The following is a 55042-nucleotide window of genomic DNA, read 5'->3' as shown; positions in this document are numbered from 1 at the left end:
ACTTCCACTTGCCACAGCTCGCCATCGCGCTTGAGCAGGCGGCCGGTGCCCAGCAGGCTGGTGACCTTGTTCTTCTTGAACAGGAAGGATACCCCTGCGGTGAGCTTGTCGACGATCTTGTCCTTGCGGGCGATCATCTTCGGCACATCCATCTTGGCACCGTCAACGGTGATGCCGTGATCGGCAAAGTCGTGTTGCAGTTGGGCGTAGTTTTCCGAGGATTGCAGAAGCGCTTTGGAGGGGATGCAGCCCACGTTCAGGCAGGTACCGCCTAGGCTGGGCTTGCCTGCCTTGTTTTTCCAGGCGTCGATGCAGGCGACGTTGAAGCCGAGCTGGGCAGCACGGATGGCGGCAATGTAGCCGCCGGGGCCGCCGCCGATCACGACGATATCGAAGTTGTTTGCCATTTTCAGGTCTCGTTGGTTACAGGCAGCAGGTTCGGGGGGCTGCCTTGGTCTTCCACCATCCAGCCGGGGGCACGCCCCCGGCGCTGTACTTACAGGTCCAGCAGCAGACGGGCCGGGTCTTCCAGCACATCCTTCATCGCCACCAGCGACAGCACGGCTTCGCGGCCATCAATGATACGGTGGTCGTATGACAGCGCGAGGTACATCATCGGGCGCACCACCACCTGGCCATTTTCCACCACGGCACGCTCCTTGGTGGCGTGCATGCCGAGGATGGCGGATTGCGGCGGGTTGATGATCGGGGTGGACATCATCGAGCCGAAGGTGCCGCCGTTGGACACGGTGAAGGTGCCGCCTTGCAGTTCTTCCACCCCCAGCTTGCCTTCCTGGGCGCGCTTGCCGAAGTCGGCGATCTTCTTTTCGATGTCGGCCAGGCTCAGTTGGTCGCAATCACGCAGCACCGGCACCACCAGACCACGCGGGCTGCTCACTGCCACGCCGATGTCGAAGTAGCCGTGGTAGACGATGTCGGTACCGTCCACCGAGGCGTTGACGATCGGGAACTTCTTCAGCGCATGCACCGCTGCCTTGACGAAGAAGGACATGAAGCCCAGCTTCACGCCGTGGTCCTTCTCGAATTTTTCCTTGTACTTGTTGCGCAGGTCCATCACCGGCTTCATGTTCAGCTCATTGAAGGTGGTGAGGATAGCGGCGGTGGATTGCGACTGCACCAGACGCTCAGCCACGCGCTGACGCAGGCGGGACATCGGCACACGCTGTTCCGGACGGCCGGACAGGTCGGCAATCACCGCAGGGGCCGCAGGCGCAGCCGCTGCAGCGGGCTTGGCGGCAGCGGCCTGCACGTCTTCCTTCAGCACACGGCCACCGCGACCAGAGCCTTGTACGTTATCCAGGTTCACGCCGGTTTCTGCGGCCAGCTTCTTGGCGGACGGCATGGCGGCAGCGGTACTGGCGGCCGCAGGTGCTGCTGCCGGTGCAGCAGCAGCGGCAGCCGGGGCGGCTTCACCTTGCACGGCAGCGGTGTCGATCTGGGCAATCACTTCCTGGCTGCCACACACCGAACCATCACCCTTGATGATCTTGACCAGCTTGCCGGCCTGCGGTGCAGGCAGTTCCAGCACCACCTTGTCGGTTTCCACGTCGATCAGGTTTTCGTCACGGGCGACAAACTCGCCTTCTTTCTTGTGCCAGGCCAGCAGGGTGGCTTCAGACACGGACTCCGGCAGTTGCGGCACTTTTACATCGATGATCATGGGATGCATCCTTCTTTCAAAAGTGGACAAGGGTGGCGTACCGCCACCCTTCACCCGAACGTTATTTACCCAGCGTCATGGCCGTGTCGAGGAAGGCCTTCAGCTGTGCAGTATGCTTGCTCATATAGCCCACGGCAGGCGAAGCGGAGGAATCGCGACCGGCGTAAGACAGGGTCTGACGCGGCGACATGCAGGCTTCCAGCCGGTGGCGAATCTGGTGCCAGGCGCCCTGGTTGCGCGGCTCTTCCTGCACCCAGACCAGCTCCTTGGCGGCGCTGTACTGCGCCAGCTCGGCACGCAGCGCTTCGGTCGGGAACGGGTAGAGCTGCTCGACACGCACGATGGCGATGTCCTTGACGTTGCGCTCCTTGCGGGCGTTGACCAGGTCGTAATACACCTGACCGGAACACACCACCACGCGCTTCACCTTCTTGGCATCCAGACCGCCCTGGTCGCCGATCACGGTGTGGAATTCACCCTTGCTCAGCTGTTCGATCGGGGTCATGGCGTCCTTGTAGCGCAGCAGGCGCTTGGACAGCATGATCACCAGCGGCTTACGGTACGGACGCAGCATCTGGCGACGCAACAGGTGGAACATCTGGCCGGCTTCGGACGGCATGATGACCTGGATATTGTGCTCGGCGCACAGCTGCAGGTAACGTTCGACACGGGCGGAGGAGTGCTCCGGACCCTGACCATCGTAGCCATGCGGCAGGATCATGGTCAGGCCGCACAGACGGCCCCACTTGGTTTCGCCGGAGGTAATGAACTGGTCGATCACCACTTGCGCGCCGTTGGCAAAGTCGCCGAACTGCGCTTCCCAGATCACCAGCTCATCCGGTGCGGAGCAGGCATAGCCATATTCAAAGGCCAGCACCGCTTCTTCGTTGAGGATAGAGTCAATCACCAGGAAATGCGCCTGGTTCTCGGAGAGGTTACGCAGCGGCACAAAGCTGCCGGTATCCCACTTTTCGCGGTTCTGGTCATGCACCACCGCGTGACGGTGGCTGAAGGTGCCACGGCCCGAATCTTCACCGGACAGGCGCACACCGTAGCCGGACTCCAGCAGCGAGGCATAGGCCAGCGTTTCAGCCATGCCCCAGTCCACCGGCAGCTCGCCGTTGACCATTGCCTTGCGGTCGTTCAGCAGCTTTTCGACGGTACGATGCAGCTTGAAGCCTTCCGGCATGCGGGTCAGCTTCTCGGTCAGGCGCTTGAGGTCTGCCGCGGGCACCGTGGTGTCGGTCGGGTGCGCCCAGTGGGTACCGAAATATTGCGAGAAGTCGATGGCAAACGCGCGCTGGAAACCGGTGAGCGAGGTCTGCTCGACATGCTCGCCCTTGTCCAGTGCAGCGCGGTAGGCGGCGATCAGCGCGTCGCCCTCGTCTGCTGCAATCACCCCTTCGGCCGCCAGCTTGTCGGCAAACAGCTTGCGGGTGCCGGGGTGCTTGGAGATCTTCTTGTACATCATCGGCTGGGTCAGATACGGGTCGTCCGACTCGTTGTGACCGTGGCGGCGGAAGCACACCAGATCAATCACCACGTCCTTGCCGAAGGCGGCGCGGTATTCCAGCGCAGCCTGGGTGACCAGCACCACCGCTTCCGGATCGTCACCATTCACGTGGAACACCGGGGCTTCGATCATCTTGGCGATGTCGGTGCAATACAGCGTGGAGCGGGTATCGCGGGTGTCCGAGGTGGTGAAGCCCACCTGGTTGTTGATGACGATGTGTACCGTGCCACCGGTGCCGTAGCCCCGGGTTTGCGACAGGTTGAAGGTACCTTGGTTGGTGCCAAGGCCGATGAAGGCGGAGTCACCATGCAGCAGCACCGGCAACACCTGTGCGCCGGTCCGGTCGCCACGGCGTTGCTGGCGGGCACGCACCGAGCCTTCCACCACCGGGTTGACGATTTCCAGGTGCGAGGGGTTGAACGCCAGCGACAGGTGGATCGGGCCGCCCGGGGTCGGGATGTCGGCCGAGAAGCCCATGTGGTACTTCACGTCACCCGACGGCAGCTCGGTGGTCGGGCGACCTTCAAATTCGGAGAACAGGTCCTTCGGTGCTTTGCCGAGGGTGTTGACCAGCACGTTCAGGCGGCCACGGTGGGCCATGCCGATCACCATTTCCTGCACGCCACGGCTGCCTGCGCCCTGGATCAGCTCGTCCAGTGAGGCAATCAGCGATTCGCCCCCTTCCAGCGAGAAGCGCTTTTGGCCTACGTACTTGGTATGCAGGTACTTTTCCAGCGTTTCTGCAGCCGTGATCTGCTTGAGGATGCGGCGGCGCTGCTCAGCGCCGAAACGCGGGGTGGAAGCGCGCGACTCGAACCACTCCTGCACCCATTTCTTGCGGGCGCTGTCAGTGATGTGCATGTATTCGAGGCCGACGCTGCCGGTATAGGTCTGGCGCAGCTTGCCGAGGATGTCGGACAGCTTGGCCTGGGTGTGCCCCATCAGCGAGCCGCCGTGGAAGGTCAGGTTCAGGTCTGCGTCGGACAGGCCGTGGTGCGACAGCTCCAGCTCCTTGATCCGCTCGCGGTCAAAGCGCTGCAGCGGGTCCAGCTTGGCATGGCGGCTGCCGAGGATACGATAGGCCGAGATCAGGCGCAGCACCTGCAGTTGCTTTTCCGAGGCGGCCGGATCGGCACTGCCGCTGGCGACACGCGGGCGTTTGACCAGCTCGACGAAGGACTGTTGCACCGGGGCATGCGCCACATCGCGCTCGCCCGGCTGGTTGCGTTGCCAGCCATCGAACAGGCCGCGCCAGTGGTCATCGACACTGTCCGGGTCTGCCAGGTATTGCTCGTACAGCTCTTCCACGAACGGCGCATTGCTGCCGAACAGGTGGGAGCTGTCCCAGTGGTGTTGCATCTCGTTTGACATCGTATCCATCACTTGAGGTCAGGGGGTTACCGCCGCCGGCGCGCCAGTGGCAAGGCGGCGCTTCCTTGCGAAAGCGCCGCCTGCTGCATCAACGCTGGTCCAGCGACACGTAGTCACGTCGCGCTGCGCCGGTGTACAGCTGGCGCGGGCGACCAATCTTCAGGCCCGGATCGGCAATCATTTCGGCCCAGTGCGAGATCCAGCCGACCGTGCGCGACAACGCAAAGATCGGGGTGAACATGGACACCGGGATACCCAGTGCCGCCAGCACGATGCCGGAGTAGAAATCGACGTTCGGGTACAGCTTCTTGCTGATGAAGTACTCGTCTTCCAGCGCCAGTTTTTCCAGCGCCATGGCCAGCTTGAACAACTTGTGGTCGTGCAGGCCGAGTTCGTTCAGCACTTCGTGGCAAGTTTCGCGCATGATCTTGGCGCGCGGGTCCATATTCTTGTACACGCGGTGGCCAAAGCCCATCAGCTTGAAGCCGTCGTTCTTGTCCTTGGCGCGGGCGATGAATTCCGGAATGCGGGCTTCGTCGCCGATTTCGTTCAGCATCTTCAGCACGGCCTCGTTGGCACCACCGTGTGCCGGGCCCCACAGGCAGGCGATACCGGCAGCAATGCAGGCAAACGGGTTGGCACCGGAGGAGCCGGACAGGCGCACAGTGGAGGTGGAAGCGTTCTGCTCATGGTCGGCATGCAGCGTGAAAATACGGTCCATGGCACGGGCGGCCACCGGGTTCACCTTGTATTCGGCCACCGGGGTGGAGAACATCATGTGCAGGAAGTTCTCGGCGTAGGTCAGGCCGGCCTTCGGGTAGGAGAACGGCAGGCCCTTGTTGTAGCGGTAGGCTTGCGCGGCAATGGTCGGCAGCTTGGCGATCAGGCGGAAGGCCGAAATCTCGCGGTGGCGCTCGTCATTGATGTCCAGCGAATCATGGTAGAAGGCGGACAGTGCGCCCACCACCCCCACCATCACCGCCATCGGGTGCGCATCACGGCGGAAGCCCTTGAAGAAGGACATGATCTGGTCGTGCAGCATGTTGTGGCGCATCACCAGATGGTCGAACTCCTGCTTCTGCGCTGCGGTCGGCAGCTCGCCGTTCAGCAGCAGGTAGCAGACTTCGAGGTAGTCGCTCTTCTCGGCCAGTTGCTCGATCGGGTAGCCACGGTAGTACAGCAGGCCCTGGTCACCGTCGATGAAGGTGATCTTGGACTCGCAGCTGGCGGTGGCCAGGAAGCCGGGGTCGTAGGTAAACATGCCGGTCTTGCCCAGCGTGCGGATATCCACCACGTCCGGACCCAAGGTGCCTTTGAGGACCGGCAGGTCGATGCTCTGACCGTCGCCGTAATTCAGTTTCACACTGCCGTTTTCCATGTTCTGCTCCACTGGGACGCTCGACCGGGCCACTTCGCCCGGTGAACGAGGTTATCGACTGTTCGGGTAGCCCCGTTTTGTTATAGTGTGTCTGCCGGTAGTCCGTTTTTGCCGGGCCGCCGGTATCTCTCCGTCCGTCCCCCCGGTCGATCAGCCGGGGCTTGCTGCGGTTGCTGCGGTCAGGCGTTGCGCAACCGTTCGATGACCGGCAACCAATGTTCCACATCGGTGTCGGCCCGGCGATTGACCATGTCCAGCAAATCATTGTCGGGCAGCAGCAAAATCTCCTGATAGGCCATCTGCTGCTCGGCGGGCAGGGTATGCCACTGCTGGGCGAGGAAGCGGTCCAGGATCAGGTCCAGTTCCAGCAGCCCGCGGCGTGAACGCCAGCGTATGCGGTCAAAATCGCTCATCTGTGCTTCTTTATGGATGGCAAGTCGGGTTTGTGCCAGTGGCCTTGCGGCCACCGGGCATCAGACCGCGCGCTTGACCATCATTTCCTTGATCTTGCCGATGGCGAAGGTCGGGTTCAGCTCCTTCGGACAGACATCGACACAGTTCATGATGGTGTGGCAACGGAACAGGCGGTACGGGTCTTCCAGATTGTCCAGACGCTCGTTACCGGCCTGATCGCGGCTGTCGGCCAGGAAGCGGTAGGCGGCCAGCAGGCCCGCCGGGCCGACAAACTTGTCCGGGTTCCACCAGAACGACGGGCAGGAGGTGGAGCAGCAGGCGCACAAAATGCACTCATACAGGCCGTTCAGCTTGTCGCGCTCTTCCGGCGATTGCAGACGCTCTTTCTCCGGCACCGGATCGTTGTTGATCAGGTAAGGCTTGATCGAGTTGTACTGCTTGAAGAACTGGGTCATGTCCACGATCAGGTCGCGGATCACCGGCAGCCCCGGCAGCGGGCGCAGCTCGATCGGTTGCTTCAGCGTGTCCACATCGGTAATACAGGCCAGCCCGTTGCGACCGTTGATGTTCATGGCGTCGGAGCCACACACGCCTTCACGGCAGGAACGGCGGAAGCTCAGGGTATCGTCCTGAATCTTCAGCTTGACGATGGCGTCGAGCAGTTTCTTCTCGATGTCGTCCAGCTCAACCGTCATGTCCTGCATGTAGGGTTGCTGATCCTTGTCCGGATCGTAGCGGTAAATGCGGAATTGAATGGTGCGGGTAGTCATCAGCACGCCCTTTTAGTAGGAACGGGTTTGCAGTTCGATGGTGTCAACGGTCAGCGGCTTCATGTTGACCGGCTTGTATTCCAGGCGGTTGCCATCACGGAACCACAGGGTGTGCTTCAGCCAGTTCGTGTCATCGCGACCATTCGGCGTTTCCGGCGTATCGGCCGCATCATCACGAACGTGGGCACCGCGCGATTCGGTACGCGCATTGGCCGAGATCATGGTGGACTTGGCCACTTCGATCAGGTTGTCCAGTTCCAGTGCTTCGATACGGGCGGTGTTGAACACCTTGGAGCTGTCGTGGATCTGGGTCTGCAGCACCATCTGCTCCACTTCCAGAATCTTCTCCACGCCTTCGGCCAGCTTGTCCTTGAAGCGGAACACGCCGCAGTGGGCCTGCATGGTCTTTTGCATGGCAGCACGAGCGTCGTTCACTTCCACGCCATTCTTCTGGCTATTCAGCCGTTCAACGCGCGCCACGGCACGGTCGATCTCGCTTTGCGGCAGCGGCGGCAGCGATTTCACTTCACTACGCACGTAGTCGATCAGCGAGTTGCCCGCGCTCTTGCCGAACACCAGCAAGTCCAGCAGCGAGTTGGTACCCAGACGGTTGGCGCCGTGCACCGAGGCACAGGCCACTTCACCGGCGGCATAGAAGCCCGGCACCACGGCACCGTTCACCACCACTTCGCCACGATAGTTGGTCGGCACGCCGCCCATCTGGTAGTGGCAGGTCGGCACCACCGGAATCGGCGCCTTGATCGGGTCGACACCAGCGAACTTGATGGAGATTTCACGGATGCCCGGCAGCTTGGACTTGATCACTTCCGGGTCAAGGTGGGTGATGTCCAGCAGCACGTGGTCCTTGCCGGAGCCACAGCCACGGCCTTCGGTGATTTCGGTCACCATGGCGCGCGACACCACGTCACGCGAGGCCAGATCCTTGGCGGACGGCGCATAGCGCTCCATGAAGCGCTCGCCGGCTGCATTACGCAGAATGCCGCCTTCGCCACGCACGCCTTCGGTAATCAGCACCCCGGCACCGGCCACGCCGGTCGGGTGGAATTGCCAGAACTCCATGTCTTCCAGCGGAATGCCGGCACGGGCCGCCATGCCGAGGCCGTCACCAGTATTGATGAAGGCGTTGGTAGAACTCTGGAAGATACGACCGGCACCGCCGGTGGCAAACAGGGTGGCCTTGGCCTGGAACACCACGATTTCCGAGGTTTCCATTTCCATGGCGATCACGCCCAGCACCTTGCCTTCGCTGTCGCGGATCATGTCCAGCGCCATCCACTCGACGAAGAACTGGGCATTGGCGCGCACATTGCGCTGATACAGGGCATGCAGCATGGCGTGGCCAGTACGGTCAGCCGCCGCACAGGCGCGGCGCACCGGGGCACCCTTGCCGAAATTGGAGATATGGCCGCCAAACGGGCGCTGATAGATGGTGCCGTCCGGGTTACGGTCAAACGGCATGCCGAAGTGCTCCAGCTCCACCACCACCTTCGGTGCTTCGCGGCACATGAATTCAATGGCATCCTGATCGCCCAGCCAGTCCGACCCCTTCACGGTGTCGTACATATGCCAGTGCCAGTGATCCGGCTCGGAGTTGCCCAGCGAGGCGGACACCCCGCCCTGCGCCGCCACAGTATGCGAGCGGGTGGGGAACACCTTGGACAGCACGGCCACCTTCATCCCGGCTTCGGCCAGCTGCAGCGAGGCGCGCATGCCTGCGCCACCGGCGCCGACGATGACTGCATCAAATGTTCTTACCGGCAGGGCCATTTATACACTCCACAGAATATTGATGCCGTACACCAGCGCGGCCACCAGCCACACCACGGTCAGTACATGCAGGGTCAGGCGCACGCCGACCGGTTTGACGTAATCCATCCACAGGTCACGGATGCCCACCCAGGCGTGCAGCAGCAGCGCGATATAGGTCACCAGCGTGAACACCTTCACCGAGGTGTGGGCAAACAGGTTGCGCCAGCCCTCATGGGTATGCGGAATCGACAGCAGCAACACCACCAGCGCGATGGTGTAGACGATCATCAGCACCGCTGTGGCGCGCTGCATGATCCAGTCACGCAGGCCATAGTGTGCGCCCACCAGAATCTTGTCCTTGCTCATGACAGCAACACTCCTCCCAACACGGCGGTCAGCACCAGGCTGATCACCAGCACCGCCTTGGCGGTCGTACGTGCGGTATGCAACTGGATGCCCTTGTGCAGGTCCAGCGCCAGAAAGCGGATACCGGCACACAGGTGATGCATGAACGCCCAGATGAAGCCCAGCATCACCAGCTTGACCAGCGGATGGGTCAGAAACTGCTTACAGGAGGCATAGACTTCGGGGGAGCTGAGCGAGAGTTGCAGCAGGTAGAGCAGGAAGGGCAAACCGAGGAACATGGCCACACCGCTGACGCGATGCAGGATCGACACCTTGCCCGGCCACGGTAGCCGGATCTTGGTCAGGTCGAGGTGCTTGGGACGCACTTTTTGCATTATCACGATTCCTGATGCGGCACTGCACCGAAGCACCGGTTGCAGCGCCGGATTGACGCTTGACCGTGACGGCACCGCCGCCACAATCGCCATCGCAGTACCGCCGCCCGCCCCGCAAGGCTGGCAACCGTACAACATGCTGATTTTAGCAAAAAATTTAGCCCACTACCGACCGACTACAGCCTGCAAGCGACATTTTCTTGCAACGCAACAGCGCGCACACCCTTCTAGAGCCGGCGATACTGCACCAGACGGCTATCCAGCCACATCCGCCGCCACTCCACCGGCAAGCCCCCCAGATCACACGCCCGCCGCATCACCCGCAGCAAAGGGCTGTGCTCTGGAAAGCGCAACCACGGCTCCTCATCCGCCGGGGCTGCCACAAACCATTCCTGCACCCCGCCCACCCGCACGCCAAACTCGGCGGCGTACAGGCGATACATCTGACCGGCGTACTGCTTGATCAGGCGCGGCTCCAGCCGGTCGAAGCGCTCGGCATCCAGCACCGACTCCTCATACCCCACCATCCGCCCCGCCACCCGCAGCTGCCGCCGCACCAGGCGCACCGGCGCATTACGGCGCAACTGCAGCATGTCCGACGCCCGCTCGCTGGCCACACCGCGGCCACAACTCAGCAGCTCCGGCTCCACCCGCTCCGGCGCGGCCAGGCCATCACTACCACTGGCGCACAGCGCAGACCACTGCCATTCATCCGGCCACGCCGCCACAAAGGTACCTACCCCCTGTCGGCGCAGCAGCAAGCCTTCTGCCACCAGCGCATCCAGCGCCTTGCGCACCGTGCCCTGGCTCACCTGAAAACGGTCCGCCAGCGTGTACTCGCTCGGCAGCGATTCATCCGCCAGCCACTCGCCTGCAGACACCGCCTCCATCAGGTAGCGCTTCACCTGCAGATACAAAGGCTGAAAAACCGGACGTGGTGAACTCATACTGGCTGCCTTTTTACCATTGCCCCCTCCCCCTGTCCATACATGTCTTATATAAGACACATGACTTGATCAAGGTCAAGCACAAATCCACCTCATCTGCTATCGTCAAAAAACCGTGTGCCGTGCTACACTGCCCGACGCATATTGCAGCGCACGATAAACCGGCCCACCGGTCCGCTGGCCAACCGGTTGATCACGCGCACACCTATAATCTGAATAGTCCATGCATGGACAAACGCCGCCGTGCTGTCGTGCAGCAAGCGTCAGCCTGGTTTCGCGCCGTCCCTGTGAAACAACCAGACGTTGGAGCCCACACCATGAAAGCACCCGTACGTGTTGCCGTAACCGGCGCAGCCGGTCAGATCGGCTACAGCCTGCTGTTCCGTATCGCCAGTGGCGAAATGCTGGGCAAGGACCAGCCGGTCATCCTGCAATTGCTGGAAGTGGCACACGAGAAAGCCCAGCAAGCCCTCAAGGGCGTGATCATGGAGCTGGACGACTGCGCCTTCCCGCTGCTGGCCGGTGTGGTGGCAACCGACGACCCAATGGTAGCCTTCAAGGATGCCGACATCGCCCTGCTGGTCGGCGCCCGCCCGCGCGGCCCCGGCATGGAACGCAAGGACCTGCTGCAGGAAAACGCCAAGATCTTCACCGTGCAAGGCGCCGCACTGAACGCCGTAGCCAGCCGCAATGTGAAGGTACTGGTGGTGGGCAACCCGGCCAACACCAACGCCTACATCGCCATGAAGAGCGCACCGGACCTGCCGGCCAAGAACTTCACCGCCATGCTGCGTCTGGACCACAACCGTGCCCTGTCGCAACTGGCCGCCAAATCCGGCAAAGCCGTCAGCAGCATCGACAAGCTGGTGGTCTGGGGCAACCACAGCCCGACCATGTACCCGGACTACCGCTTCGCCACCGTGGGGGGTGACAGCCTGAAGACCCTGATCAACGACGAAGAATGGAACCGCACCACCTTCCTGCCGACCGTTGGCAAGCGTGGCGCCGCCATCATCGAAGCCCGCGGCCTCTCCTCCGCCGCCTCCGCCGCCAACGCCGCGGTTGACCACATCCGCGACTGGGTGCTGGGTACCAACGGCAAGTGGGTCACCATGGGCGTACCGTCCGACGGCAGCTACGGCATTCCGGAAGGCGTGATCTACGGCGTTCCGGTCACCTGCGAGAACGGCGAATACACCCGCATCACCGGCCTGGAAATCGACGAATTCAGCCGCGAACGGATGAACTTCACCCTGGCTGAGCTGGAAGAAGAACGCGCCGGCGTCGCCCACCTGCTGGGCTAAACCGACCGCTTCCGGTCACAAAGAACAGGCGGGCATGTCCCGCCTGTTTTTTTGGGTATATTGGTCACATAACCTGCCGCCCACATGTTCACCAGCGATTAAAGGGATGAGGGTTTAATGAGCGTGACGATTAGGAGTGTGTGGGAGCCGTCGCTTCAGTCAACTGCTCCAAAATCTTTTAGCATCTGCTAGAGAAAAGCATCAATGAAAGGGTGGCATGAAAAGAATCCTGTGCATGATATTTTCAATATCAGCAATTTCATTACTGATCGTTTTTCTGCCACAGGTCATTTCAGGGCAAGCCAGCCTGAGTATGACGCTATTTACTCTGATTTCCCTACCCTATAGCGCTTATCTTTTTGGCTACTACGCCTTGTATGAGAAGCTTCCATTTCGAAACCATAAACCTGAAGAACATAAGTAGCACACCGTTGATGAACATATATTTATTAATTAACAGCGCGTAGTCGCTGAACTATATAACACCACACGCTTAGTCAGGGCATGACACATGTAAACTGATTCAGAAGCAAGAAAATGTTAGCCAAAACTCTTGACTTTAGCCAGAAGTTCACAGGTCAAAACCAACCTTTTTAGTCAATGGTCGCATTGATTCCTTCAACCCGTTCAAACCTCACATCGCCATTTAAGTTATATAGATACCGCATCAAGACAGGAACAAGATGTCTATAATCTCTAACGTCCATTAGTAATTCTGAAAAAAAATAAGCTCGTTCACGCTCATCAAAGCCCACGTAAGGCTTCACTCTCATCATTCCAGAAGTGGCACCATTCAAGCGATCCTCATCACAAAAGTCTGGGTCAAGCCATATTTTTGTTGGATGCAGGCTATCAAAGCACTCCGCCTCTTTCTCGATAGTCTCTTTACTTACATCACCCTTTAAATAACCAATCATAGATTGAATGCAATTTCTAGAGTGATCTGAAAGAATGTCATAGTAAAGCATAAGTAAGTATATCATGAATAGGTTAACAGCCTTCGTAGTCTTCTCCTGACCAAACACGTCTTCATAATGCTCAATGAATAGTGTTATGTTATCACTTTCAATCGCCTCTTCGAATAAATCTTTATCAGTCATCAGTCATGCAATCATTTCAATGATATATAGGATAAATTACAAAAATAACTATGGGCCATTTTTTATGCCACCATTTATTCTCACTCCATCAAATTAATTAACTTAAAAATAATCTCACTTATTTTATTTTCTTCGATGGAAATTAACTCACCATTTTTTTCATGCACGAAATGAAAAGCATCAGACTTACCGCTAATATTCTTAAGCTTCTATTTCAGCTTTAGTTTAAGCACCGTCGGCCCTTATGTGCAGACCGACTGGAGCCAGTACACGGTACTCCAGTGACTAGAATTACCCAGTCATAGCTGCCGCGCAGCTTCCGTCAGCGGGTTGCCACGCCACTTGCTGAATGATACCGCGCACCGCTTACTGCATTGACTGATCGCTCCGTTCGGATAAGCAGCTGATCTCACCAGCACGACCAACTCCAGCCCCCCTCACTCACCCCTCCTCAAACACCGCTTCCAGCTCATCGCGCCATTGGCGGTGGGCGGCGTGGGCGCGTTCGAGGGCGGTGGCGGGGTCGGCGACGGCGAGGTCGATCCGTTGGGCAAAGGCGCGCCCGGCGGCTTCGTCTGGTGTCTGCTGCCAGTTGTTGCCGGAGGCATCTTCCACATTGCACCAGAGTGCGCCGCTGCTTAGCAGGGCCTGCAGGCCGTCCAGATTCTCTGCCAGAATGTAGATGCCGGTAGGCGAGCTGGTATCCGGGTCATCATGGTTGCTGGCCCAGCCGAAGGCCAGCACCGGGCCGGTGGTCAGTGTGGCGCCATCACGCAGCCAGACGCCGACGATGATGGATTCCTGCGCTTCAAACCAGTCCTCACGATCATTCGGCTCTTGCCACGGCGGGGTGAGGTACATCAGGCAGGCGACCTCTAGCTGCTCCGGTATGAAATCCTGATTGTGGGTTTCAAACCAGCAGCCGGGATAGAGTTCCTGCCAGTCGCTGAACTGCGCTTGTGCGCAGCGTTGCAGCCAGTCCGGCACCGCATGCAGGGCGGCAAAGGCTTGCCAACGTTCTTTTTGTACGGCTTCCCAAGCGGGATCAGGCATCGTATTGTCCTCGTCTTCAATGTTTTGGTGAGGCCATGCTGCCCGCATGGCCTCTCTGTACGCTCATGATGCCGCTTGCCGCCCACACCCTGCAAGGGCAGCTTGCCTCTCAGTGAAGGTTGATCATGTTTCTACTGTATTACCGGATCGTGCACCGCCTCGCCCTCCTGCTGCAGGGGGGCGGGCTGGCGCTGGCGTGTGCTGCGCAGCCACTGGCGGTGGGCAAGGGTCAGTTTGAGTACCGTGATGCTGGTCATCCGGACAAGCCCATCACCGTCTGGTATTACCGCCCGGCCAGCTTGCGGCCGGACAGCAAGGTGGTATTCGTGATGCATGGCACCCTGCGCAACGGTGAAACCTATCGCGACCACTGGGCGGACTATGCCCAGCGCCATCATTTCCTGCTGATCGTGCCGGAGTTTGCCAAGACCTACTATCGGGAAGCGGATTATCAGTTTGGCGGCGTCCATCATGCCGACCCGGCGCGCTGGAGCTTTGCCAGCATTGAGCACCTGTTTGACCTGATCCGTAGCCGGGAATCGCTGCAGACCGCGCAGTATTACCTGTACGGCCATTCTGCCGGGGCGCAGTTTGTACACCGTTTCATGTTGTTCATGCCGCATCCACGGGTGGCGCTAGCGATCGCGGCCAATGCCGGGGCCTATACCTTGCCGCGTTTTCCTGCAGGGAGCCAGCCCGGCTTTCCGTGGGCGCTGGACCCGGCGCGGGTTGATGAAGGCCAGTTAACCGCGGCGCTGGCGCAGCCACTGCTGGTGCTATTGGGGGAGGAGGACACCGATCCGCATCACCCGCACTTGCCGAAGGAGGCCGAGGCTGAGGCACAAGGGCCGAATCGCTTGCTGCGCGGGCAATACTTCTTCCAGCTGGCCCGGCAGCAGGCGCAGCAGCGTGCGGTGCCGTTCCACTGGCGGCTGCGCACCGTGCCCGGCGTGGGCCACAGTGATAGCGGCATGGCGCGGGCAGCGGTCGAGGAGATAACCAGCACGCCTTAGAACCTGTTTAGGGTCTCGCGAGCGAGGGTGAGACAAGGCGAAAACGACTGAGGAAGCGGAGTTTACTGGGTGTAAATGAGCATTCCGAAGTGGTTTTCAACGCCGTATCGCCGTCGTGCAGCAGAGCATAAACAGGTTCTTAGCCCCTGTTGTCACTGTCGCGACACACCGGCGTCATGCCTTCATCATGCCCGTGTCACAGCCAGCCCGCATACTGCGCGGCGACTTGTTGACTCTGGAGTGTGTGTCATGGATCGTCGTCGTTTTCTGCAATCTTCACTGGCGGGCAGTGCACTGGTGTTGCCCGCCACCCGCCTGCTGGCCGCCCCGGCCATTGTCGGCTCGGATGCCGTGCGCCCCACCCTGCCCTCCGGCATCCAGATTGGCGATGTCACCGCCAACCGGGCCCTGATCTGGGCCAGGTCTGACCGTACCGCCCGCATGATTCTGGAGTGGGATACCAGCGAGCGCTTTGCCAACCCGCACCGCATGGTGGGCCCGTGGGCTACGGAAGCGACGGATTTCACCAGCCGGGTGGACCTGAGCGGTCTGCCCGCCGGGCAGCAGCATTTTGTGCGGGTGAGCTATCAGGATGCCGGTACCGGCCGTACCCTGTCTGAGCCAGTGGTGGGCCGTTTCTTCACGCCGGGCATGGCTGCGCGCCCGGTGCGCTTTGTCTGGTCGGGCGATACCGCCGGTCAAGGCTATGGCATCAACCCGGAATGGGGTGGCATGCGCATCTATGAAACCATGCGCCAGCAGCACCCGGATTTCTTCATGCACTGTGGCGACACCATCTACGCTGATGGCCCGATCGAGGCCGAGCGCAAGGTGGAAGAAGGCCGCATCTGGCGCAATCTGGTGACAGAAGAAGTCAGCAAGGTGGCCGAGACGCTGAACGAGTATCGCGGTCGCTACCGCTACAACATGATGGATGCCAATGTGCGCCGCTTTGCCAGCGAAGTGCCGCAAATCTGGCAGTGGGACGACCACGAAGTGACCAACAACTGGTCCGACAGCAAGGACCTGAGCGGCGACAAGCGCTATCAGGAAAAGAACGTCGGCGTGCTGCAGGCCCGCGCCACCCGCGCTTTTCTGGAATACGCCCCGCTGCGCCCGGCGGACGCCAGCGAGCCGGAGCGCATCTATCGCCAGTTCAGCCACGGCCCGCTGCTGGACGTGTTTGTGGTGGACATGCGCAGCTATCGCGGCCCTAACAGTGCCAACCTGCAAACCAGCCGTGACCACGACAGCGACTTCATGGGCGAAACCCAGCTCAAGTGGCTGCTGGACGGCCTGAAGCGCTCCAAGGCCACCTGGAAGGCCATCATGGCCGATATGCCGATCGGCCTGCATGTGCCGGATGGCAAACTGGCCGACGGCACCGCACGCTGGGAAGCCATCGCCAACGGTGAAGACGGCAGCCCGAAAGGCCGCGAGCAGGAAATCGCCTGGCTGCTGCGCGAGCTGAAGAAGCAGCGCATCCACAATGTGGTGTGGTTCACTGCCGACGTGCACTACACCGCCGCCCACCACTACCACCCCAACCGCGCACAGATTGGCGACTTTGACCCGTTCTGGGAGTTTGTGTCCGGCCCCTTGAACGCAGGCAGCTTTGGCCCGAACGCCATTGACCGTACCTTTGGCATCGAGGTGGTGTTCCAGCAAGCCCCGAAGGAGCCGAACACCTCACCGCTGGCCGGTTTGCAGTTCTTCGGGCAGGTGGACATCGACCCGAAGAGCAAGGCGATGACGGTCTCCCTGAAAGACCTCAACAACGCGGTACTGTTCAGTAAGCAGCTGCAACCCGCCTGAACCGCCGCTTCAGCAATGTCTCAGCCCACCCTGTTTGCACAGGGTGGGCTTTTCTATGGCTTACGCTGTCACACCATCAACAAAATTTGACAATACATCTACAAATATGTAGAAATAGCATCATGGAAAATTGGCTCAGCTTGATTACCACCCTGCCTACTGAGAACGCCACCCTGCGCCAGCGGGCGTGGCGCGCGCTCAAGGCATCCGGCGCAGCGGTGCTGCGCGATGGCGTCTACCTGATGCCTGCCCGGCCACCCTGCCTCGACACCCTGGCCAAGCTGGCGCATGAGGTGCGTGAAGGCGGCGGCAGCGCCCACTTGCTGACGCTGCGCTCGGAAGAAGACGAGGACTTCATCCCGCTGTTTGACCGTAGCGCCGAATTCAGCGCGCTGCGCGCCGAGATTCGCCAGCTGCGACAAACACTGACGCCGGATACCCTGCCGCAGGTGCAGCGGCACACGCGCAAGCTGCGCAAGGCGCATATGGCGCTGGCCGAGATCGACTTCTTCCCGGCTGAGCCGCAGCAGCTTTGCGAAACTACGCTGCGCGAGCTGGAGCTGGCCTGCGCCCGTGCGCTGTCGCCGGACGAGCCACAGCCGCAAGGTGGCGACATTCCCCGTCTGTTACTGGCCGATTATCAGGGCCGGGTGTGGGCCACCCGCCAGCGGCCGTGGGTGGACCGGCTGGCCAGCGCCTGGCTGATCCGCCGCTTCATCGACCCGCACGCCACGCTGCTGTGGCTGGCGAGCCCCGCCGATTGCCCGCCGGATGCACTGGGCTACGACTTTGACGGCGCCACCTTCAGCCATGTCGGCAAGCAGGTGACGTTCGAAGTGTTGCTCAGCAGCTTTGGCCTGCAGCAGCCCGCCCTGCTGCGCCTCGCTGCCGTGGTGCACAGTCTGGATGCCGGTGGTGCCATGCCACCGGAAGCCCCCGGTCTGGAAGGCATTCTCGCCGGGCTGCGCGCCCAATTGACCGATGACGATGCCTTGCTGGCTGCCGCCTCGGCGGTGCTGGATGGCCTGTTGACCCACTTTAGCCAGGATACCCCTGCCGCATGAACACCCCAGCCTTACCCGATGACACCCCGCCACCGCCCGTCTCCTTCTGGCAAGCCCTGCTGTTCTGGCTGAAGCTGGGTTTCATCAGCTTTGGCGGCCCGGCGGGCCAGATTGCACTGATGCATCAGGAGCTGGTGGACAAACGGCGCTGGATCTCCGAGCGGCGCTTCCTGCACGCGCTGAACTACTGCATGCTGCTGCCGGGGCCGGAGGCGCAACAGCTGGCCACCTATCTGGGCTGGCTGATGCACCGGGTGCCGGGCGGCATCGTCGCCGGGGCGCTGTTCGTGCTGCCCTCGCTGCTGATCCTGATTGCCCTCTCCTGGCTGTATGTGGCGCTGGGACATACCGCCATCGTCGCCGGGCTGTTCTGGGGCATCAAGCCTGCGGTCACCGCACTGGTGCTACAAGCCGCCTGGCGGGTGGGCAGCCGCACCTTGCGCAACCCCTGGCTGTGGAGCATTGCCAGCGCGGCCTTTCTCGCCATCTTTGCCGCCGGGCTGCCTTTCCCGCTGATCGTGGCTTGCGCCGCCGCCATCGGTTATGTCGGCGGGCGCATCGCGCCGGCGCAATTCGCCACCGGTGGCGGGCATGGCAAGGCCAGCGGCACGCATCGCCCGGCCTTGATCGACGACCACACCCCCACCCCACCGCATGCGCAGTTCCGCTGGTCACGTCTGGCGTCGGTGATCGTGGTCGGCCTGCTGCTGTGGCTGCTGCCGATGGCCGCGCTATATCAGTACTACGGCTGGACCCATACGCTGACGCAAATGGGCTGGTTCTTCACCAAGGCGGCGCTGCTAACCTTTGGCGGTGCTTACGCGGTGCTGCCCTATGTGTTTCAGGGTGCAGTCGGTCATTACGGCTGGCTGAGCTCCGGACAGATGATGGACGGGCTGGCCTTGGGGGAAACCACGCCCGGCCCCTTGATCATGGTAGTGGCCTTCGTTGGTTTCCTGGGTGGCTATGGCAAGGCGCTGTTCGGGCCGGACGCGCTGCTGCTGGCTGGGGTGGTGGCCGCTTCGCTGGTGACCTGGTTTACCTTCCTGCCCTCCTTCCTGTTCATTCTGGCCGGCGGGCCACTGGTGGAGCGCAGCCACCATACGCTGTCGCTCACCGCGCCGCTGACCGCCATTACCGCAGCGGTGGTCGGCGTCATCCTCAATCTGGCGCTGTTCTTCGCCTGGCACCTGCTGTGGCCCACAGGCTGGCAAGGCGGCTTTGAATGGGCCGCCGCGCTGCTGGCACTGGCGGCGGGGGTGGCCCTGCTCTATTTCAAACGCAATGTGATCGAAGTGATCATCGCCTCGGCGCTGGCCGGGCTGCTGATCCAGACCCTGTTGCACCCTTAACTGTCACCGGATACTGGCCATGAACTTGCTGCCTCGCCCTCTTCCCTTTGATCCCGCGCAAATGCCGAACTTGTCTGAGCGTTTGCTGAACAGCCACCATAGCAACAACTACCAAGGCGCACTGAAACGCCTGAACGCGCTGCGCAGCGAGCTGGCTGCCCAGCCGCTGAGCGGGCAGGCCAATTACCATATCAACGGCCTAAAACGCGAAGAGCTGATCGCCAGCAATTCCGTGACGCTGCACGAGCTGTATTTCGACAGCCTGCACCCGGCCCCGGAGCCGATGGTCCCGGCCATGGCACTGGCGCTGTCGGCCAGCTTTGGCAGCGTTGAGCAGTGGCAGCAAGAGTTCGCGGCGATGGGCAAGGCGCTGGGCGGCAGCTCCGGCTGGGTGATTCTCGCCTTTGATCCGCGCAGTGCACGGCTCATCAACCAATGGGCCAGCGACCATACCCAGCTGCTGGCGGGCAGCCTGCCGCTGCTGGCGCTGGACATGTACGAGCACGCCTACCATCTGGATTTCGGCGCCAACGCCGGGGCCTATGTCGACGCCTTCATGCAGCAGATCGACTGGGACAAACTCTACCAGCGCTACCAGCATGCGATACACGCCTGCAGTGAAGGCTACGAGGTGGCACCCGAGGCATTGGGCGACAGCACCATCCTGGACGTACGCCGAGCCGGGCCCTTCCAGCAGTCTGCCCACATGCTGCCCGGAGCGCGCTGGCAAGATCCGGCGCGGGTCGATGAGTGGGCGGCAGCGCTGCAACTCGGCCAGGCGGTGACAGTCTATTGCATCTATGGCCACGAAGTCGGCCGCTCCACAGCACTGCGCTTGCGTGCGCGAGGGGTGGATGCCCGCTTCCTGTGCGGCGGCATCGACAGCTGGCAGGCGGCAGGCCGCCCGCTGGTCAACAAGTGAACGCTGCTGCCTGCCGGGCTGAGCAGGCAGCGGTCTTGTTCCCGACGTAAGCCCTTAACGGACCGTCGTCTCCGCCAGCGTATCGGCGTAGCAGGCTTTCAGCTTGCTGTAGTCGTAGAAGAAACTGCCTTTGGCTTGCCTTGCACTGTCGCACGATGGCTTGAAGGCGGTTTCCTTCTCGTTGTACAGCATCTTCACCAGCAGCTGGCCTTGCGGGTTGCGCCAGACATCCCATTGCACATTGGCGGCCATCGGTGAAACGGTCTGGCCGCGCCACGGGTTGCTCTCGTAGCGGTAGCGTTGTCCCTCAGCCACTGGCGCATCCACCCCGGCCAGCCCCAAGCGGGTGGCGAACGGCATGATGATTTCCGCATGGGCAAAGCGCAGCTTGGCGGCATGGTCCAGTTTGCCTTGTTCCACCACATCCACCTCACGGAAAAAATCCTGCAGCAGGCCATTGGCCATGCGCGAGGTGACTTTGGCCGAGGCCACGGTGGACGGGCCACTCAGATAGAAATCCTCGGCATCCGAAGCCGCCGCCAGCAGGCGGGCCTGCTCCGGCTGTAGGTAGCGGCTGAACGCGGCTTCCAGTGTGGTCTCGAACGCGGGCTCAATCTGGTAGAGCCCATACAGCGCCTGCGCTACCTCCAGCGTATCATCCACCTTGCGCTTGCCGCCGCTACCGGCGGTCCCACTGCAACGCTGATCCTCACTATTGAATGCGAAGCTGCCCAAGCTCAACGACAGCTTGCCGCTGTCGATGCGCTCGACAAATTCCGGGCTGAACAACTGCGCCACCACCGCGCGGGCTGCGGCTTTCAGCGCGGGGTCCTTGCGGGAGGCTTCAACAGCATCCTTGGCTTCCGCACTTTTCTGGTAGCGCTGGATGGCGAGGCTGTCCTGATACACCGCGTAGTTGGGGTCGCTACTGTCTGTGACCAGATCGGTATCGGCCTTGAGGCGGTGGAAGTACAGCTGGAAGCGGTTCACCCCTTCCGGCTGCGCCGCCGCTTTGTCCGCCGGGTAGCCGGTCAAGGCGGGTGCGGGCACCATCAAGGACTGTAGCGCTGGCAAGCGTTCTGCCAGCGAGCGGGTAAAGGAACGGGAGCTGTCGATGGCCCGGTCCACGCCGGAGGTCTGCACCACCAGCTTTCGACCGTCCTTCAGCGCTGCGGCAAACAGTGCGCCCTGCCGCTGTAGCAGACGCTCGGCCAGCTGGCGATGTTCACGGAGACCACGCACGGTGAGGTTGCCATAGCCCGGCTTGCTGATGTCTGCTACGCCGCAGCCCAGCAAGGCGTTCGCCTTCATCATTGCCATCAGGTCCGGCCCTAGCTGCTGCCCCAGCGGGGTCAGCGCGCCTTCCGATTGCGCCAGCTGCCACAGCGCGTACAACATCACATCGTCCTTGGCGCTGGAGAGCCCGCGTGAACCATGCCGCGCCACCAGCTCGGTGAACACCGGGGCAAAACCAGTAGGCGCCTTTTCATAGCTGGCCGCATCCTGCTGCGGCTGATACGGTGTCTTGGTGGCATACCAGCCTTCGGCATTGGCGCCCATGCAAACCAGGGCGAGCAACAGCCCTCCATGTGCCATTCTTTTCACAACGTGTCCTTGTCGGGTCAGTTTCATGTCGCGGGATCATCACGCCACGCGGTCTGCACAGCCTATCAGCCGCATGTGTCGGGCCGATGTCAGCGGCAGTACACCCGTCAGTCCGGCAGCAGCTCGATCACCACGCTGCCCCGCTTGTGGCCGCCATCGACATAGCGATGCGCGTCGATCATCTGCTCAAATGGGTAGCAACGGTCAATTTCAGGCCGGTAAACGCCCGCCTGGGCCAGCTCGACCAGGATGTGCAGGTCCGCCACACAGTCCGAAACCGGCCCGGCGATGATGCGATGGCGGGTGGTCAGCGCAACCCAGGGTGCGGGCAGCATGTCGGGCAGGCTGGCCAGCACCAGCAGCAGGCGGCCACCGTCATTCAGCGCCGATTTGCTGCGACGGTACGGTGCATTACCGACGGTGTCGGCGATCACGTCCCAGCGCTCGCCACGCTGGGTGAAGTCTTCACGGGTATAGTCGATCACCTGCGCCGCACCCAGTGCGTACATCCGCTCGACATTGGTGGTACTGCACACGGCCGTCACTTCGCCCCCTTGATGACGGGCCAGCTGCACCAGCGCGCTGCCCACCGTGCCGGCAGCGCCATTGATCAGGATACGCTCCCCCGGCTGCAGCCGTCCCCGACGCAAGAAACTCAAGGCTGTAAGGCCACCAAAGCAGAGCGACGCCGCTTCAGCATCGCTGAGCCCTGCCGGAATCGGCATGAGCTTGCCGTCCTCCGGCAAGCAGCGGTACTCCGCATGGCAGCCCATGGCCATGCTGGTAAAGGCCAATACCCGATCCCCAACCGCAAAACGTTGCACGGCTTTGCCCACCGCCACCACCTCGCCTGCCAGCTCGGTACCCAGCACCGGCTGGCGAGGTTTGCGAAAGCCCAGCACCAGCCGCATCATGAAACGGAAACCATAGGGGGCGTTGAGCGCCCGTATCCGGCAATCGCCGGAGTTCACGGTGGTGGCATGCACCTTGATCAGGACCTCCCGGTCCTGCGGCACCGGCTGTGGGCGCTCCTGCACGGTGAGAACTTCCGGTGCGCCATAGCGTTCACAAACATACGCCTTCATGCATTCGCCTTTCGAGAGCGGGAGCTGTGCTGTCCCGCTCATCAGAAGCTGTTTATCGTCTCGCGAACGAGGGGAGGACAAAGAGAATACAGCTAAGGAAGCGGAGTTTACTGAGTGTAAATGCGCATGCCAAAGTTGTTCTCTACGCCCCCCTTCGAGCGGCAGGCGATGGACAGGTTCCGCAGGCGGCAGGCGGGATCAACGCCCCGCCTGGGTGCAGTTTGCCTTGATGTGGTGCAGGGCAGGCATGCGGTCAAAGCGCCACTTCATCACCAGCACCGAGCCCGCCAGCAGCAGCGAGCAGGCGTTCGCCAGAATGACCGGCAGGGACTGGATCAGCAGACCATACCAGAGCCACAAGGCAATGCCCATCACCAGCAGCAGGTAGGTGGCCAGCGAAATGTCCCGTGCCGAACGATCACGCCAGACTTTGAGCGCCTGCGGCAAGAAGGCGAAGGTGGTGCAGCAGGCCGCCACCAAGCCAATGCCGTCGATCAGGTTCATGACCCTTCCTTTCAGATCCCAAGCGTTGAGACCCATTAAATGGTAATGATAACCGGGTTCCCTTCCGGGTCCGTCACTACGCTTTCATAGTATCCATCCACACTGAGCCTGGGCTCGGCCAGAATGGTGCATCCCTTGGCGGCCAGCTGCTCGGTCAGGCGATCCACATCCGCCGCACGGCCCGCGCCAACCGCAAAGCTGCCTTGCGCTGGCAGTGCCTGGTCTGCGCGCGCCTGCAGCAGCTTGAGCGAGGCTCCGTTTTCAAACAGCAGGCAAGTGCTTTCCACTGCGCCCCATAGCTCGCAGCGGCGCTCACTGGCGCTGGCCTGAAAGTTGCTCTGGTAAAAGCTGCTCATCCGCGACAGGTCTCGCACCCACAAGCAGGTATAGGCTAGTTGCATGATTCTCTTCTCCAGCCACACGCTGACTCAATTATGCACATATCGGCACAAAACAGCAAATATCGGAACGTACAATGCAAGCACGCTCACAAGTACGCTGGTTTACCGCTATACTGGGGCGCATGTTTACCGAAGAACGCCGACAACACATCCTCAGCGAGCTGAAAGCCCAGGGGCGGGTGACGGTGGCCGATCTGGCCGCCCGGCTGACCGTATCCGAAGATACGGTACGGCGTGACCTGCGCGCGCTGGCAAGCGAGGGCTATCTGCAAAAGGCGCATGGTGGCGCGGTGCTGCTGGACATCCCGCACCTGCCCTGGCAAACCCGCACACAAATCCTCAGCGACAGCAAAACCCGCATCGGCCAGCGTGCAGCACAGCTGGTGGAAGCCGGGCAGGTGGTGCTGCTCGATGCAGGATCAACCCAGCTGGCGCTGGCGCAGCATCTGAAAGTCCGCCCGCTGACAGTGCTGACCAACTCGCTGGACATTGCACAACTGTTTGCCGACGATGAGCAGGTGACCCTGATTCTGGCGGCCGGCACCTGGCAACCCTCGCATCGGGTGTTCCTTGGCGAAACCGCCCTGCAGACCTTGGCGGGCATCCGCGCTGACTGGGCCTTTGTGGGCGTCTGCGCCATCCATCCGCAAACCGGGGTGACTGCGGCCAACCCGCTGGATGCCCAGTGGAAGCGTGCGCTGAGCCAGCACGCGGTGCGGACAGCCTTGCTGGCCGACCACAGCAAATTCCACCAGCTGGCGCCCTATTTTGTCAGCGAACTGAACCAAATTGATGTGCTGGTCACCGATCAGCCCGACGACACCCTGCAAGCCTGCGGCGTACAGATGCTGTGTGCGCCGCCGAACGAGACCACCCGATGACCCTCACCCCAGACTATAGCCAGTGGCAGCAACGCGATGAGCTGGATCTGCTGCAGATCGACGCCCCCTTCGGCCAAGCGCTGATTGCCCGCCAGGGCGCGCAACTGCTGCAATACCAAGCACATGGCCAATCGCCCATGCTGTGGCTATCCCCGCTGGCACGCTTTCAGCGCGGCAAGGCCATACGTGGCGGCATTCCGCTGTGCTGGCCGTGGTTTGGCGCTCATCCGCACGACAGCAGCCTGCCGCAGCATGGCATCGCCCGCCAGCTGGACTGGACCTTGCAGCAGGCCGAAGTCACCCCGCAAGGCGCCAGCCTGCACTGGCAGCTGCAAGACAGCGACACCAGCCGTGCGCTGTGGCCTCATGCCTTCCGGCTGGAACTGCACATGCAGCTGGGTACAACCCTGCGGCTGACGCTGACCATGCACAACCTGGATGACCGCCCGCTGACCACCAGCCACGCGCTGCACAGCTACTTCCCGGTGCCGCAGGTCGCACAAGCCACGGTAGACGGCCTAGACGGCTGTTCCTTCTACAGCAAGCCCGACCAGCAAAGCGGAAAACAGCAAGGCCCGGTACAGATCGACGGCCTGCTCGACCGGGTCTATCTGAATGCTCCAGATACACTCACCCTGCACCGCCCCGGCCTGCCCGTGCTGCAATTACGCAGCGAAGGCCTGCACAGCGCCATCGTGTGGAACCCCGGCCCCGCGGCCGAGCAGCACATCCCTGATGTTGGCCCACACTGGCCACAGATGCTGTGCGTGGAAAACGGCAACGCCCTGGACAACAGCCTCACCCTGGCCGCCGGCGGGTCGCATCGGGTGCGACTGGCGATTGCCGAGCAATCCGTCGCGTGCTGACCGTTCAAGCCCGCAAGCTGACGCTTCGTCCATCTCCGATTGAGGCGGGCGGCGGGCTCAGGCACAATGGCTGTTTTTAGCTGCGGCTGACGCGCCCATGTCCGACACCGTTACCCTCTCCCTGACCGGCCAGGTGCTGCCGGGGCATGATGTTCAGCAGGTTGCCCCGGCCTTGGCCGCGCTGCTGAAGATTCCGCCGGAGCAAGCCCAGAAGCTGCTGGCCGGGAAGGTAACGGTCATCCGCAAGGCGCTGCCGGTGGCGCAGCTGCCGCAATACCTGCATGCGCTCACCCGTATTGGTGCCGATGCGCGCGTGGAAACCAGCGCGCCGGAGCCTGCGGCGACCGCACCCGCGCCTGCCCCTGTGGTCAGCGTCGGCAAGCCCGGCGCGGGCGCCTTCCCTACCCTGCTGGCCACGCTGGACGATGAGCCGGTAGCGGCAGCCGCCCCCAAACCTGTACCGGCCCCCGTCGCAGCCCCCAGCCCGGCCCCCATACCCGCTGCCCCTGCGGCCAGTCAGTTGCCCGAGAGCGCCGATGATCCGTGGATGATGGCGATGCCCGCCAGCAAGCCCCCGCAGGCATCGGCGCCCGAGCCTGCAGCTGTGGCCAGCCCGGCCCCGTCACCCGCCCCGGCGCCGATGGCGGCGGATGACCCCTGGCTGATGCTGAGCCCGGATAGCCCTGCACCCGCAGCGGCACCCGCTGTGGCCAGCCCTCCCGCCGCCGCACAGCCAACAGCACCGCAGCCCGGCGGGCTGTCGCTGGTCGATGCCCCGGAGCTGGAGACACCTCCACCGGCTGAAGCACCTGCCAGCAGCGAGATGACCTGTCCGGCGTGCGGCAAGCAGCAGCCCAAACGCACCCTGTGCGTACAGTGTGGTGCCGACATGCCGCGCATGCTGGCAGCGCGCAACCAGCCGTCAGCCAGCCCTGCGCCCGCAACCGATTCACCCACCTCTGGCAAGGACATCTACGCCTCCCCCAGCAGCCCGCTGACCCGGCAAGACGACGATGGGCCAGACTGGGATACCCCGCCGCTGGTGGCCCTCTCGCTGGAAGGCCGCATCGGACGCATCCGCTTCATGGCCTACCAGGTGGGCGCCAGTGTGCTGACGGGCCTGATGGGGGCAATACATGTTGGTATGGCACTAAACCTGATCCTGGGTCTGCTGGCCTTCTGGATTACCCTGCGGGTGTGGGCGCTGCGTCTGCATGACTTGAATCTGAGCAGCAAATGGCTGCTGCTGCCGCTGCTCTCGGTACTCATGGTGCTGACCAAGAGCCCGGTGATGGGGCTCATTACCATGGGCATCTGCATCATCGCTTTCCTACTGCTGCTGATCCTGCCCGGTTCAGAGGATGAAAATGAGTATGGCCCGCCTGCCGGGCCCAATTCCGTGCTGGTTTATATCGGCGCAGCCCTCTACATGACCGCCACCCTGTATGTGGCCTACTCCGCCTATCAGGGTTACAAGATGGTCATGGCACTTAGCCAGGCCGCCGCCCAGCAGCAGTCTGCACAGCGCTATGATGAGAATGGGCAGGAACAGCCGGTACCGCTGAACGAGCAATAGTCTCGCCTTGATGCGACTCGCCGTGTGCCGGCATGGATGCGGTGACTAAAGCTGGGGTTAAGACTGGGCCGTCACAATGATGCCATTGGTATGGCATGCAACCCCAGCATGCCCCGATTGCACCTCAGCGCGAAAGGCCACCCCATGACGTCCGAGAACAGCGAAGCCTGGATTTTCAAGCATGACATGATCAGCGAGATCACCCACTACATGAAGTACGCCGGGGCGGAGGGGGAGCATGATCCGTGGTACGACCCCAAGGCCGATGTGGGTTACCAGCAGGTGCATGTCGATCAACTGGATGGCTTGCTGACCCGCTTCCTGCAAACACTGCAAGATCTGCCCCAGCCGAAAGCAGAGGCGGACATCATGGCAGCAGTGCAGCGCGCTGTGCTGGGCATCAACGCGCTGAATGACTCGGTGCAAGGCTGCATGATCGAAACCGGTGAGCGTGAAATGTTGTGTGATTTTTTCTGCCAGGCGGTCAACGAGGCCGGGTTCGCATGTGAAGACGACATCACCGACGAATGGCGCGACTGGTGAGCCTTGGCATGCCCGCTGTGTCCATACGCCCGGCCACCCCAGCAGACCAACCCGCGCTGCGCCAGTTGTTTCTCACCACCCGGCGCATCGCCTTTCACTGGCAACCACCGGATGCCTTCCAGCTGGATGATCTGGATGCCCAGACAGTGGGGGAAGCCTTATGGGTAGCCGTAGATGCGCAGCAGAGGCTGGCAGGCTTCATTGCCCTGCAGGAGGCGGACCATTTTATCCACCACCTGTTTGTCAGCCCGGATCACCAGCGTCTGGGCGTTGGCCAGCGCTTGCTGCAGGCGCTGCCCGGCTGGGGCCACCATCCCTTCCAGCTAAAGTGTCTGCAGCGCAATCAGCCGGCGCTGGCCTTCTATCAGGCGCAGGGGTTCCATAAGGTGGGCAATGGCGATGGCCCGGATGGCGTCTATGACCTGTTGGAACATACAGCCCGCGCCACAGCGTGAGCCAGCTTGCCTTGACCCCCCTATTATTCCATTTTACGGAACGATATTTTAAGAAATACGGTTATTATCATTTAATAGAGAAAGGCCCATCATTCTCCCCATCGAGCACGCCGTGCTCAGCTACCCAACAGGAGAATGCCATGTCCCGCCTTTCCATCCCCGCTCTGAACGCCGCACCGGAAGCCTCCCGCCCGACCCTCGATGCCGTCAACCAGCAACTGGGCGTGGTGCCCAATCTGTTCCGTCTGCTGGGGAGCAGCCCGGCGGCACTGAATGGCTTTGTCAGCCTGCAAGGCGCACTGTCCAAAACGCTGGACGTGAAAACCCGTGAGCGCATTGCGCTGGCCGTCGCACAAGCCAATGGCTGCGACTACTGCCTGTCCGCCCACACCTACCTGGGCCAGAATCTGGTCAAGCTCAGCGCGGAAGAAATGGCGCTGAACCGCAAGGGTGCCTCCGGCGATGCCAAGGCCCATGCTGCCGTGCAATTCGCCGCCAAGGTGGCACAAGCCCGTGGCCACGTCAGCGATGCCGACATTCAGGCGGTGCGTGCTGCAGGCTATAGTGATGCCCAGCTAGTTGAGATGGTGGCCTTGGTGACTGAAAACACCTTCACCAACTTCCTCAACTCGGTCGCCCAGACCGAGATCGATTTCCCAGTGGTTCGCGCTGCGGAAATCGCCTGATCGGGCCGGGGTGGGTGCAACCGCACCCACCCGTTTTGCTTGCCACACGGAGAACCACCATGACTTACGGATTTCTGGACATCGCCATCACCCCCAGCGTACGCGCCGTGCAAGCGGAAATGGGGGTGGACCATGTGTGGCGGGATTTCAAAGGCCACCGTGAATTTGACCGCTTTGGCGACAGCGAGGCCGGTTTCATCACCGCCCGCGACAGCTTCTACATGGCCACCGTGTCCGAGACCGGCTGGCCCTATGTGCAACATCGCGGCGGCCCCGCCGGTTTTCTGGTGGTAGTGGACGAGCACACGCTGGCCTTTGCCAACTACCGGGGCAACCGCCAGTACATCAGCAGCGGCAATCTGATCGCCAACGACAAGGCCTGCCTGTTCCTGATGGACTACGCCCACCGCGCCCGGCTGAAGATTTATGTCCAGGTCGAACGGCTCGCCCCGCAAGATGACCCGGCGTTGACGGCTCTCGTCGCCCAGCCTGAATACAAGGCCAAGGTGGAAAGCATCTTCCGCCTGCGCCTGCAGTCTTACGACTGGAACTGCTCGCAGCACATTACCCCGCGCTTCACCGAACCGGAGATCCATGAGGCAGTGGAACCGCTGCGCCGCCATCTGGCGGAGCTGGAAGCGGAAAATGAGGCACTGCGGGCGCAGTTAAAAGCCAAACCCTCAGCATGAGGCCCCCGCTCTCTGGCTTATAGGCGTACGGGCGAGACCCTCTCAGTCCTGCCCTGCCAACCCGCCGCAACTGCTTTCTTGCAGCCCGCACAGCTGATTCACCCAACCGCGAAAACGGGCAGGCGGCTTGCCTTGCCCGCTCCCCGGCTGGATAAGCTCCTGCCCCTCTGGGGAGAGCGTGTCCCTGCTCCACTCCACCAGCGCCCAATGCCCACTGCAGGCCAGCAGTTGCCCGGCCCCCACCCACCCATCACTGTCGAACGTACCGTCTGACAATTGCACGACGACCGCCGATTTGGCACTGGGAAGGGCGTAGGCCTTGCTCGCCTGAGATTTCACCACCAGCTTCGCACCACTGACCCAGCCTTTTCCGGTAAATACCTTGCGCGCCGGCAGGCCGGTCAAATCCGGATTATCCCGTGCATGCTGGATCTGGAACCAGCCCCCTTGCGCTGCCACCACCTCCACCTCGATCCGTACCGGGAAAACACCCATTTCACGGTTGCGCCACACCGGGGGCAGATGCCCCAGTACCTTTGCAGACACCCCCGGCGCTTGCCTCACATTCAAACCGGCTGGATCGGTTTCTTGCACAAAGGCGGTGAAGTTGCAGGATGCCCGCTGGTCCGCCTGCGCCGCTGACACCGCCAACTGCGGCGGCGCAAGGCTGGCGGCATGCGCCGTCAGGCTTAGGGCAAGCACGCCCGCCATGATCCCCAGCCCGTGCACGAATCTCACCACACCCCATCCCTTTCATCACAGCGCAGCATCTGACCTGCCTCCGGCATCCCCGCCTCACGTGTCACGGGCCTGGGTGTCAGCGTCGTGCCTTGGGCTTGTACACGCCATCAAACATGACATCACCCCAGGCGATGGCACACCCTGCTACACGCAGCGTCAGGTTCTCACCCGCTCGCGCCATCTCCATATGGCAACCCTCTTCATGATACGCCCAGCCCCCCGGCACGAAGGTCAGCGCGCCCGCTCCGGAGCCATTGCGCAGATGGCTGCCGGGCTTGTCCTTCATGGTCACTTCCAGCGAAAACGTGTAGTCCTCGTAGATCGTCAAGGTGCGCGTAAACCGGCGGTCGCTGCCCTCAAATACGCCTGTGGGTGGGTAATTGGGGATGTCGAGGGCGTGCGCCGCAGCCGTCGCCCCCAGGGCTAGCAGCAGCAACAAAGTTTTCATGCCGACTCCGTGGCGGTGTGAAATATGCAATATTCATGCTTATACCGCAGAAACGGCAGCACCGGCAAATGCGCCAGCCAATGGCTCCTGCCCCTTCAAACGGGGCGGCGAAATGCAGCCCGTGCGGCCTCCACTTGCGGGCGTATCACGCAGCCATGGGCATGATCATTCACCAGCCCCATGGCCTGCATGAAGGCGTAGACCGTGGTCGGCCCAACAAATTTCCAGCCGCGTTGTTTCAGCGCTTTGGAGAGGGCTATCGATTCTGCTGAGGTCGATACGGTTTGCGGGGATGCCCGCGTGGCGGCAGCCGGTTCATAGCGCCAGAAGAAGGCAGCCAGTGATCCGGCCTCCTGCACCAGCTGTCGGGCGCAGCCTGCATTGTGGATCGCGGCCTCGATCTTGCCACGATGGCGGATGATGCCTTCATCTTGCAGCAATTTCGCCACATCTTGCTGATCGAAGCGCGCTACCTGCTCGAAGTCGAAATCGTGAAACACCGCCCGAAAGCGGGGGCGCTTGGCCAGAATGGTGCGCCAGCTCAAACCGGACTGAAATCCTTCCAGACAGATTTTTTCAAACAGCCGGACATCATCCGCCACCGGGAAACCCCACTCGGTATCGTGATAGTGGCGAAACGCCGGGCTGATGCTGCACCAGCGGCAGCGCAGCTGGCCATCGTCATCGACAAAGGTCGAGCTCATGGCTGTGCCGCCAGCAGGAAATCCAGCCGCGGGTCCACCTTGGCCGGGGTCATGCCGATCACTGTTACGCTGACGACGCCATGCGCCACCAGTGGGTCCTGTGCCAGCCGTTGCTGCAAGGCCGCCTCACTCAAGCCATGCACCAGAATGCCGCCACCCGCCTGCCCCGCCAGATTACCCGATGCCAGAAAACAGCCCTCCGCAAAGCCCTGCTGCAGCCATGCCTTGTGCTCCGCCATCCACTCTGGCGTCGGAGCGGGATTGCCCGTCATTGTCAGCATCACCATGAACATCGCGACCTCCTGTATCGACGCGGCTTGCGCCGCTCACTTTCCGGATGGCGGCGGCAACTGCGCCAGCCACTGATTCAACTGCGCTACCTCTTGCTGGATATAGGCTTCATCGTTGAACGCGCTGGCCAGCGTCGCGATGCCCTGGCTGCGGCCCAGCAGGTGCATGGCCAGGGCATCGGCCTCCGAGGCGTAGCCCAGCTGCGCGAACTGCTGCGCCAGCCACTGCCGGAACAAGGTGAACAGCTGGCTCGCCTGCGGCAAGGCCGGGTGCTCCAGCTTGGCCAGCTCGGTGCACAGTGTCCCCACCGGGCAGCCATGCCGACGGATCCTGGCGGCATTCATCGTCATCATGCCGATGAACTGACGAATGCGCCCAGCGGGGTCTGCGGCATGGTCGGCCCAGGCCGCCAGCATCTGCTGCGTCTTGCGGCTTCGGTGCGCAATCACGGCGGTGAGGATGTCGTCCTTGGTTTTGAAGTGATAGTAGAAGTTGCCCCGCGAGAGCCCCACCTCGTCCGCAATATCGGCAAAGGAGGTGTGGTCGTAGCCGCGTTCATAGAACAGGCGGTCTGCGGTTTCTACGATGCGATCCTGGGTCGCGGCACGGCCTGCTTGCATCTCTGCCTCTCGAGAGCGATTGCCTGAGGCAATCACCATTAGGTCATTTGTCCCATTTAAATTAGGACAAATGACCTAAAATGTCAATAGCAGATTGCAACCATGAACCGCCAGGGTGCGGCAGGCGTACCTGATGTGAAAGGAAGCGGCTTGTCGCGTCAGCAATGCAAGCCGCTTAGGGGGTGTAGAACAGTCCGTGTGGTAATACCGGCTCAATACTCGGACGACACTTCCGGGCACTTCACCTTGCTGGCAGGCTTCACTTCTTGCAACTGCAGGGTGGCGTCCAGCATCCACGCGCTGTGGCGGCGGCTCTGGATACCCTTGCCATCCGCGCGGGTGAGGTTGACGGCGATCACCTTGTTGCCCTTGCCAGCACTGCAGCCCGCCTGGAACAGCAAACCTTCATTGGCGGCCAGTTTGGGCAGCGGGATAGTGATCAGCTGCAGCGGTGGCTTGGCCTGCTCGCTGGGGGACAGCGCGGCATAGTTACTGCTGCTGTCCACCACAAACGCTGCCTGCGAGTAGCGCTCCAGTGAGGTGTACTTCGGGTCCGCCGGCATGGACCGCGCCATCGCCGTCACATGCTTGCCCGCCATCTTGTCCACTTGCAGATCGGTCCACTGGTTCAACAGCTCCTTGCGCGTTGGCAGCGGTGCATTGCCTGCCGGGCTCGCCGCAGCCGGGGCCGCCGCAGCGGGTGCGCTGGCAGCGCCCCCCTTTGGCTTGAACATGCCATCAAACAGCACATCGCCCCAGGCAATGGCGCAACCTTCCACATGCAGCTTCATGCCGCCCATCGCCCGCTTCAGGGTCACATAGCAGCCCTCTTCCCGATAATCCCAGCCGCCCGGCGCATCGCTGAACTTGCCGCTGCCGGAGCCATTGCGCAGATTGCTGCCTGGCTTGCCCTTCATCGTCACTTCCAGCTCGAACTTGCCATCTGGACGAATGGTCAGCTCCCGCGAGAAATCCTTGTCGCTGCCGTCATACACCCCGGGCTGCGGGTAGGGAGAATACTCGGCCGCGTGAACAGCAGCGCATGCCAGGCCAAGGGCAGCAGCAATAAAGGAGGGTTTCATGGTGAACTCCGGAGGGTTGGAAATATGCAATATTCATGCTTATACCGCATCCACCACCTCGCGGGCAAATGCACCAGCGTCCACCAGACCAGGCTGACTTGAACATTCCAACGCGCCCGGTCAGAATCACCGGCTGGCAAGCCACCGCATGCCAGCCCATTGTTCCGCTGAGCCACGCATGAAAATCACCCTGCTGAATCCGCCGCACACCGCCATTGGCAGCCGTATCCCCGGTGAACACCTGCCCCCCTTGGGCCTGCTGTCCATCGGCGGGCCACTGCTCGATGATGGCCACCACGTCCACCTGCAGGATGCAGACCTGCGCGCGCTGAAGCCGGACACGATTGTGGCCGAAGTGCTGGCCGATAGCCCGCAGCTGGTGATGATTGGTCACTCCGGCTCCAGCTCGGTCCACCAGACGGTTCTGAGCCTGTGTCAGGCCCTCAAGGCGCAACGGCCTCAGCTCATCATCATCTACGGTGGTGTGCACCCGACTTACCACTGGGATGAAATCATGGCGGAATCCGCCGACATTGATTTCATCGTGCGGGGAGAAGGCGAGCACACCGCACAGCGGCTGGCACGCGCCATCGAGGACGGCACCCCCTTCTCCGCCGTGCCCGGCATTGTGTACCGCGAGCAAGGCCAGATTCATGACACGCCAGCCGCCGAAGTGATTGCCGATCTGGACCAATACCGTATCGGCTGGGAGCTGATTGACCACAAGGATTATTCCTACTGGGGCGGCAAGCGGGCGGTGGTGGTCCAGTTTTCGCGCGGCTGTCCCTACCTGTGCAGCTACTGTGGCCAGCGTGGCTTCTGGACCAAGTGGCGCCACCGCGACCCGCACAAATTCGCCAAGGAGCTGGCCCGGCTGTACCGGGAGCACGGCGTGGAGTTGATCAACTTTGCCGACGAGCTCCCCACCGGCTCCCGCAAGGCCTGGCGCACCTTTCTGGAAGCCCTGATTGCGGAAAATGTACCGCTCATCCTGGTCGGCTCCACCCGCGCCGGGGATATTGTGCGTGACAAGGACATTCTGCACCTCTACAAACAGGCGGGGGTCATCCGCTTTCTGCTGGGCATTGAAGCCTATAGCGAGGACCTGATCGCCAACATCCGCAAGGGCGGCAGCGTGTCGGAGGACCGGGAAGCCATCCGCTTGCTGCGCCAGCATGGCATCCTCTCCATGGCCACCTATGTGCTGGGTTTTCAGGAAGAAGGTGATGCCGACTACTGGCGCTCCTACCGCCATCTGTTGTCTTACGACCCGGACCAGGTACAGCTGCTCTACGCCACCCCGCACAAGTGGACACCGTTTTACAGCAGCGTGGAAAACCGGCGTGTGGTGCAGAAAGACACCACCAAGTGGGATTACAAGCACCAGGTGCTGGAAGCAGGCAACGTCCCCGTCTGGCGCGTGTTCCTGTGGTTCAAGATCATCGAAGTGCTGATGCAGGCCAGACCCCGCGTGCTGCGCCGGATGCTGTTTCACCCGGATGCCGGCGTGCGGCATGCCATGCGCTGGTATACCCGCATGGGCCGCCGGGTCTGGTTCCATGAAATCATGGAATTCCTGTTCAAGACCCGCATCGAGAAAAACGGGCCACTGCTCTCTACCCTCAAAGGCAGCAACTTCGCCTCGCGCGAATACGCCATGCAAGCCAAAGGCAAACGCAGCGCCGGCACCATCCCGATCAGTGAAATCAAATCAGGCTGAATCCGGCATGCGGTTCTCCTCAACAAAGCGGGCAGCCGCCAATCAGCCAGCGACCAGGCGATACCCCGATGAGCGGCTTTGACTGCACCACCTGCGGCCAGCACCACGACGAACTGCCAATGTGCTTGGGCCTCTCGGCACCCGAGCTGTGGCTGCGCTGGCCGGACACCGAGCGCAGCCTCGCACGGCTCAGCAGCGACCAGTGCGTGCTGGAGGGCCGGTACTACGCCATCCTCGGCCGCATTCTGCTGCCGGTCGTCGATGCCGCCACGCCCTTCACCTGGCTCGCCTGGGTGTCGCTGAGCGAAGCCAGCTTCCGGCGCTGTGATGCGCTATGGCGCACCCCGGGTCGCGAACAGGAGCCGCCTTGTTTCGGCTGGCTGCACAGCGCCCTGCCCGGCTACAGCACCAGTACCCTGAGCCTGAAAACCCATGTGCAAACGATGCCCGTTGGCGAGCGACCGCTGATCACCCTGGAAGCCACCCCTCACCCGCTCGCCCTCGAACAACACCACGGCATCACCCTGGCCCGCGTGCAGCAGCTGGTGGAAGCGTCGTTGCACGGCTAACGAGCCAAGCGCAAGCCCCTATCGTGGCGCAACGCATGGACAGCGCCCATTCCCGGCCCGGCACCCCCGCACAAATAATCAAGTCTTTCACGCAGCCGCCCCTTATCATCGCGCGCTACAGCAGAAATGCCATCCCCTCATGGTCAGCGCGCTGCTCTGGCTTGTCTCCCATTTGACACCGGTTTATCACACATCATGTACACGTCCTTTATATACACCACACTGCAGCTTCCAGACTTTCCCTCCACCGTTCAGGATGAGTCCACACTATGCAATGCAGACGCTTATACGCCCTCGAACCCGGCTGGCTTGCTGACCTACTCCGATAGCGAGCGGATTGCTGATGCAGCGATCGGCTGTCAGCACAATCTATATCTGGAGTGCGCACTGGAAGAGCTGTGCAAGCTTTCTGGCATTCAGGAGCTCGAGGGCTTGTACACGCCCGCCCAAGCCACCTGGTCTTTCCCCTCCGAATACGAAGAATGCGGGATGGAAACCTGGGGCGTGTGGTATGAAGGCGCGGCACTGGAAGCGGTGTTGACACACCTCCGGGCGCTACGGGAATGGTCCCGGCTCAATATGGCCCAGATTGAGACCCACCCATTCCTTGGCGAGCCTTTGTCAGACATTGCCACTGCGCTTGAATACGCCGATACCCAGTCATGCCATGACTTGAACCAGGCTTACTACGCCGAAGACGGCGATGGGCTGGGCATGCTGTTTGCCTACCTGGCGGTCTGTGAGAAGATCTTCTACAACGCTATCCAGTCCCGATGCGGCGTGCTGCACTGTTCAGCCGCCTCCTGACTCCGAGATCAAATGGGGGCAAGCCGCGCACGCCCCCATCCGCGCCTCGCTTGCGGGATGTACGGGCATGCCTTACCCCAGCTTGGGAAAACGGAATATGCCGTGCTCGGCGGGTATGAGCTGGTGCGCCAGTACCGCTGCTGACAAAGGGTCGCGCGCGGCGTGCGCCGTAGCCGCGAACCACTGCCTCAATCACCGGCACGCCGGTAGTGCATCGCGACCGCGCCGTTACGGAGCGGTGTTGCCGCCACCAGATCGAGCCGTCGCGTGCTGGGCAACCCGCTCTGATAAAGGGTCGGGCCATGGCCGGCAATCCTGGGATGGATGAGGAACTGGTACTCGTCAATGAGATTCAGGCGATCCAGCTCAGCCGCAAGCTGGCCACTGCCGAGGAGCACACCCCCGGGTGTTGCATCCTTCAACCTTTGGACACTCGCACGCAGGTCACCCGCCATGTGGTGGCTGTGAACCCAATGGAAATCCTTCCGCGTGGAGGACACCACGTACTTCGGCTTGGCCTCCAGCTTGACCGCCCATTCCCGAATCGCAGGCGGGGCTTCCACCTCACCACGGGCCACCGCTGGCCAATAGCCCTCCATCATTTCGTAGGTCACCCGCCCCCACAGCATCGCACTGCTCTCGTCCATAAGGCGGGTGAAAAACGCATGTGTCTCATCATCTGCGATACCCTCACGGTGATCGACACAACCGTCCAAGGTCACGTTGAGGCTAAACGTCAGGATTCCCATGGCAACCAATACCTCATCGGAGCTAATGCATCAAATCAAATAGACGGACAGAACGGCCCGGCTGACCCTCATCATAATGACACGAAAACACAGTGTCCCACGCTGTTTCATACTGAAACGCCCGCCATGCGGCCCCCTCCTGCCTTCCCTACCGCGTTATCCGGCTGATGTCGAGCGTGCGGGCAGTGGCTGTGGGCAATGGCGGTGTCGATGGGCCACGTGGTGGCGGGCTGCAGTTGGCGACAGTTCGGCCATACCGGTAGACTGGCTGCTGGACGAACCACCTGATCATGGCATGCGCCAGCACATCAAGCTTACCTTATCCCGATTCCCGCACAGCAAACTGGCTTTTCTGTGCGTGTTCCTGCTGCTGATGTTCCTGCTGCCACGGCTGTTGTCCTGGCTGTCTGCCACAGATTATCAGCCCGGCGCGGTGCCGAGTGGACTGTTTCAGGTGGCCGTCAGCAGCCACACAGGCAAACCCTTTGAGCTGGTCAGTCTGCAAGAAGCCCGCAGCCCGGCCTTGGCGGGCCGCACCTTATGGACGCAAGCCGCCAGATTCAGTGAGGATGAAGGCATCAGGGAAGCAGAAGTTCGCATCGTTGCACAAAGCCCGCAAGGCACCCTGATCGAAACCATCGACAGCGATAATGACCACCCGCTCACCCTCACCAGCCGCTACCGTGTAACAGCCGGGCGCATCGACCCCGTCTCGCTGCAAACCTTCAGCCCCGGCCATGTCATGAGCGGCATCCTGCTGGCCATCGTCCTCAGCAAACTGCTGTTTTTCGTGCTGCGCACATTGAAGCCGCTACCGATACCTCAAGCGAACGAACCTCAAGAGAAGCCATGATCTACGGTGCAGCTTGAGCGCCACCTCAAACAGGCGAACCTTCCAGATTACCGCGGAGACCCAGCGGCTGCTATGTTGTGATACCGGCATGCGCTGTAGCTGGACAGGTGTTTTGCATCCAGCGCCGTGAAATCAGCCATGCTGTTTTGCAACAACCACTCCCCCAAATCTTGCCCAGATACGTTCAGCGTGCCTATCAATTGCTCCTGATCCCTCTGTTGCGGATCAACAAGTACGTCAACTGTTTTACCCTCAAAGCGACTTATCACAGCTGCACGATCAAAGGCAGAAGGTCTCACCGTAATCCCGGCCAGCTTTATCAAAACCTTTTTACCATTGTCGGACCGCGCAAGCACCATCATCCCATCTGCCTTCACATCCAATACCCTGGCACCAAAAACAAGAAATGCCCGGCTTTCCATTTCCGGGTTCATACACCCTTTCACAATATCTGCTTCACTTAAAGCAGGCGGTGAGGCGAAACATGCATTCGCCAAGGGAGTCAGGATGGCAAGGCACAGCAAGCGAGCGATGGCTTTCAATTCATCGGTCTCCAAAACCTGACGGCTTACGAAGCTTGCCCAGTGAGAGTGGTAGCCCTTCATTGCCCACTCCCACCCTACAGTCAAACCACTGAGACCCTTCGAAATGGCAGGGTGAATCCAGATTGTCGTGCACAAACCGGCAGTTGGTAAATGTACAGTTCAGGAAACGACAATCCGCAAAATTGGTACCGCGAAAGGTGCAGCGCTCAAAGCTCACATCCACCAATATGCAGCAGTTAAACAGCCCCCAGTACCAGTCCAGATCCTGAAACACACAACCGATGAAGCTTGCATCCACAGGTCCGGTTTCCAGCTCCATGTCCTTGAAATTGCAATAGCGGAAAACATGACCCATGCCCAGATCAGGCAAATCACGGGCATCGGGGTAATCTACGCCTTCGATGATGACGGGTTCTTCCATCCTGGACCTCATCAACACCACGCCCCTGAAAGGGCATGAGTGGGTTTAAACTTTTAAACTGCGCCACAGAGGCGACCTCGCCTCATGCGCCATGGGTTTTGAAGCTTTACCGCCCTACCCAGCAGGGCCATCACTGAAATAATGATCCAGACACAGCGGCATGCCATAGCTACCGAGATCGAGCATCAACCCTGCCGGCAAGGTGGGGCCACCATTAATGCTGCTCTGGAAGTGACCGCACCACCAGCAGCCATCAAACTGCCGGGAGAGCGGCAAGATGGCCGATTTTCTGGAGTGCAACGCGTTCAGCAGAAAAGCCAGCCCGGCTTCAAGTGAAGTCCACTCATCCTGAAAGCCCTCCTGATCGTGACCGTTGTACGCCCAGAAAGGCATGCGTCCAGGCACTCGGCTTGCGGGCAATGCCACCCCACTATGGCTGGCGGGCAAGCTCAGCTTGTCAGACATCATGGTGGGATCGAGCAGGACGCCGGAAAAGCGTAACGCTACGGTATAGGCATGGGACATGGCATCTACTTTATCGGTCGTTACTTCGTCATAAAAGCAGGTAGCCCCTACTGCAACATCGCTTCATTGAGCTGTGGCAGCAGCAGGCGTGGCAGGGTGATGTCCTTGCGGGTGGTTTCGCTGCGTTTGCCGTTGCGGCGCTCCCATTGCAGCACTTTGCCTGCGGGGTAGTTGATGCTGGTGCCGTTGCTGTCCTTGCCCTGCTGCACGGTACGTTCCTGCCCGATCAGGCGCAGTTCACCTGCTTCCAGCCGATACTGCAGGCGCAGGCTGCCGGTGCTGCTGTTGCGATCGAAGAAGAGGAAGCTGTCGGCCTTGGTCTGATAGTCGGGGTCACTGCTGCCCGGATCGCTGCTCACCAGGCGGTAGCGTTGTTTGAGGGTCACGCTTTGCTTGCTGCCGACAGGTACGGCCAGTTCGCCCGAGCTGAACTGGAGGGCGAAGCTGCCATCTGGCTGCCCGTAGAACACCACCAGTTGCACCACGCTGCCGTCTTTCAGCGGGCGCAGGGCGGCGAAGTCTTCCCGCTGGTCTTGGTTCAGCTCTTCAATGCTGAATGCAATGCGGCTGGGGTCGCTCTCCGGAAAGGCCTTGCGCCAGGCGCTGTGGGCGCTGTTGATGGTCTGGCGAGCGGCAGCAATCACGCTGGCGTTGTTTTCCTGGCCGCTACGGCAGTAAACCGGCGCGGTGGCCGGGTCTTGCAGCAGACCGAGGCAGCCAATGCGGATGGCTTCTGCCATCCATTCGCAGCGGTTGCTGGCGTTGCAGGGGGGATGACTGCTGGCATCCACATTGATACAGCGGGCCACCAGCAGGCTGGAGAGCTGCGCGCCTCCCGTTTGCTCGCAGCTTTGCTCGGCCATGACCATGCTGGCGGCGGCCCATAGCAGACCTGCGATGGCAGCCTTGAAACGTCTTTGCACGTCATACTCCTGTGTTTGAAGGAAGGCGGGATCGCCATACGATCCGGCCATGCTGAAAAAGTTTAGCGATCGCAGCCCACCGTGGCAGCAAGGCTGGCTCTGTCAGGGCTGAACCGTGATGCGCTGAAGCAGGGTTTCAATCGCGCGGAGGACGAGGTCTGGCCGGTCTACCATCACCTTGTGGCCACTGTCTTTGGCGAGGACATAGGATCTGCTCGTATCTTTCTGCACAAAGGCACGATGGGCAGCATGCCAGGTGGCGGCTTCTTCCGGGGTATCCACCGCTGGCTTTTCTGCCACGATGTCTACCACCGGCAAGCCCGGCGGCAGGCTTACTGCATCCAGCGCCTTGGCCGTGTCCGGGTAGGCTTCCATCATCGGGATGACTGCAGCCGCAAGCTTGGGGGCTTTTTCGCGTATTTCCGGGTATTGTGGCCGATAGGTATCCAGAATTTTCTGGATGCGCTCGGCTGTGTTGTAACCCGGTATCACCGTATCCAGCAGCACCACACCTTTGACCTGGCGATGCTGTGCCGCCAGCAATAAGGCGATGTTGCCGCCATAGGAATGGGCCACCAGTATCAGGTCACCTTTGACCTCACAGGCTTCCAGCGCAGCCGCCAGTGCGGCGACCTCCCGCTGTACCGTATAGGGAGACGGGTCCACTTCACTGTTTCCCAGCCCTGCCCGGTCATAGACAAAGGTGCTGAGCCCCAGCGGCTTGGCCTGCTCCAGAAAGCGGGACCAGACCGTGGCATCGTTGCCGCCCCCGGCTTCAAACACAAGCGTCGGTTGCGCGCCGGCCTGATGATCCACCCACAGCCCATGGCCATTAACCGGAAGCATGCCCGGGCTACAGGAGGGCCCTGCCACCGCCATGCTGGCGGCAACCCACAGCAGACCTGCGATGGCAGCCTTGAAACGTCGTTGCACGTTATGCTCCTGTGTTTGAAGGGAAGCGGGATCGCCATACGATCCAGCCATGCTGAAAAAGTTTAGCGAGTCCATACTGGCAGCGTGTGATGGCGGCGAGTACCTTCATGACGAGCTGCGTGATGAGCCGCATCAAGACTTGGGACAGCCCGGTCTACGCCCCGACCACGCGATCACGCCCCCACATCGGGCGGGTGAGACACAGCGGGCTCCGGTACCCAGCCCGCACGCTTGAACAATTTGAGCACGCCATGCAGGCAGAGGGCAACGGAGCTGATATACACAACCATCACCAGCGCCAGTTGCAGGTAGGGGTTCAGCGGCAGAACAATGGCGGGTTCACCCAAGTACAGCGCCATCCATGGCAGCGCGCATACCGCACTGATGGCGGCCATCAGCAAGGTCCACAGCAGCGCCAGTGCCAGCAGGCGCAAGCCGTACCCTATCCGGTGCAAGGCATGCTGCTGCAATCGCCATAGCCCGGCCAACAGCATGCCCACCGTCAGCAGCAGTGCAGCCATCGACACCAAGCCTGCCAGCACCTGCCATCCAAGCACCATGATCGGAACCCTTTTCGCAAACCACTATGCTAGCAAGCCTTGCCTTGTGCGGCTATGGGGCGGGGTGGACAGGTTCGATGATCAGCCATACACCGGCATCAGGGTTACAGGTGCCACCAAGGTAGCAGTGCCGCAACGCTCACCCTGCCCCCAGCAGTACGCGGGCGAGGAAGGCGCGTACGTCGCGCTGGGCGAGCGGTAGCGCCGGGCGGCTGCGGTCGTGCGGCAGCCAGTAGAAGGGTACATCGCGCTCTACCGGCTGGGTGCCGCCGTGCATGCGGTCGGGGTGCATGCCGTGGTCGCTGGTCAGTACCACGTGGTAGCCCTCGGCGTGCCAGCGCGGGATCAGCAGCGCCAGCTGCATGTCGAGCACGCGGGCGGCCATGTTGTAGGCGTCTGAGCCGCCACCGTGCACGTGCCCGGCGTGGTCGCTGCCCATGGTGTGGATCATCAGGAAATCGGGCTGGTAGTGCTGGCGCAGCGCTTCACCGTCGGCCAGGGTGTGGCTATCCGGGTACTCGTCGGCGTGGTACCAACAGGCCGCGCCCAGGCCCGCCGTCGGCACGGCTGCCAGCCGGTGCTGATAGGGGTGATAGCGCTCGCCGCTCAGCATCTCGTAAAAGAAGTAGTAGGCGGCAGCGGCACTGCGCTTGCCGGACTGCATCAGCTGGTGAAACAGCGTTTCGCCGCAGGACACACCCGGCTGATCATTGCTGACCACGCCGTGCTCGATCGGCGCACGCCCGGTGATCAAGGTAGCATACAGCGGGCGGGACAGGCTGGGCAGCATGCAGGGGAACTGGGTACGATGCGCGCGCCCGCCTTCCTCCAGCGCCGCCAGATAGCCCATATAAAATCGCGCGGTATCCGCCCGCAGCCCATCGGCCAGTACCAGCACCAGCTTGTCCATGCTTTGCTCATCCATCCAGACAGGGGAAAGCAGACATCATAGGCCCGGCACTCGCATTTGCCCACCCTCCCCTTGCCACGGGGTCCGTGCTGACGGCATGATGGGCTTTTACTCAGCCGACACCACCATGACGCCCCCGCGCCTGCCCTCCCTGCACGCCCTGCATGTGTTTGAAGCGGTAGGTCGCCTGCTCAGCTTCACACGGGCGGCGCAGGCGCTGCATTTGACGCGCAGCGCGGTCAGCCACCAGATCGCCCGGCTGGAGGATGAGCTGGGGCAGAAGCTGTTTGTGCGGGAGACCCGCCGTATCCGCCTGACCCCGGCCGGGGCTGAGTATCTGGATTGGGTGCGGCGCGCCTTTGCCTTGCTGCAGGAGGGCACGCAGGCGGTACGTGCGCCCACCCGGCAGGTGCTGCGGGTGAGCCTGCTGGCCTCGTTCGCCAGCCACTGGCTGGTACCACGCCTGCACCGCTTTCAAGCACAGCATCCAGACATCGAGCTGCAGATGGACCCGAGCATCCGCCTGTCACAGCCCGGCGTGGATACCGATGTGGCGATCCGCTACGGGCGGGGGGACTGGCCGGGTGTGCAAGGCATCCAGATCATGGACGAATGGCTCACCCCGATCTGCAGCCCGGCCCTGCTGGCCGAAGGCGGGCCGTGGCGGCTGCCGGAAAGCCTGCTGCAGCACAACCTGCTGTTTTCCTGGTCACCCAATGCGCTGGAATGGAGTGCGTGGTCGGGCGCGTTTGGCTGCTCGCTGGCCGGTACCCGCCAGACCATGCTTACCGACTACAATATCGTGCTGCACGGTGCGCAGTCCGGCCAGGGGCTGGCGATGGGCCGCCTGCGGCTGCTGGCGCCACTGCTGGCGCAAGGCAGCCTTGCCTGTCCCTTCCCGCAGCAGGTGCTGCGCGGCGATGTGGGCCACTGGCTGCTGCGGCCGCCCGGCCCGCCCTCCCCGGCGGCGCAGGCGTTTGCCGGCTGGCTGCAGCAGGAGGCCGCCATGGGTGAATCCAGTTCACCCATCGGGTAAATTCTTCGCGCTCGTCAGCCGCGCGCGCGACCCTCATGATGACTCCACCTTTAGCCCACACCGGAGATCATCATGTCCAACAGCATCCGCGCCCGTGTCGAACAACTGGGCCTGTCCCTGCCGCCGCTCACCAGCCCGGCCGCCAACTATGTGTCGCGCGTCCGCACCGGCAACCTGCTGTACCTCTCTGGCCAGATTGCGCAGCAGCAAGGCGAACCGGCCTATATCGGCAAGCTGGGCCGTGAATTCAATGTCGAGCAAGGCCAGCTGGCTGCACTAAGCTGCGGTCTGTCGCTGATTGCCCACATCATCCAGGCCACTGACGACCGGCTGGACCAGGTCCGCAAGGTGGTGCGGCTGGGCGGCTTCGTCAATGCCACGCCGGAATTTGCGGACCACTCACAGGTGGTCAACGGCGCATCCGACCTGATGGTATCGGTGTTTGGCGATGCCGGACGCCACGTGCGTACCTCGGTGGGGGTGGGTTCGCTGCCGGTCGGGGTGGCAGTGGAAGTCGACGCCATCATCGAGCTGGCCTGATGAACCGCCCCGCCCTCGCCCACTGGCGCGCGCAGACGCCCGGCCTGCAGCACGTCTGCCATTTCAACCATGCCGGCAGCTCGCTGATGCCGCAGCCGGTGCTGGATGTGCTGCAGGCACAGTGGCAGCGTGAAGCCGAGCATGGCGGCATGGAAGCCGCCGCCAGCGTGGCCAGCGCCGTGGACGCCGCGTATCAGGATGCCGCCCGCCTGCTGGGCGCCCAGCCGGACGAAGTGGCCTTCAGCACCGGGGCCGGTGCGGCCTGGGGGCGGCTGGTGGCCAGCATCCGCTGGCAAGCGGGCGAGCGCATCCTGATCGGACGGCAGGAATGGGCCAGCAATCTGGCGCTGTTGCAAGACCTGTCGCAGCGGCATGGCCTCTCGCTGGAAGTGCTGCCCTGCCGCGACGATGGCAGTGTGGACCCGGACGCACTCAGCACCCTGCTGGACAATCGGGTGCGGCTGGTGTCGCTCACCTGGCTACCGGCCAACGGCGGGCTGATCAACCCGGCAGCGGAGATCGGCCAGCGCTTGCGCGGCAGCCGCGCGCTGTATCTGATCGACGCCGCGCAGGCGGTCGGCCAGCTGCCGGTAGACGTGAATGAACTGCAGTGCGACCTGCTGGTGGCCGCCGGACGCAAATACCTGCGCGGACCGCGTGGCAGCGGCCTGCTGTATGTACGCCGCGAGCGGCTGGCCGAGCTGACCCCGCCTTATGGCAATGTGCACACCCAACCCTGGCGCGAAGGCCGTTTCGACTGGATAGACAGCGCCCGGCGTTTTGAAGATGCCGAGCTGGCCCCCGCCATCAAGCTGGCTTTGGGCGAAGCCATCCGCTACGCGCTGGACATCGGGCTGGACACCATCCGCCAGTGCATCGACCAGCAAGCACAAGCCTTGCGCCAGCGGCTCGCCACCCTGCCGGGGGTAACGCTGCATGACCTCAGCCTGCAACGCTCCGGCCTGGTGTCCTTTACCGTCGACAGCCTGCCCGCCAGCGTGCTGCAGCAACGCCTGCGCCAGCAAGGCATCCACATTGGTGCCAACGGCGTGGCCTACACCCCGCTCGACATGCAGGCACGCGGCCTGCACGAGCTGGCCCGCGCCTCGGTGAGCTATTACAGCAGCGATGAAGAGCAGCACCAGCTCTACCACGCCATCCATGCATTGATACCACAAGGAGAATACCTATGAATTTCGGACTGCAGGGCAAACATGCCCTGATTCTGGGCGGCGGCAGCGGGCTGGGCTATGCCACCGCCGCCGCACTGGCGGCAGAAGGCGTGAGCCTCACCCTGCTGGGGCGGCAAGCCGAGCGCCTGCAACAGGCCGCGCAGCGCTTGCAGGGATACGGTGTCACCGTGCACTGCCTGCCGGCCGACCTGGCCGACCCGCAGCAGGTGACGCAAGCCCTGCTGCAGCTGGACGAACTGCCGCCAGTCGACATCCTGCTCAACAATGGCGGCGGCCCGCCGCCGTGTGGTGCCGCCGGTATTCCGCTCTCGCTGTGGCAAGCGCAATTCCAGAGCCTAGTACTGTCGCTGGTGCAGATTACCGACCATGTGCTGCCTGGCATGCGCGCACGCGGCTGGGGGCGCATCCTGACGGTCGCCTCCACCACCGTGGAAGAGCCCAATCCGGCGCTGGCGCTCTCCAACAGCCTGCGCAGCACGCTGGTAGGCTGGTGCAAGACACTGGCTAGCGAAGTGGCAGCGGATGGCGTAACGGTGAACATGCTGCTGCCGGGCCTGATCAACACCGACCGCAGCGTATCGCTGACCGCACGCGCCGCCGCTGAGGCCGGAGTGGGTGTGGACGAGATGAGCAAGCGCCAGTCTGCCAGCATCCCGCTGCGCCGCTTTGGCGAGCCGGAAGAGTTTGGCGCCGTAGCCGCCTTCCTCGCCAGCCAGCAAGCCAGCTACCTGACCGGCTCCATGATCCGGGTGGATGGCGGCAAGGTGCATCACGTCTAGCATAAGTGGTTAACCCCACCCAGCCAGGCGAAGCAGGCTGAGGACGGCCGAACCTGTAGGGCGCAATACCCGCAAGGGCATTGCGCCGCACCGCTAGCACTGCCTCACCTTGGCATACCGGCCAGGTACGAACATCAAGGCTTGCTGCCTGCGCGTAGCGCTGGCATGATGCCTACTATTATTAGCGCGCTAAGGAGATAGACATGGCTGGCTTGATCATCCTCACCGGCGGCAGCCGGGGCATTGGCGCCGCCACGGTACGGCTGGCTGTCTCCCGTGGCTACGCCGTCTGCTTCAGCTACCTGCGCCAGCAGGCGGTAGCCGAAGCGCTGGTGGCCGAGCTGCGCGCCAGCGGCGGGCAGGTGTGGGCGGTGCAGGCGGATGTCGGGCAGGAAGCTGACGTGCAGCGCCTGTTTGCAACGGCAGACGGGCTGGGCCTGCCCCTCATCGGGCTGGTCAACAACGCCGGCATTCTGGAGCGCCAGATGCGGCTGGTAGAGATGGATGCCGCCCGCTGGCAGCGGGTGCTGCAGGCCAATGTGATCGGCAGCTTCCTCTGCACCCGTGAGGCGGTACAGCGTATGTCCACCCGCCTGGGCGGTCAGGGCGGCAGCATTGTCAATGTGTCGTCTGGCGCGGCACGCGGCGGCTCACCGTTTGAATACATCGACTACGCCGCCTCCAAAGGGGCCATGGACAGCATGACCATCGGCCTCTCCAAAGAAGTGGCTGCCGAAGGCATCCGCGTCAACGCCGTCCGCCCCGGCGTGATCGAAACCGACATCCATGCCGACGGTGGCGAACCCGGCCGCGTCGCCCGCCTGGCCAGCACCGTCCCCATGCAACGCGGCGGCCAGCCCGAAGAAGTCGCCGAAGCCATCCTCTGGCTCCTGTCCGACGCCGCCAGCTTCAGCACCGGCGCGTTTATTGATGTGACGGGGGGGCGGTGAGGCGGGGCATGCTGAACCGAGGCTGATCGGTCTCTACTGGATGTTCGCATGTGCTGCCCAATCTGAGCCTGACAAGTCAGCAGGTGCAGGTACACTGTGCCTGCCTAAATTTCAAATACCAGCTTTTTTGAGATATAGAAATTGAGTAACATTCCACATAACACCCCTACACCTTGACATAAAAAATCCTCTTCCAACCCAATCATGGCAACAAGAACACTAAGCACTGAAACATTAACAAACAGACCAATCAGGTTAACCAAAACATAAAGAAGAAACCTTTCAAAACTCAATTCGCGTTTTTTACCATTAGAAAAAGTCCACTTATGATTCAAAATATAATTACAAATTACAGCAACACCAAAAGCTCCAATGGCACCAAAGCCAATACTTAATAAAGCAATCCTAGTAATTAAGTAATAAACAATGAAATTAATACAAACCCCAATAGAACCCACAACACAGAACCGAAAGAAAATTTGAAATCTTTCATTTAACAAATCTCAGTCACCTCCAACTCATATATTGCACATCAAATAACCATAAGGTCAAAAACAGCTAAAGTGGCGAGAAAACATTGACCACACCCATTTTACCAAGATAAATATTAGTTTCTTTGCTTAAGGCCGGGCGGTAGTATTTTTCAATTTCAGCCCTCACATCCTCCGGATAATCTTGAATTCCAGTTGAAATAAAGTCAAATCTCTTTTCCCGGATTGCGTTAATGATTTTATCCTTATTAAAGACGGATGGGGAATGCCATGCATAGGTAAACATGGTGCATCCCTCATTGGCAATACGCAAATTACTAAACACAAAGGCACCAATGTTTCTATTCGTAAGAATACTTGCCTCGCGCCTATCAGCCACAAGCTTCTTGACGGACTGGTAGTAGTCTTTCATTTTCACCTCCATTGCAGGCGTTGGCAAAGAAATCGCCTCAAACTCAAGCAAAACAGGCTTCACACCAAGAGAGAAATTAATAATCAGTGTAATAAAAAAAAACTCAGCCAGATTCCAATTATACTTGGCAACCCATGTCAACCCACTCCAAATAGCAGCAAACTTTTCAGCTTTCTTGCTGTCAACATACGCCACAAGAAATGCAATAAATACAACCAAGATAAGAATGTCGGTAAATTCAATGTAAGATGTTTTCCCCCAAAGTGTAATCATCAAGAAAGCTAAAAAAAACCCCAGCGCACTAACCTTAGCGACATTAGCTTTGAAGACCGTCTCAATACTTAGCAAAACCATGCTTATCCACATGGATAAGAAATAATTAGGCCCCCCGCCCCCATTACCTAATATAGCCAATAAGAATGGTATATGCAGCAAGAAACTAACCTGCCAAATTGTCAACCTCTTGAAATCAGCAAGAGATTTATATAAAGAATAAATAGAACATGCAAAAAAATACAAATTCTCGTCAAACAAAAATTCCTTCAATCTAAGCACGGCAAGATGCGGATCAGAAGTAATTATCTTTCGCAGATCAAGTAACGTTACGCGCAAATATTCGCCAGAGTTCAGATATTCAAGATAAGCGGAGCATATTGAGAATACAACAAAAAATCCAAGCACTGTTAACGCAATAACTCTCCATGTTTTACACTGCAGAACCTGGAAACTTAAAACAATCACCAGCGCAATCAAACCCTGCTGCTTTGCCAAATAACAGCATGCTGCGATAGCACCCAGCATTAGCCATCTCCACCATGCTGCATCCTGCATTTCTACGCAGCTTATTGCAAACAGCAATGTCACCAAAAATAGAAAAGCCACTGTACTATTTGGACTTACTTGCACAATGTCAATAAGCATATAAGGCTGAGTAGGTAGCCATATGAATAATGCAGCCGCTATCGTGTACCAACCCCATCTCTTCCAGAAAAAACAAAAAACAGAAAATGGAATCATCAACCAAAACACAAAAGCGACAAACCGCGCAAAATTCAAACTAACGTGCCCCCCTCCCAGAATCGCGATCAAACCATGATAAAGTGGATTATAAATACTTAATACTTGACCTTCTCTTAATGGCAAATATATTGGCAACCCCTGCGCCAGTCTATGGGCAAAATTTAAATGATCTCCATCTGTGGGCTCCCAATCATATGGAAAAGGAACAACGGCAATCAGATAGACTATATACTTAAACAAAAGAATAGCGGCCATCACATAAAAAAACAAATGTGGAGCCCTTGCAAGTAATTTCTGCCAGCTTACAGTTTGCATATGTCAGTCATTTTTGCAAGAAGAGACCCGACTTCGTTAGACAATTTCACCCCCATAGAATTCAATAGAGAGGCATTAGCCACATGAAAAGTTGGAGTATCATCTTTTGCCCTTATCTCAATATCGCCACGGTCCAAAAGGCAAGCAATCCTTCTAACCATACCCAGCAAGTGATTACCCTCTCCTGTTCCAACATTGACAACACCTTCAAATTTCTTGAGGAATAGTCTTTCTATGGAGTAGCATATTTGTTGGATTGTTATAAAGTCGCGTTGACCATTTACACCTTGAATTTCTATAATTGAATTGCGCTCCGCATGCTTTAGTTTATGGATCATTGCGGGAATGAAATATAAGTTTGATTGCAAAGGGTCAGAAAAACTGAAAAGTCTAGCCATGCAAATCTTCAATCCAAACTCTTTAGCGTAGGCCTGACACCATTGCTCACCTTGCAGTTTTGTGAGCCCATATAATGTGAAAGGTTTTAATGAGCCATCCTCACTCATTGGATTAGGAGAGGACGCATATACATGTGAGGACGACGCATAAAACATCCATGGTGCACAATCCTTTAACTGGCGAAGCCCTTCCAATATATTCAGTGTTCCACGTACATTAACGTCAAAAGCCTCAACTGGATCGCTATCCACTACTTGCTTCGGAACAAGTGCAGCCAAATGGATGAATGCATCACACGCAGCCGATTCCCGGCAAAATTTCTTAACAGCAAGAGGATCACGGACATCCCCTTTAAAGACAACGAATTCCGCCCCTTTAAAATACTCACGAAGACGGGTCCCAACTATACCTGTTGCCCCTGTTAGTGCAATTGATTTCATTTTGATAGCTGTTTTTTAAGTTGATAGATCCGTTTCAATCCTACCAAAGCATTCCATACTTCCCTTCGGGAAAGCGAGCTCTCGCCACGAATACGATTCTTAAAAACTGTAGATACTTCGCCAATTTTATAATTCCGATAATATAAATTCACAAGTATCTCGCTTAATGCAATAAAGCCACCCCCCAACTTCCCAGACGTATTAACCACCTCCTGAGCGGCCTCTTTACTATAAAGCCTAAAACCATTAGTGTAATCATTCACAGGAACCTGAAGCAAAGCTCTTGCCAAAAGATTTGCACACCTAGAAAAAATCTTACGTGACAACGGCCAGTTTAATATTTTACTTCCACTCAAGTATCGACTTGCAATAAGGAGGTCAAGTTTTTCGCGATCCGCCTGTGCTACCAGTGATGAAATTTGCTCCGGTGGATGTGAAAAATCAGCATCTATTTCCAAATAAAAATCATACCCTTCCTTAATACATGAGCGAATACCATCAATTACCGCACTTCCTCTCCCCCCCTTATTCTTTCGATGCATGATTTTAATTCTAGGATGGGCTAATTTTTTTATAGCATCCTCCGTTAAATCATCGGGCGAGTCGTCAACAATTAGAATATTGGATTTACTATAACGCGCAAGTATTTCCTGACAAAGCTGAACAATGTTTTCACTTTCCCTATACGCTGGAATAACAACCGCAATATTATTCATTGGATATTCTATCCTAAAATTATTCAATTAATTTTTTTTAAAAATGAACGCTTGTTAATACGTGATTGGTTTCGAATGAATATCTACTAAAAAGTAAGTCACCGCAATTGGTCGGTCGTGAACTCCCCATCACCCTCATGGCACAATGGATGAACCGGGAACACCATGCTGATCGCCTTGCGCAAGGACACCACCACGCCCGCCATTCGCGAAGCCATCCAGAAGACGGGCGGCAGTGACTATGAACTCGCTCGCCGGTTCAACGTCTCCCGCGACACCATCCGAAAGTGGCGCAAGCGCGATACCTTACAGGATGATAGCCACACCGTACACCGTCTACAAACCACCCTTAACGCTGCACAGGTAGATCTAGTCACCTACCTGCGCACACAGCTGTTGCTGCCGCTCGATGCCCTGCTGGCCGTCATACGTGAGTTATCGAGCTTGGCATGAGTTGCTCAGCGCTGGATCGACTACCGCGCCAGCGCGGCCAGTCCCGCTTGCCAATGTCGGACAAACCCGGCAACACCAGTAAGCAATTCAATGCCTCCGCTTCAATCCAGTACCAACAAAGTCATGATCCTCTGATGAACAGGGTTGTGAATACATTTGTATGACTCATACTAAAGTAGATACATTCCACCGCCCCCCCTCACAACGGCCTCAGCATCCTTTGCGCCGCCTGCACCAGCGTGCGGGAGAGGTGTTCCAGGCGGGGGGATTGCACTTTCCAGCTGTGCCAGTAGAGGCCTACGTCGACGGGGTGGGCGGGTAGCAGGTCGTGCAGGCCGTTGCAATCGGCAAGGCCGCCCACTTGAACTTCGGGCAGCATACCCCAGCCGAGGCCAAGGCGCACCGCTTGCAGGAAGGGCTCGGAGGCGGGCAGGTAGTGGCGGGGCCAGGCTTGGTCGGTAAGGCCAAAGTGTTGCTGCAGGAAGTCGGCCTGTAGCCGGTCTTTGCGGTTGAACACCATCACCGGGGCGTGGCGCAGGCGCTCGCGGCTGACGCCATCGGGGAACCAGCGCTGCATGAAGTCGGCTGAGGCCATGGCACGGTAGCGCATCACCCCCAGCGGCTCGGCCACGCAGCCGCGCATGGGCTGGGCTTCGGTGGAGATGCAGCCGAGCGCCAGCCCGGCTTGCAGCAGCTGATAGGTGTGGTCCTGATCGTCTACCGTCACGTCCAGCAGTACCCGCTGGGCAATCAGGAAAGGGGCAACGGCGGGCAGGAACCAGCTGGCGACGCTATCGGCATTCACCGCCACCGGCACGGTGAGCAAGGCCTCCTCCCCTTCAGTGAAGCGGGCCACCAGATCAGCCTCCAGCAGGGCGGCCCGCTGTACGTATTGCAGCAGGGCTTGCCCATCCGGCGTGGCGCGGCAAGGGCGACTGCGCACCAGCAGCGGCCGACCCAGCGACGCTTCCAGCGCGCGGATGCGCTGCGAAATGGCGGAGGGGGTAACGTGCAGCGCCGTGGCGGCCTGCTCCAGACTGCCGCGCTCGATGGCGACACGAAACGCCTCGCACTGCTTCTGGTCCAGCTGCATGCCCACTCCACTTATTAAGATATTCTAATGATTATGGAGTAATTTTAACTTTGCTTCACCCTGTGGCTGACAGGCGTTAAGCTGGGTGCAACGTAAATGGAGAGCCCCTTATGCTTAGCGCCGCCCTGTCCGGATTCAGCCTTGCTGCCGGTTTGATCATAGCCATCGGTTCACAAAACGCGCATGTGCTGCGCATGGGCCTGCTGCGCCAGCATGTGGGCAAGACGGTGCTGGTGTGCATGTTGAGTGATGCGCTGCTGATTGCCGCCGGGGTGGCGGGCATGGGTACGCTGGTGCAACAGCACCCGCTGCTGCTGGACCTCACCCGCTGGGGTGGCGCGGCGTTTCTGTTCTGGTATGGCCTGCGGGCGTGGCGGGCGGCGTTTGCCAGTGAGAGCCTGAACCTGGGCGATACGGCACCCCGCTACACTGCGCGCCAGGCCATGCTCACGGTGCTGGCGTTTACCCTGCTCAACCCGCATGTGTATCTGGATACGGTGGTGCTGCTGGGCTCGATTGGTGCGCAGCAGCCGGGTGAGGGCAAGCTGTGGTTTGCCATCGGATCTACCGCGGCGTCCATCCTGTGGTTTACCGCGCTGGGCTATGGGGCACGGCTGCTGGCGCCGCTGTTTGCCCGGCCCTTGTCATGGCGGCTGCTGGACGGGCTGGTGGGCACCGTGATGTGGAGCCTCACGCTCTCGCTGGTGTGGCGGTAAACCTTCACACGGCTGCACAAATCGTCACACGCATGGCCAGGCAATGACGTTATCATCCCCCGGTCTTTACAGGAGATGATCACGCATGAATGCAGCACAACAGGCCGAGTGGCAACAGCAAGTTCTGGCATACAGCCGGGCCATCAATGCATATGTGGATACCGGCCTGCGCGAGGGCTGGGATGCAGCGGGCAAGGAGCCGACGGTCCCTGAGCTCCAGCATCTGTTGCAGCCGGTGGTCGAGCATGTACGGGCGGCTTTTGCAGCGGGTAATGACCGCGACCTCAAGGCCGAGCTGCCGATCAGCCACGAAGCGATGATCCCGCTGCTGGAACATGTGGGCTGCGCGGTGATGCAGGTGCTGCTGCTGGACGATGGCAGCATCCTCGCCCGCATTGGCGACTGGTATCAGGATGGCGGCGTGATGCATGTGCGTGGCCGTGAGGCACACTGGCTGGAGGATATCCTGTTCATTGGCCGCTCGGCGGACCGCCGCCATTATGCCGCCGCCAGCGCAGCAGGCATCCGGGTGACCGAGGGCTGGCAGGGCCGCGAAGTAGCCCGTTTCGACTGGCCCACCGGGCAGGAAGGCCTGCTGGGCGAGCTGGGCGGGGCGGATGTATCTTGGGCGCAGCAACCCAACCAGTTGATCCCGTTTGATGAGGGCCAGCGCCTGCTACTGGTCAGCAGCCACGGCATCTGGGTGCTGGCGGCGAGCGGCGCCACCCGCCTGCTGCCGACCGACGCCGAAATCGAGGAAGACCGCGAAGACCTCGACGACGACGAGGCCTTCGACATGCGTTACGACATGCCACACGGTGCCGTCTCGCCAGACAACCGCTGGATTGCCGTCGGCAACCAGGGCAGTGCGCATCTGGTGTTCGACCGCGACCTCAATCTGGTGGCCAGCATCGGCCCGCACAGCGAGTACCCGCACTTTGCCTGCTTCAGCGAAGATGGCCGCCACGTCGCCTTCAACGCCTGCCATTTCTACAACGGCACCACCATTGGCGTGGCGGTAGCCGATTTGCCGGGCATGGATACCGATTACTACGCGGACGATCCGCGCCAGACCGTGCTGCAGGAAGGCTCGCGGGTGTACGCCACCGCCTGCCGCCCCGGTGAGTTGATCATCGGTGATGCCAATGGCTACCTGCGGGCGATGGGTTGGGATGGTCAGCCTCACTGGTTCCACCACCTCGGCAGCACCATCTCCGGCATGGACATTTCCGCTGATGGCCGCACGCTGGTGGTGGGCAGCCACGCAGGCTACCTTTCCATCATCCAGCTGGACGCCGAAGCCGCCCGCCCCTACCAGATCGGCAATGCCCGTCACTGGGAGGAAAAGCGCTGGTTCTTCTGGCAGAACACCGCGCCTTTCTGCTGGTAAACACGCCCGCCATGCCGATCGTCGGCAGGCATGAAAAAGCCCTTGCGGAGAAAGGCATCTGCTGCCATGATATGGAACATACGTTCTACATCATGACAGCCGCGCATGGTGTCGAGCACGTTCCCCTCAGCGGCGCGGGCCCGCCGGGCACCCCCCGGCCGCGCCGCGTGGGGGCCCCCATACCCCCCCCGCCGGGCCGC

General features: G+C 60.5%; 60 protein-coding genes (1 of these 60 cut by a window edge). 25 read left to right on the top strand and 35 right to left on the bottom strand.

Annotated elements, in window-relative coordinates:
* From lpdA to ACE3O2_RS06075, 10 genes are all read right to left on the bottom strand, one after another.
* Positions 1-407, bottom strand: partial view of a dihydrolipoyl dehydrogenase gene (gene lpdA / locus ACE3O2_RS06120; protein WP_374335754.1) — the 5' portion only. It extends 1024 nt beyond the left edge of the window; only the first 407 of its 1431 coding nucleotides appear in the window; the start codon lies at positions 405-407; the stop codon falls past the left edge of the window.
* A gap of 89 nt (positions 408-496) precedes the next feature.
* Positions 497-1681, bottom strand: a complete 1185-nt coding sequence (gene odhB / locus ACE3O2_RS06115) for a 2-oxoglutarate dehydrogenase complex dihydrolipoyllysine-residue succinyltransferase (protein ID WP_374335751.1) — start codon at positions 1679-1681, stop codon at positions 497-499.
* Between the two features lie 61 nt (positions 1682-1742).
* Entirely contained in the window at positions 1743-4574 is a 2832-nt protein-coding gene (locus ACE3O2_RS06110; protein WP_374335749.1) for a 2-oxoglutarate dehydrogenase E1 component, read from the bottom strand.
* Positions 4575-4653: 79 nt separating this feature from the next.
* Positions 4654-5943: a citrate synthase gene (gene gltA, locus ACE3O2_RS06105; protein ID WP_374335747.1), complete on the bottom strand. Its 1290-nt coding sequence runs from the start codon at positions 5941-5943 to the stop codon at positions 4654-4656.
* 179 nt (positions 5944-6122) lie between these two features.
* Complete coding sequence (locus ACE3O2_RS06100) at positions 6123-6356, bottom strand: succinate dehydrogenase assembly factor 2 (protein WP_168877319.1); 234 nt, start codon at positions 6354-6356, stop codon at positions 6123-6125.
* 60 nt (positions 6357-6416) lie between these two features.
* Positions 6417-7127: a succinate dehydrogenase iron-sulfur subunit gene (locus ACE3O2_RS06095; protein ID WP_374335745.1), complete on the bottom strand. Its 711-nt coding sequence runs from the start codon at positions 7125-7127 to the stop codon at positions 6417-6419.
* A 12-nt stretch (positions 7128-7139) separates the two neighbouring features.
* Entirely contained in the window at positions 7140-8915 is a 1776-nt protein-coding gene (gene sdhA, locus ACE3O2_RS06090) for a succinate dehydrogenase flavoprotein subunit (protein ID WP_374335743.1), read from the bottom strand.
* Entirely contained in the window at positions 8916-9263 is a 348-nt protein-coding gene (gene sdhD, locus ACE3O2_RS06085; protein ID WP_205882029.1) for a succinate dehydrogenase, hydrophobic membrane anchor protein, read from the bottom strand.
* Positions 9260-9637 (bottom strand): succinate dehydrogenase, cytochrome b556 subunit, encoded by a 378-nt coding sequence (sdhC, locus tag ACE3O2_RS06080; protein ID WP_374335740.1) that lies wholly within the window; start codon positions 9635-9637, stop codon positions 9260-9262. The genes sdhD and sdhC overlap by 4 nt, the downstream gene beginning before the upstream one ends.
* A 227-nt stretch (positions 9638-9864) precedes the next feature.
* Positions 9865-10584, bottom strand: coding sequence for a GntR family transcriptional regulator (locus ACE3O2_RS06075; protein ID WP_374335738.1), 720 nt, complete (start codon positions 10582-10584; stop codon positions 9865-9867).
* Between the two features lie 317 nt (positions 10585-10901).
* Between ACE3O2_RS06075 and ACE3O2_RS06070 the strand changes: the two genes are divergently transcribed.
* Positions 10902-11888, top strand: a complete 987-nt coding sequence (locus ACE3O2_RS06070; protein ID WP_374335736.1) for a malate dehydrogenase — start codon at positions 10902-10904, stop codon at positions 11886-11888.
* Positions 11889-12481: 593 nt separating this feature from the next.
* On the opposite strand, the gene ACE3O2_RS06065 is transcribed toward ACE3O2_RS06070, so the two are convergent.
* Both ACE3O2_RS06065 and ACE3O2_RS06060 read right to left on the bottom strand, forming a co-directional pair.
* Positions 12482-12988 (bottom strand): hypothetical protein, encoded by a 507-nt coding sequence (locus ACE3O2_RS06065; protein ID WP_374335734.1) that lies wholly within the window; start codon positions 12986-12988, stop codon positions 12482-12484.
* A 441-nt stretch (positions 12989-13429) separates the two neighbouring features.
* Positions 13430-14041, bottom strand: coding sequence for a hypothetical protein (locus tag ACE3O2_RS06060; protein WP_374335732.1), 612 nt, complete (start codon positions 14039-14041; stop codon positions 13430-13432).
* A 125-nt stretch (positions 14042-14166) separates the two neighbouring features.
* On the opposite strand from ACE3O2_RS06060, the gene ACE3O2_RS06055 reads away from it, so the two are divergent.
* The 5 genes from ACE3O2_RS06055 (at position 14167) to ACE3O2_RS06035 (ending at position 20207) form a co-directional block, all read left to right on the top strand.
* A complete protein-coding gene (locus ACE3O2_RS06055) occupies positions 14167-15054 on the top strand; it encodes a hypothetical protein (RefSeq protein ID WP_374335730.1) in 888 nt (295 codons plus the stop codon).
* 249 nt (positions 15055-15303) lie between these two features.
* A complete protein-coding gene (locus ACE3O2_RS06050) occupies positions 15304-16869 on the top strand; it encodes an alkaline phosphatase (RefSeq protein WP_374335728.1) in 1566 nt (521 codons plus the stop codon).
* A 122-nt stretch (positions 16870-16991) separates the two neighbouring features.
* Entirely contained in the window at positions 16992-17933 is a 942-nt protein-coding gene (locus ACE3O2_RS06045; protein ID WP_374335726.1) for a chromate resistance protein ChrB domain-containing protein, read from the top strand.
* The gene (chrA, locus tag ACE3O2_RS06040; RefSeq protein WP_374335724.1) at positions 17930-19285 is read left to right on the top strand and encodes a chromate efflux transporter; all 1356 of its coding nucleotides are present in this window, start codon (positions 17930-17932) and stop codon (positions 19283-19285) included. Before ACE3O2_RS06045 ends, chrA begins: the two co-directional genes overlap by 4 nt.
* Positions 19286-19304: 19 nt before the next feature.
* Positions 19305-20207, top strand: a complete 903-nt coding sequence (locus ACE3O2_RS06035) for a Fe-Mn family superoxide dismutase (protein ID WP_374335722.1) — start codon at positions 19305-19307, stop codon at positions 20205-20207.
* 54 nt (positions 20208-20261) lie between these two features.
* Here ACE3O2_RS06035 and ACE3O2_RS06030 read toward each other — a convergent pair whose 3' ends face one another.
* The 4 genes from ACE3O2_RS06030 to ACE3O2_RS06015 form a co-directional block, all read right to left on the bottom strand.
* Positions 20262-21785, bottom strand: a complete 1524-nt coding sequence (locus tag ACE3O2_RS06030; protein WP_374335720.1) for a histidine-type phosphatase — start codon at positions 21783-21785, stop codon at positions 20262-20264.
* A gap of 134 nt (positions 21786-21919) precedes the next feature.
* A complete protein-coding gene (locus tag ACE3O2_RS06025; protein ID WP_374335718.1) occupies positions 21920-22897 on the bottom strand; it encodes an NAD(P)-dependent alcohol dehydrogenase in 978 nt (325 codons plus the stop codon).
* A 198-nt stretch (positions 22898-23095) separates the two neighbouring features.
* The gene (locus tag ACE3O2_RS06020; RefSeq protein WP_374335715.1) at positions 23096-23401 is read right to left on the bottom strand and encodes a SemiSWEET transporter; all 306 of its coding nucleotides are present in this window, start codon (positions 23399-23401) and stop codon (positions 23096-23098) included.
* A 35-nt stretch (positions 23402-23436) separates the two neighbouring features.
* Complete coding sequence (locus ACE3O2_RS06015; RefSeq protein WP_168875774.1) at positions 23437-23802, bottom strand: VOC family protein; 366 nt, start codon at positions 23800-23802, stop codon at positions 23437-23439.
* 74 nt (positions 23803-23876) lie between these two features.
* Between ACE3O2_RS06015 and ACE3O2_RS06010 the strand changes: the two genes are divergently transcribed.
* From ACE3O2_RS06010 to ACE3O2_RS05980, 7 genes are all read left to right on the top strand, one after another.
* Complete coding sequence (locus tag ACE3O2_RS06010; protein ID WP_374335713.1) at positions 23877-24683, top strand: DeoR/GlpR family DNA-binding transcription regulator; 807 nt, start codon at positions 23877-23879, stop codon at positions 24681-24683.
* Positions 24680-25549, top strand: coding sequence for a D-hexose-6-phosphate mutarotase (locus ACE3O2_RS06005; protein WP_374335711.1), 870 nt, complete (start codon positions 24680-24682; stop codon positions 25547-25549). Before ACE3O2_RS06010 ends, ACE3O2_RS06005 begins: the two co-directional genes overlap by 4 nt.
* Before the next feature lie 97 nt (positions 25550-25646).
* Positions 25647-27125 carry a DUF805 domain-containing protein gene (locus ACE3O2_RS06000; protein ID WP_374335709.1) on the top strand — a complete coding sequence of 493 codons (1479 nt, stop codon included), beginning with the start codon at positions 25647-25649 and terminating at the stop codon, positions 27123-27125.
* 144 nt (positions 27126-27269) lie between these two features.
* On the top strand, positions 27270-27668 hold the full coding sequence (locus tag ACE3O2_RS05995) for a hypothetical protein (protein ID WP_374335707.1): 399 nt from the start codon (positions 27270-27272) through the stop codon (positions 27666-27668).
* Between the two features lie 8 nt (positions 27669-27676).
* Positions 27677-28123, top strand: coding sequence for an N-acetyltransferase family protein (locus tag ACE3O2_RS05990; protein ID WP_374335705.1), 447 nt, complete (start codon positions 27677-27679; stop codon positions 28121-28123).
* Between the two features lie 140 nt (positions 28124-28263).
* Positions 28264-28809 carry a carboxymuconolactone decarboxylase family protein gene (locus ACE3O2_RS05985; protein WP_168875779.1) on the top strand — a complete coding sequence of 182 codons (546 nt, stop codon included), beginning with the start codon at positions 28264-28266 and terminating at the stop codon, positions 28807-28809.
* A 59-nt stretch (positions 28810-28868) separates the two neighbouring features.
* On the top strand, positions 28869-29498 hold the full coding sequence (locus ACE3O2_RS05980) for a pyridoxamine 5'-phosphate oxidase family protein (protein WP_374335703.1): 630 nt from the start codon (positions 28869-28871) through the stop codon (positions 29496-29498).
* A 42-nt stretch (positions 29499-29540) separates the two neighbouring features.
* Here ACE3O2_RS05980 and ACE3O2_RS05975 read toward each other — a convergent pair whose 3' ends face one another.
* From ACE3O2_RS05975 to ACE3O2_RS05950, 6 genes are all read right to left on the bottom strand, one after another.
* Complete coding sequence (locus tag ACE3O2_RS05975; protein ID WP_374335701.1) at positions 29541-30236, bottom strand: hypothetical protein; 696 nt, start codon at positions 30234-30236, stop codon at positions 29541-29543.
* Between the two features lie 79 nt (positions 30237-30315).
* Positions 30316-30687 (bottom strand): hypothetical protein, encoded by a 372-nt coding sequence (locus ACE3O2_RS05970; protein ID WP_374335699.1) that lies wholly within the window; start codon positions 30685-30687, stop codon positions 30316-30318.
* Positions 30688-30782: 95 nt separating this feature from the next.
* The gene (locus tag ACE3O2_RS05965) at positions 30783-31391 is read right to left on the bottom strand and encodes a DNA-3-methyladenine glycosylase I (protein WP_374335696.1); all 609 of its coding nucleotides are present in this window, start codon (positions 31389-31391) and stop codon (positions 30783-30785) included.
* On the bottom strand, positions 31388-31678 hold the full coding sequence (locus ACE3O2_RS05960; protein WP_374335694.1) for a YciI family protein: 291 nt from the start codon (positions 31676-31678) through the stop codon (positions 31388-31390). The genes ACE3O2_RS05965 and ACE3O2_RS05960 overlap by 4 nt, the downstream gene beginning before the upstream one ends.
* Before the next feature lie 39 nt (positions 31679-31717).
* Entirely contained in the window at positions 31718-32341 is a 624-nt protein-coding gene (locus tag ACE3O2_RS05955; protein ID WP_374335692.1) for a TetR/AcrR family transcriptional regulator, read from the bottom strand.
* Between the two features lie 173 nt (positions 32342-32514).
* Positions 32515-33384, bottom strand: coding sequence for a hypothetical protein (locus ACE3O2_RS05950; protein WP_374335690.1), 870 nt, complete (start codon positions 33382-33384; stop codon positions 32515-32517).
* A 178-nt stretch (positions 33385-33562) separates the two neighbouring features.
* Here ACE3O2_RS05950 and bchE point away from each other — a divergent pair, with 178 nt between their 5' ends.
* From bchE to ACE3O2_RS05935, 3 genes are all read left to right on the top strand, one after another.
* Positions 33563-35104 (top strand): magnesium-protoporphyrin IX monomethyl ester anaerobic oxidative cyclase, encoded by a 1542-nt coding sequence (bchE, locus tag ACE3O2_RS05945; protein ID WP_374335688.1) that lies wholly within the window; start codon positions 33563-33565, stop codon positions 35102-35104.
* A gap of 68 nt (positions 35105-35172) precedes the next feature.
* On the top strand, positions 35173-35673 hold the full coding sequence (locus tag ACE3O2_RS05940) for a DUF2199 domain-containing protein (protein WP_374335686.1): 501 nt from the start codon (positions 35173-35175) through the stop codon (positions 35671-35673).
* Between the two features lie 195 nt (positions 35674-35868).
* Positions 35869-36480 carry a hypothetical protein gene (locus ACE3O2_RS05935; protein ID WP_374335684.1) on the top strand — a complete coding sequence of 204 codons (612 nt, stop codon included), beginning with the start codon at positions 35869-35871 and terminating at the stop codon, positions 36478-36480.
* Positions 36481-36668: 188 nt separating this feature from the next.
* Here ACE3O2_RS05935 and ACE3O2_RS05930 read toward each other — a convergent pair whose 3' ends face one another.
* A complete protein-coding gene (locus ACE3O2_RS05930; protein WP_374335682.1) occupies positions 36669-37229 on the bottom strand; it encodes a dihydrofolate reductase family protein in 561 nt (186 codons plus the stop codon).
* Positions 37230-37524: 295 nt separating this feature from the next.
* Here ACE3O2_RS05930 and ACE3O2_RS05925 point away from each other — a divergent pair, with 295 nt between their 5' ends.
* A complete protein-coding gene (locus ACE3O2_RS05925) occupies positions 37525-38082 on the top strand; it encodes a hypothetical protein (RefSeq protein ID WP_374335680.1) in 558 nt (185 codons plus the stop codon).
* Between the two features lie 47 nt (positions 38083-38129).
* On the opposite strand, the gene ACE3O2_RS05920 is transcribed toward ACE3O2_RS05925, so the two are convergent.
* The 7 genes from ACE3O2_RS05920 to ACE3O2_RS05890 form a co-directional block, all read right to left on the bottom strand.
* Complete coding sequence (locus ACE3O2_RS05920) at positions 38130-38687, bottom strand: hypothetical protein (RefSeq protein WP_374335678.1); 558 nt, start codon at positions 38685-38687, stop codon at positions 38130-38132.
* Positions 38626-39048, bottom strand: a complete 423-nt coding sequence (locus tag ACE3O2_RS05915; protein ID WP_374335676.1) for a pentapeptide repeat-containing protein — start codon at positions 39046-39048, stop codon at positions 38626-38628. Before ACE3O2_RS05915 ends, ACE3O2_RS05920 begins: the two co-directional genes overlap by 62 nt.
* A 114-nt stretch (positions 39049-39162) precedes the next feature.
* Entirely contained in the window at positions 39163-39573 is a 411-nt protein-coding gene (locus ACE3O2_RS05910; protein WP_374335674.1) for a hypothetical protein, read from the bottom strand.
* Between the two features lie 47 nt (positions 39574-39620).
* A complete protein-coding gene (locus tag ACE3O2_RS05905) occupies positions 39621-40496 on the bottom strand; it encodes a hypothetical protein (protein ID WP_374335673.1) in 876 nt (291 codons plus the stop codon).
* 102 nt (positions 40497-40598) lie between these two features.
* On the bottom strand, positions 40599-41429 hold the full coding sequence (locus tag ACE3O2_RS05900; RefSeq protein ID WP_374335670.1) for an alpha/beta fold hydrolase: 831 nt from the start codon (positions 41427-41429) through the stop codon (positions 40599-40601).
* Between the two features lie 173 nt (positions 41430-41602).
* The gene (locus tag ACE3O2_RS05895; protein WP_374335668.1) at positions 41603-41989 is read right to left on the bottom strand and encodes a hypothetical protein; all 387 of its coding nucleotides are present in this window, start codon (positions 41987-41989) and stop codon (positions 41603-41605) included.
* Positions 41990-42128: 139 nt separating this feature from the next.
* Positions 42129-42899 (bottom strand): alkaline phosphatase family protein, encoded by a 771-nt coding sequence (locus ACE3O2_RS05890; protein ID WP_374335666.1) that lies wholly within the window; start codon positions 42897-42899, stop codon positions 42129-42131.
* Positions 42900-43026: 127 nt separating this feature from the next.
* Between ACE3O2_RS05890 and ACE3O2_RS05885 the strand changes: the two genes are divergently transcribed.
* The 5 genes from ACE3O2_RS05885 (at position 43027) to ACE3O2_RS05865 (ending at position 47397) form a co-directional block, all read left to right on the top strand.
* Positions 43027-43935 carry a LysR substrate-binding domain-containing protein gene (locus ACE3O2_RS05885; RefSeq protein ID WP_374335664.1) on the top strand — a complete coding sequence of 303 codons (909 nt, stop codon included), beginning with the start codon at positions 43027-43029 and terminating at the stop codon, positions 43933-43935.
* A gap of 72 nt (positions 43936-44007) precedes the next feature.
* Entirely contained in the window at positions 44008-44475 is a 468-nt protein-coding gene (locus tag ACE3O2_RS05880; RefSeq protein ID WP_168875799.1) for a RidA family protein, read from the top strand.
* Positions 44475-45668: an aminotransferase class V-fold PLP-dependent enzyme gene (locus ACE3O2_RS05875; protein ID WP_374335662.1), complete on the top strand. Its 1194-nt coding sequence runs from the start codon at positions 44475-44477 to the stop codon at positions 45666-45668. The genes ACE3O2_RS05880 and ACE3O2_RS05875 overlap by 1 nt, the downstream gene beginning before the upstream one ends.
* Positions 45665-46447 carry an SDR family oxidoreductase gene (locus ACE3O2_RS05870; protein ID WP_374335659.1) on the top strand — a complete coding sequence of 261 codons (783 nt, stop codon included), beginning with the start codon at positions 45665-45667 and terminating at the stop codon, positions 46445-46447. Before ACE3O2_RS05875 ends, ACE3O2_RS05870 begins: the two co-directional genes overlap by 4 nt.
* Positions 46448-46650: 203 nt before the next feature.
* Entirely contained in the window at positions 46651-47397 is a 747-nt protein-coding gene (locus tag ACE3O2_RS05865; RefSeq protein WP_374335657.1) for an SDR family oxidoreductase, read from the top strand.
* A 104-nt stretch (positions 47398-47501) separates the two neighbouring features.
* Here the strand turns inward: ACE3O2_RS05865 and ACE3O2_RS05860 are convergent, their stop codons facing one another.
* The 4 genes from ACE3O2_RS05860 to ACE3O2_RS05845 form a co-directional block, all read right to left on the bottom strand.
* The gene (locus ACE3O2_RS05860; protein WP_374335654.1) at positions 47502-47855 is read right to left on the bottom strand and encodes a GtrA family protein; all 354 of its coding nucleotides are present in this window, start codon (positions 47853-47855) and stop codon (positions 47502-47504) included.
* 100 nt (positions 47856-47955) lie between these two features.
* Positions 47956-49635, bottom strand: a complete 1680-nt coding sequence (locus tag ACE3O2_RS05855; protein ID WP_374335652.1) for a hypothetical protein — start codon at positions 49633-49635, stop codon at positions 47956-47958.
* Complete coding sequence (locus ACE3O2_RS05850; protein WP_374335650.1) at positions 49623-50474, bottom strand: NAD-dependent epimerase/dehydratase family protein; 852 nt, start codon at positions 50472-50474, stop codon at positions 49623-49625. The genes ACE3O2_RS05855 and ACE3O2_RS05850 overlap by 13 nt, the downstream gene beginning before the upstream one ends.
* Positions 50471-51190 carry a polyprenol monophosphomannose synthase gene (locus ACE3O2_RS05845; RefSeq protein ID WP_374335648.1) on the bottom strand — a complete coding sequence of 240 codons (720 nt, stop codon included), beginning with the start codon at positions 51188-51190 and terminating at the stop codon, positions 50471-50473. Before ACE3O2_RS05845 ends, ACE3O2_RS05850 begins: the two co-directional genes overlap by 4 nt.
* A gap of 165 nt (positions 51191-51355) precedes the next feature.
* Between ACE3O2_RS05845 and ACE3O2_RS05840 the strand changes: the two genes are divergently transcribed.
* Positions 51356-51643 (top strand): hypothetical protein, encoded by a 288-nt coding sequence (locus ACE3O2_RS05840; RefSeq protein WP_374335646.1) that lies wholly within the window; start codon positions 51356-51358, stop codon positions 51641-51643.
* Between the two features lie 199 nt (positions 51644-51842).
* On the opposite strand, the gene ACE3O2_RS05835 is transcribed toward ACE3O2_RS05840, so the two are convergent.
* Positions 51843-52736: a LysR family transcriptional regulator ArgP gene (locus tag ACE3O2_RS05835; protein ID WP_374335644.1), complete on the bottom strand. Its 894-nt coding sequence runs from the start codon at positions 52734-52736 to the stop codon at positions 51843-51845.
* Positions 52737-52846: 110 nt separating this feature from the next.
* Here ACE3O2_RS05835 and ACE3O2_RS05830 point away from each other — a divergent pair, with 110 nt between their 5' ends.
* Together ACE3O2_RS05830 and ACE3O2_RS05825 are read left to right on the top strand one after the other, a co-directional pair.
* Entirely contained in the window at positions 52847-53452 is a 606-nt protein-coding gene (locus ACE3O2_RS05830; RefSeq protein WP_374335641.1) for a LysE/ArgO family amino acid transporter, read from the top strand.
* Positions 53453-53537: 85 nt separating this feature from the next.
* On the top strand, positions 53538-54842 hold the full coding sequence (locus tag ACE3O2_RS05825; RefSeq protein ID WP_374335639.1) for a hypothetical protein: 1305 nt from the start codon (positions 53538-53540) through the stop codon (positions 54840-54842).
* Positions 54843-55042: the final 200 nt, after the last annotated feature.

The organism is Leeia sp. (assembly GCF_041909055.1).
Classification (GTDB): domain Bacteria; phylum Pseudomonadota; class Gammaproteobacteria; order Burkholderiales; family Leeiaceae; genus Leeia; species Leeia aquatica.
The sequence above is the reverse complement of the archived record's forward strand: the minus strand, read 5'-3'. Positions and strand labels throughout refer to the sequence as shown.

Bases quoted from the DNA above. Each gene is read 5' to 3' on its own strand.
- odhB (WP_374335751.1), bottom strand. From the start codon at position 1,681: ATGATCATCGATGTAAAAGTGCCGCAACTGCCGGAGTCCGTGTCTGAA.
- ACE3O2_RS06110 (WP_374335749.1), bottom strand. From the start codon at position 4,574: ATGGATACGATGTCAAACGAGATGCAACACCACTGGGACAGCTCCCAC.
- gltA (WP_374335747.1), bottom strand. From the start codon at position 5,943: ATGGAAAACGGCAGTGTGAAACTGAATTACGGCGACGGTCAGAGCATC.
- ACE3O2_RS06100 (WP_168877319.1), bottom strand. From the start codon at position 6,356: ATGAGCGATTTTGACCGCATACGCTGGCGTTCACGCCGCGGGCTGCTG.
- ACE3O2_RS06095 (WP_374335745.1), bottom strand. From the start codon at position 7,127: ATGACTACCCGCACCATTCAATTCCGCATTTACCGCTACGATCCGGAC.
- sdhA (WP_374335743.1), bottom strand. From the start codon at position 8,915: ATGGCCCTGCCGGTAAGAACATTTGATGCAGTCATCGTCGGCGCCGGT.
- sdhD (WP_205882029.1), bottom strand. From the start codon at position 9,263: ATGAGCAAGGACAAGATTCTGGTGGGCGCACACTATGGCCTGCGTGAC.
- sdhC (WP_374335740.1), bottom strand. From the start codon at position 9,637: ATGCAAAAAGTGCGTCCCAAGCACCTCGACCTGACCAAGATCCGGCTA.
- ACE3O2_RS06075 (WP_374335738.1), bottom strand. From the start codon at position 10,584: ATGAGTTCACCACGTCCGGTTTTTCAGCCTTTGTATCTGCAGGTGAAG.
- ACE3O2_RS06070 (WP_374335736.1), top strand. From the start codon at position 10,902: ATGAAAGCACCCGTACGTGTTGCCGTAACCGGCGCAGCCGGTCAGATC.
- ACE3O2_RS06065 (WP_374335734.1), bottom strand. From the start codon at position 12,988: ATGACTGATAAAGATTTATTCGAAGAGGCGATTGAAAGTGATAACATA.
- ACE3O2_RS06060 (WP_374335732.1), bottom strand. From the start codon at position 14,041: ATGCCTGATCCCGCTTGGGAAGCCGTACAAAAAGAACGTTGGCAAGCC.
- ACE3O2_RS06055 (WP_374335730.1), top strand. From the start codon at position 14,167: ATGTTTCTACTGTATTACCGGATCGTGCACCGCCTCGCCCTCCTGCTG.
- ACE3O2_RS06050 (WP_374335728.1), top strand. From the start codon at position 15,304: ATGGATCGTCGTCGTTTTCTGCAATCTTCACTGGCGGGCAGTGCACTG.
- ACE3O2_RS06045 (WP_374335726.1), top strand. From the start codon at position 16,992: ATGGAAAATTGGCTCAGCTTGATTACCACCCTGCCTACTGAGAACGCC.
- chrA (WP_374335724.1), top strand. From the start codon at position 17,930: ATGAACACCCCAGCCTTACCCGATGACACCCCGCCACCGCCCGTCTCC.
- ACE3O2_RS06035 (WP_374335722.1), top strand. From the start codon at position 19,305: ATGAACTTGCTGCCTCGCCCTCTTCCCTTTGATCCCGCGCAAATGCCG.
- ACE3O2_RS06025 (WP_374335718.1), bottom strand. From the start codon at position 22,897: ATGAAGGCGTATGTTTGTGAACGCTATGGCGCACCGGAAGTTCTCACC.
- ACE3O2_RS06020 (WP_374335715.1), bottom strand. From the start codon at position 23,401: ATGAACCTGATCGACGGCATTGGCTTGGTGGCGGCCTGCTGCACCACC.
- ACE3O2_RS06015 (WP_168875774.1), bottom strand. From the start codon at position 23,802: ATGCAACTAGCCTATACCTGCTTGTGGGTGCGAGACCTGTCGCGGATG.
- ACE3O2_RS06010 (WP_374335713.1), top strand. From the start codon at position 23,877: ATGCAAGCACGCTCACAAGTACGCTGGTTTACCGCTATACTGGGGCGC.
- ACE3O2_RS06005 (WP_374335711.1), top strand. From the start codon at position 24,680: ATGACCCTCACCCCAGACTATAGCCAGTGGCAGCAACGCGATGAGCTG.
- ACE3O2_RS06000 (WP_374335709.1), top strand. From the start codon at position 25,647: ATGTCCGACACCGTTACCCTCTCCCTGACCGGCCAGGTGCTGCCGGGG.
- ACE3O2_RS05995 (WP_374335707.1), top strand. From the start codon at position 27,270: ATGACGTCCGAGAACAGCGAAGCCTGGATTTTCAAGCATGACATGATC.
- ACE3O2_RS05990 (WP_374335705.1), top strand. From the start codon at position 27,677: ATGCCCGCTGTGTCCATACGCCCGGCCACCCCAGCAGACCAACCCGCG.
- ACE3O2_RS05985 (WP_168875779.1), top strand. From the start codon at position 28,264: ATGTCCCGCCTTTCCATCCCCGCTCTGAACGCCGCACCGGAAGCCTCC.
- ACE3O2_RS05980 (WP_374335703.1), top strand. From the start codon at position 28,869: ATGACTTACGGATTTCTGGACATCGCCATCACCCCCAGCGTACGCGCC.
- ACE3O2_RS05970 (WP_374335699.1), bottom strand. From the start codon at position 30,687: ATGAAAACTTTGTTGCTGCTGCTAGCCCTGGGGGCGACGGCTGCGGCG.
- ACE3O2_RS05965 (WP_374335696.1), bottom strand. From the start codon at position 31,391: ATGAGCTCGACCTTTGTCGATGACGATGGCCAGCTGCGCTGCCGCTGG.
- ACE3O2_RS05960 (WP_374335694.1), bottom strand. From the start codon at position 31,678: ATGGTGATGCTGACAATGACGGGCAATCCCGCTCCGACGCCAGAGTGG.
- ACE3O2_RS05955 (WP_374335692.1), bottom strand. From the start codon at position 32,341: ATGGTGATTGCCTCAGGCAATCGCTCTCGAGAGGCAGAGATGCAAGCA.
- ACE3O2_RS05950 (WP_374335690.1), bottom strand. From the start codon at position 33,384: ATGAAACCCTCCTTTATTGCTGCTGCCCTTGGCCTGGCATGCGCTGCT.
- bchE (WP_374335688.1), top strand. From the start codon at position 33,563: ATGAAAATCACCCTGCTGAATCCGCCGCACACCGCCATTGGCAGCCGT.
- ACE3O2_RS05940 (WP_374335686.1), top strand. From the start codon at position 35,173: ATGAGCGGCTTTGACTGCACCACCTGCGGCCAGCACCACGACGAACTG.
- ACE3O2_RS05935 (WP_374335684.1), top strand. From the start codon at position 35,869: ATGTACACGTCCTTTATATACACCACACTGCAGCTTCCAGACTTTCCC.
- ACE3O2_RS05930 (WP_374335682.1), bottom strand. From the start codon at position 37,229: ATGGGAATCCTGACGTTTAGCCTCAACGTGACCTTGGACGGTTGTGTC.
- ACE3O2_RS05925 (WP_374335680.1), top strand. From the start codon at position 37,525: ATGCGCCAGCACATCAAGCTTACCTTATCCCGATTCCCGCACAGCAAA.
- ACE3O2_RS05920 (WP_374335678.1), bottom strand. From the start codon at position 38,687: ATGAAGGGCTACCACTCTCACTGGGCAAGCTTCGTAAGCCGTCAGGTT.
- ACE3O2_RS05915 (WP_374335676.1), bottom strand. From the start codon at position 39,048: ATGGAAGAACCCGTCATCATCGAAGGCGTAGATTACCCCGATGCCCGT.
- ACE3O2_RS05910 (WP_374335674.1), bottom strand. From the start codon at position 39,573: ATGTCCCATGCCTATACCGTAGCGTTACGCTTTTCCGGCGTCCTGCTC.
- ACE3O2_RS05895 (WP_374335668.1), bottom strand. From the start codon at position 41,989: ATGGTGCTTGGATGGCAGGTGCTGGCAGGCTTGGTGTCGATGGCTGCA.
- ACE3O2_RS05890 (WP_374335666.1), bottom strand. From the start codon at position 42,899: ATGGACAAGCTGGTGCTGGTACTGGCCGATGGGCTGCGGGCGGATACC.
- ACE3O2_RS05885 (WP_374335664.1), top strand. From the start codon at position 43,027: ATGACGCCCCCGCGCCTGCCCTCCCTGCACGCCCTGCATGTGTTTGAA.
- ACE3O2_RS05880 (WP_168875799.1), top strand. From the start codon at position 44,008: ATGTCCAACAGCATCCGCGCCCGTGTCGAACAACTGGGCCTGTCCCTG.
- ACE3O2_RS05875 (WP_374335662.1), top strand. From the start codon at position 44,475: ATGAACCGCCCCGCCCTCGCCCACTGGCGCGCGCAGACGCCCGGCCTG.
- ACE3O2_RS05870 (WP_374335659.1), top strand. From the start codon at position 45,665: ATGAATTTCGGACTGCAGGGCAAACATGCCCTGATTCTGGGCGGCGGC.
- ACE3O2_RS05865 (WP_374335657.1), top strand. From the start codon at position 46,651: ATGGCTGGCTTGATCATCCTCACCGGCGGCAGCCGGGGCATTGGCGCC.
- ACE3O2_RS05855 (WP_374335652.1), bottom strand. From the start codon at position 49,635: ATGCAAACTGTAAGCTGGCAGAAATTACTTGCAAGGGCTCCACATTTG.
- ACE3O2_RS05850 (WP_374335650.1), bottom strand. From the start codon at position 50,474: ATGAAATCAATTGCACTAACAGGGGCAACAGGTATAGTTGGGACCCGT.
- ACE3O2_RS05845 (WP_374335648.1), bottom strand. From the start codon at position 51,190: ATGAATAATATTGCGGTTGTTATTCCAGCGTATAGGGAAAGTGAAAAC.
- ACE3O2_RS05840 (WP_374335646.1), top strand. From the start codon at position 51,356: ATGCTGATCGCCTTGCGCAAGGACACCACCACGCCCGCCATTCGCGAA.
- ACE3O2_RS05835 (WP_374335644.1), bottom strand. From the start codon at position 52,736: ATGCAGCTGGACCAGAAGCAGTGCGAGGCGTTTCGTGTCGCCATCGAG.
- ACE3O2_RS05830 (WP_374335641.1), top strand. From the start codon at position 52,847: ATGCTTAGCGCCGCCCTGTCCGGATTCAGCCTTGCTGCCGGTTTGATC.
- ACE3O2_RS05825 (WP_374335639.1), top strand. From the start codon at position 53,538: ATGAATGCAGCACAACAGGCCGAGTGGCAACAGCAAGTTCTGGCATAC.